Origin of the sequence: Natrialba asiatica DSM 12278, assembly GCF_000337555.1 — an archaeon.
Classification (GTDB): domain Archaea; phylum Halobacteriota; class Halobacteria; order Halobacteriales; family Natrialbaceae; genus Natrialba; species Natrialba asiatica.
In genome coordinates, this window is record NZ_AOIO01000040.1 from 167,954 (window position 1) to 223,473 (window position 55,520).

A 55,520-nucleotide genomic window follows, 5' to 3' on the forward strand; every position below is an offset into this window, starting at 1 on the left:
ATTGCCGCCAGCGCGTCCGCGTCGGCTTCGAGTGCATCCCGTACGTTCATCAGTGTGTGGTAATGGCATGCACAAATATAAATCCAAGCCGCGACGCGGTCCGGTACTAGAACGATCGAAAATGGAGGTTTTCGGCGACCACAGGGCGATAGAACACCGGAAAAATACGTGAAAGGGGACACAGTTATCTGCCCGCTCTGGTAACGGGGGGAGTATGAGCCACGCCACCAGTATTCGCTCGCAGCCGCGTATCGAGAACGAGGATGAGGTGTCGGTATGCGCGTTGTAGCCAAGTTCGGCGGGACGAGTTTGGGAAGCGGCGATCGAATCAACCGCGCCGCAGACTCAGTCGCCGCCGCCGTCGAGAACGACCACGAAATCGCCGTCGTCGCAAGCGCGATGGGATCGACGACCGACGAGTTGTTAGACGAGATTTCCTTCGAGACCGACGAGGCAGACCGCGCCCAGATCGTCAGCATGGGCGAGCGGACCTCCGTTCGTATGCTCAAGGCCGCGCTTTCGGCCCGCGACATCGACGCCAAATTCTTAGAGCCCGGCAGTGACGGCTGGCCGGTCGTCACGGATGAATACGGCGAGGTGGACGTTCCGGAGACCCGTCGGCGCGCGCGGATCCTTGCCGAGGGGATGGACGGGACGGTCCCGGTCATCACCGGTTTCCTTGCCGAAGGACCCGACGGATCGATTACGACGCTCGGCCGCGGCGGCAGCGACACCACCGCGGTCATGATGGGTAAGTACATGGACGCCGACGAGGTCGTCATCGTCACCGACGTGGAGGGCGTCATGACCGGCGATCCGCGGGTCGTCGAAGGCGCGCGAAACGTCGGCGAAATCTCCGTCGACGAACTGCGCAACCTCTCGTTCCGCGGGGCCGAGGTCGTCGCCCCCTCCGCGCTGTCGTACAAGGAAGGCGGCCTCGACGTTCGCGTCGTCCACTACCAACACGGCGACCTCCTCTCGGGCGGCACGAGCATCGAAGGCGAGTTCGAAAATCTCGTCGACCTGCGCGAGCGCCCCCTCGCCTGTCTGACCGTCGCCGGCCGCGCGATCCGCAACGAGCCGGGTATCTTCCATCACCTCTCGGCCGCTCTCAGCGAGAGCGACGTTAACATCGACGCCGTCGCGAGCGGCATGGACACCGTCACGTTCTACATCGACGAAGCGGAGGCCGAACGCGCCGAGAACATCCTCCACCGCGAGGTCATCGCCCGGGACGAACTCTCGAGCGTGACCGTCGACTCGCCCGTCGCCGTCGTCCGCGTCACCGGCGGCGAACTGCCCAATCAGCCGGGGATCGTAAGCGACATCGTCACCCCGCTCGCCGAGGAACGGATCTTCCTGCAGGACGTTATTACGAGCGCGACCAGCGTCGCCCTCTTCGTCGACTGGGACGACCGCGAAAAGACCCTCGAGTTGACGCAGGACCTCTTCTAACACGCGCTTTCGTCACTACTCGTCTCCGCATTCGTTCTGTTCCAGCACCGGCGTCGCCGCTTTGCCGTCCGCTCTCCCGTACTTCCCGCGTTTGCGCTTTGCCGTTTGTACGCCTGCGTTCTTCCGCTGCTCTTTCGCCGTTCGGGCCTCTGCTCTCCGTTCAGCGGCCGTTTCGATCCGGTTTGCGAACCCGTGCACCACTGTCCTGACCTGTACCCTGGTTGCCGTCTCGACCCGTCGGCATCCAGGTCCCGTCAATCGATTTGATCACAGTCGCGGCCGTAATATGGCGATACTTATGGTCGCATACAAATCGAAGATGGTCGAGCGGATTCGACTTCCCGCACGAGACCAGCGCGAACGCAATCTCGAAGCCGCCGGCTACAACCTCTTCAATCTCTCCTCGGACGACGTCTTCGTCGATCTGCTCACCGACAGCGGTACCGGGGCAATGAGCGACGCCCAATGGGCCGCCCTGATCCGCGGCGACGAATCCTACGCCGGCTCTCGAAGCTTTGCCGAACTCGAAGATGCGGTCATGGACGTGATGGGCTTTTCCAACGTCGTGCCGACCCACCAGGGCCGAGGCGCGGAGAACGTCCTCTACGGCGCGCTCCTCTCGGCGGACGACGTTGCGCTCAACAACACCCACTTCGACACGACACGCGCGCACGTCTCCAATCAGGGCGCTGACCCGGTCGATTGCCCCGTTTCGGCCGCTCACGATCCGGACTCTGAAGAACCGTTCAAGGGCAATTTCTCGCTCGAGCGCGCCCGCGCAGTCGTCGACGAAGTCGGTGCCGATCAGATCCCCCTCGTCATCCAGACCATCACGAACAACTCCGCTGCGGGCCAGGCCGTTAGCGTCGAAAACACCCGCCGAGTCCGCGAGTTCGCGAACGAAATCGACGCGACGTTCGTCATCGACGCCTGCCGGTTTGCGGAGAACGCTTACTTCGTCCGCCAGCGCGAGGACGAGTTCACCGAGGCGGCCATCGCGGATATCGCCCGCGAACAACTCGGCTACGCCGACGCGCTCGTGATGAGCGGGAAGAAAGACGGCCTGGTGAACGCCGGCGGCTTCGTCGCGACGGACGACGGAGCGCTGTTCGACCGCTGTAAGCAGCGTGCGATCCTCTACGAGGGCTTTCCGACGTACGGCGGCATGGCCGGCCGGGACGTTGCCGCCATGGCCGTCGGCCTCCGCGAGGCCGTCGAGGATGCCTACCTCGAAGACCGAATCGAGCAGGTCCGCGAGTTCGGCGCGCGACTCGCGGCGGCCGGCCTCCCGGTGTACACGCCGACCAGCGGGCACGCCGTCTACCTCGATGCCGGCGCTCTCTTCCCGCACCTCGACCCCGGGGAATTCCCGGGTCAGGCGCTCGTCTGCGAACTCTACCGGGAGGGCGGCGTCCGCGGCGTCGAACTCGGCAGTTTCGCGTTCCCGGACACCGACCGCCCCGAACTGGTTCGCCTCGCCGTCCCGCGTCGGACCTACCACCGCGAACACTTCGAGCACGTCGTCGAGACCGCCGAAACAGTCCTCGAGAAGCGCGAGACGGTCTCCGGACTCGAACTCGCGAGCGATCCCGAGATGCCCGAGATCAGACACTTCACGGCTGAACTCGAGCCGCGCTCGTCGTAGCGACGCCGTTCCCGCACGGCGTGCATTCGTCTGCGGGTAGTCGCGATGTCGAGTCTCGAGTCTGAAATATCGAGGAGAGTCTCCGCAAGATCGGGACCACTATCGATTCGGCAGGAGCCCCCGCGCTCGGTCGCGGACGGTCGGCTCCGGTTCCGATTGCGAGCGTCGGAGTCCGCGCTTTGCAGCCGTTCGAACCGCCTCTTTCGCCGCTGCTGATTCCGCAGCGTCGAGCGCCCAGTCGGGAACCTGCGACTCGATTTCCGATCGTTTCTCCGCTTTTAGCTGACTGTATTTCCGGAGTGCGAGACCGATACCGATGAACAGGCCGGCATCGGTGAGTTCCTGTCGAAATCGATTCCTGTCGTCACGGACCGCGATCGCCTTGATCAGCGAGATCACGCCGATCACGAGGTAGAGCTTCGATGTCCGTGACGGATCGCCGCTGAGTACCCGTTGTGCGATAGCCATGCGCAACGTCGTACCACACTCGTCGTCATAAAACTGCACCGAGTTCTCACGCACGCGAGAGGTCACTCCGGTAACTCGTCCGCCACGGCTGCCAGCCAGCCGTCGAGTTCACCGCGCAGGTCGTCGTACCCGAGCGTTACCGTTTCCGGCGGTTCCTGTGCATACCTGGGGAATCGATCGTCGAGGTCGACGAATTGGGGGTCGACGGCCGGGAACTGGACGTTTCGGGTCGCGAGTTCGGCCTGGGCTGCCGACGAGAGCAGGAGATCGACGAACTCGTAGGCGAGGTCGGTTCGCGTGGCGTCCGCGAAGAGGGCGACACCTTCGGTCTGTCGGTAGCCCGTCCCGTTCAGCGGGGCAATCCGATGGCGTCGCAGGTCCCTGTCGGCGGCGCTGGCGGCGACGCGATCGGTCGAGTAGGAGACGACGAGCGGCCGGTCGCCGTCGAGATAGCTGTCCCTGTAAGCCTCGGTCCAGTGCTCGCAGAGCCGAACGCCGTTGTCCCGCAGGTCCTGCCAGTACGCCGTGAAGTCAGACCCGAACTCGGCGACGGTCCACAGCAGAAACGCCCGCCCCGGATCGGACGTTCGAGGATCCTGGGCCAACAACTCGTTTCGGAGTCGGCCTGCGAGCAGGTCGTCGAACGTCTCCGGTGGCCGTTCGAGTTCGACGGCGTCGTAAACGAGCGTGAGGTAGCCAGTATCGACCGGGAGGGCTCTGTCGCGCGGCTCCTCGAACTCGAGGGTGGCCCGCACGCGATCCGCGTGTTCGAGTCGGCTTCGATCGAGGGACGCGAACAGCTGGGTATCGCCGTCGAGTGCAGCATCGACCAGCGCGAGTTCGGCTGCGGTGAGCCCGAGAACCACGTCGGCGCCGATATCGGCACCGAGCTGGGCTCGCCGGATGTAGTGGTCGATACCCGATCCTGGAACGTGCCACTCGACTTCTTCGCTGAACTCGTCCGCGACGGTTTCCCGCAGCCACTCGCCGGCGGGTGTCGGGCCAGTTGCCAGCGAGGAGTAGGTGACGACCCGGAGCGGTCCCTCGTCCACGGCCGGGTCGTCGGTCTCGCCGGTGCGGGTGAGACAGCCGGCGAGACCAGCGAGGCCGGCAACTGCCCCACTGCCGGCGCCGCGAACGAAGGCCCGTCGGTCCATCGGTGTTCTTCTATGACGGGTGGGGTTAAGGACCTGTCCCGATTCGGAACGGTTCCGCTCGGCGGTATCGACCCTTTCGACCACCGACATTTTTCTCGTTTCACGTCGTCCGTCCGGTATGGTTAGTGGTCGAACCGTCATCCACGCGCTCATCGGTGCCGTTGCCGCCGTCATCTTCTCGTTCATCCCCTTTTCGACTATTCTCGGGGGTGTGATCGCCGGGTTCCTCGAGGGGCCGGACAGTCGAGACGGGGCGATTGCCGGTGCGTTCGCGGGTGCCATCACGTTCGTTCCGTTCGCCGGGATCGCCCTCTTCGTCCTGGGATTTATCGGACTCGGAATCGGCGCTGCCGTCCCGGCCGAAGGCTTCGCGATCGTGTTTCTCGCGTTCGCGATGATCTCGATGGTCGCCCTGCTCTATACGGTCGGCCTCTCGCTGCTCGGCGGGATGCTCGGTTCGTATCTTGCACGCGAATATCCCGAGAAACGAGCGAGCACCCACCGGACGATCGGCACGGACCGTCGTGGTCGCCGACACCGCGATCGACATTCGCGCCGCTCGGCGGACACTCGCACCCGTTCCGACTCACGGCACGCAGCCGATTCCTCGCTATCCCGTCCCGACGATGCCGACGGCGGCGAGTTCACCCGCGCCCGACCCCGCGATCGATCCCGGTCTCGGTCCGAAGAGCCGCGCGAGCGCCGCTCGGACGCGGAGCGAACGCGAACGCGCGATCGGTCCGAATCGGGTGTGCGCTGGCACGAATCCCGCGACGAACAGTCGGAGCGGAAGTCAGAAGCAGATCCGGATTCCGATTCCGATTCGGAATCGACCTCAGGTGCGGTCGATGACCGTGATGCCGAACGCAAGTGACCGTTCGATGGCGGCTCACTCGTAGCGAAGCGCGTCGATCGGATCGGTTCGCGCCGCCCGCCAGGCCGGATAGAGCCCCGAGAGAACGCCGACGAGGATGCCGACGGCGATCGCGAGGGCGACGTAGCCGTAGGGGTAGACCAGCGGAATGTCGATGTACCAGGTTCCGGCGTACCCGACGAGGAGTCCGAGGGCGGTTCCGAGTATCGCGCCGATGATACCGAGCACGACGGCTTCCGTCAGGAACAGCCCCAGTACGTCTCGGTTCTGTGCGCCGACGGCTTTCATGATCCCGATTTCGCGCGTCCGTTCGGTGACGCTGACCAACATGATATTCGCGATGCCGATCGAACCGACGACGAGCGAGATGGCGGCGATGCCGACGATGAAGCTCTGGAGCAGGTCGAGTACGTCCTGTAATTGCTGCAGTAACTCGGTGCTCGTCTGCATTGTCACCGCGAGTTCGTCGCCGAGCAGTTCGCTCGTATCGGAATCTTCGCTCTCGAGGTACGCGAGTGCGCTTTCGCGGGCGCGGTCGACGTCGGCGTCGTCGGCCGATTCGGCCTGGACGACGATCGCGAGGAAGAGCGCGTCCTCGCCGACGACGGTGCCGTTTCCGGCGCTCGAACCGTTCTCCGAGGCGTTCTCGCCGCCGACCCCTCCCGTCGCGCTCTCGACCTCCTCGGTGTAGTAGGGATCGGTCGGCACGTAGACTCGCGGCGACGGTTCGAACCCCTCGAACGGGCTCAAGCCCTCGGAGGTCTCGGTGATGCCGACGACGGTGACGGTCGTCTGCTGGCCGCCCTGTAACGCGATCGTCAACTCGTCGCCGACGGAGACGTTTTCCTCGAACTGGCCCGCGACGGCGGGGTTGATCACCGCTTCGCGCTCGCCCATCTCGAACTGCCGCCCCTCCTCCAGCGTGTCCGGTCTAATGTATGGCGGCCCGGCGGCCACGAGCGCGTCGCTCTGGGGCGAGAGTTCACCCCCGTACACCAGCGCCTGCGTCGAGATCGGCATGTAGCCGTAGGCGGCGTCGACGCCGTCGCGCTCGCTGACCGCGTCGAGGTCGTCCTGACTGAACACCGGCTGGGCCCCGGCGAGCGGCCCGCCCTCGGTGTCGGGATCGGCGGCCCAGCCGTAGAGGTTCCGCTGATCGTCCGGGCTGATATCGCCGACGAGTCCGGCCTGCAGGCTCGCCCCGAGCGTGACGAACGCGATGACCGCCGCGATCCCGATGACGATTCCGAGCGTCGTCAGCGCCGACCGGAGCCGGTGACTGCGAATCGCCCGCCAGGCGAGTCGACCGAACTCGAGCGGGCGCATCAGCGATCGGCTCCGGACGCCGCTCCCGTCCCGTCGACGCCGTCCCGTCGGTTCTGGGTCGCGTTCGACTCGCGGCCGGCGTCCTCGAGTTCTTCGACGCGCTCGATCCGTCCGTCTAACAGGTGGACGATCCGCTCGGCGCGCTCGGCGACGTGGCGCTCGTGGGTGACAACGAGCATCGTCGTTCCCGCGTCGTAGAACTCGTCGAAGAGGTCGAGTACGTCGGATTCCGTGTCGGTATCCAGGTTTCCGGAGGGTTCGTCGGCCAGGACGATCGTGGGGTCGTTCACCAGCGCGCGGGCGAGGGCGACGCGCTGGCGCTGGCCGCCGGAGAGTTCGTTCGGCATGTGGTCGGTTCGGTCGCTGAGGCCCACGCGTTCTAGCAACTCACGCGCGCGATCGCGGCGTGTGCTACGGCCGACGCTCTGGAAGAGTTGGGGGAGCGCGACGTTTTCGAGGGCGGACAGGCGCGGCATCAGGTTGAACGTCTGGAAGACGAAGCCGACGGTGGTGCCGCGGAGGGTCGTTCGCTCGCGGTCGTCGAGCGTCGTCACGTCCTCGCCGCCGACGACGACGGTGCCGTCGGTCGGCGTGTCGAGACAGCCGACGAGGTTCATCAGGGTCGATTTCCCGGAGCCGCTCGGTCCCATGATCGCGGTGTATGTCCCTTGCGGAATCTCGAGCGTGACGCCGTCGAGTGCGTGAACCGGTTCGCCCAGGTGGTAGGTCTTCCGGACGTTCTGAAGGCTGACTGCGGTCCCCGTCGCCATGGGCGTTCGACGACAGGAGCGATGAAAAAGCTTCGCCGCTCCGTGGCGTTCGTCGCCGCCTGTGACCGGGAAAACCGATCTAATAGCAACAAAACGTTGATAGTCAGTCTTGGCAGAATGCGAACGAATGAGCGATCGCCGCCCCGAGGACCCTCCTGCGACCGATTCGGATACTTCGAGCGTCAGTATCGAGGACGATGGTCTGCTCCGCTGGTTGCTGCGGTCGGAGGAGGGTGCCGTTGTCGTCGTCCGGGATGTCGCGAGTACCGTTACAATCGTCGCGCTGATCGGACTGGTGTTGTTCGCCGCAAGCGGCGTCTGGCCGCCGCTAGTCGCCGTCGAGAGCGGGAGTATGGAACCCAACATACACACCGGGGATCTCGTTTTCGTCGTCGACGACGACCGATTCGCTGGCGAAAACGCTGTCGATGGAACTGGCGTCGTCACACTTGAAGACGGGCAAAACGGCGGGGGTAAGCACTTCGGTCGGCCCGGCGACGTCATCGTCTTCGCCCCCGACGGCGACGCGAGCGAGACGCCGGTAATCCACCGCGCTCGCTTCTGGGTCGAAGCGGGCGAAAACTGGGTCGAGACGAAAGCCGACGCGGACGCGCTCGCCGGGAGAACGTGCGCCGACCTGTCTTCCTGTCCCGCTCCCCACGACGGGTTCGTGACGAAGGGTGACGCGAACGACCTGTACGATCAGGTCGACGGACGGTACGCCGAGACGACCGTCGTCAAATCGGACTGGATCTCCAGCAAGGCCGGGTTTCGGATTCCCCGGCTCGGCCAGGTTCGACTCGCGTTCGATTCCCTGCTTGCCGTTGCGCCCCCTCAGCCGCTCTCCGGACCGATCTCGTCGGCGATACTACCGTGGCCGTAACGACCGCGAACCACAGTGGCTCACGCCGGACGCTTGACGCGAGATGTACAACGTTTTTCCCCTCTCCGCCCGCCTGAGAAACCAGAGCATGAAGACGGAGGGCGGCAGCGAGACGGCGAAACGAAACGCGGGCGAACGGGCGGCCGAGGAGGTGACGGACGGTTTCGTCGTCGGTCTCGGCACCGGCTCGACGGCCGCCTACGCCATCGAAGCCATCGGCCGGGCCGTCGACGACGGCCTCGACGTGCGCGGCATCCCCACCTCGTTTCAGTCCCGGCAACTGGCACTCGAGGTCGGCATTCCGTTGACCAGCCTCGACGCCGTCGACGGCGTCGACCTCGCGATCGATGGAGCGGATCAGGTCCGCGATAACCCCTCTCCGAACGCGGAGACGGACGCGAACGCAACCGCCGACAACGGCACGCTCATCAAAGGTGGCGGCGGCGCACACGCCCGCGAGAAACTCGTCGCCGCCGCCGCCGACCGATACCTCGTCGTCGCCGACCCCTCGAAACTCATCCCCGAACTCGATCGATCCGTTCCAGTCGAAATCCTCCCCGCCGCTCACACGACCGTCGCCGAGCGCGTCCGTGAACTCGGCGGCGAGCCGACGCTTCGCGACGCCGAACACAAGGACGGCCCGGTCGTCACCGACAACGGCAACCTGGTACTCGACGTCGCCTTCGGCCCGATCGAATCGCCGGCCGAACTCGCGACGACGCTCGCTGGGATTCCCGGCGTCGTCGAACACGGACTGTTCATCGAGCTAGCCGATGCGACCTACGTTGGCACTGACGACGGCGTCGAGAAGCGGACCTACTGAACGCGCGTTAGTCGTCTCCCGACGCGTTCTCTTCCGGCGTCGGCGTCGCCACTCGTCTCGCACCCAGCGCCGCGACGAGATAGCACGCCCCCAGCACCCGGGTCAGCGGAACGACCCACGAGTTCACCTCGAGTTCGGCGGCGTTCTCGTAGGAAATCGCGAGCCCGAACTCGAGGGCTGATCGCGGGAACAGGGCCATCGCCGCGCCGAGCGCGGCGGCCAGCGGGCGAGCGATTGCCGGCGGGCCCTCCGCACGCGCGGCGAGCCAGACGAAGAGGGTCCCTTCGAGTCGAGCGATCGGTACTGTCCACCGTCGAAGCCGGCCCGTCTCGGGATTCTCGAACGCGAGGCGTTCGGCCGAAGCGATGATCCGGTTCGGTGCGACGACCTCGAGCAGTCCGAGTGTGATCGCGAACGCCCGGGTTCGGTTCATACGCGTCTCTCGACGACGGAAGCTAAAAAGATCACGCGAGTTCGAGGGTTGACGCGGTGGTGGGGAACTCGAAACGGCGGGGGTAGCTGGTAGTTGGTGGTTGCTGGTTGGTGCTTGATAGGTAGCGGTTGGTAGTAGTGATCAGTGGTTGATCGTTACGCGCCCGTGCCGTCTGTCGGCGACGAATCACCGCTTGCAGGGCGCGAAAGGGCAACGACGAGCAAGTAGAGCGCACCCAACAGTCGCGCCGCGCGAACCACCCACGGTTTCAACTCGAGTTCGGCCGTATTCTCGTCGACCAGCGACTGACTGAGTTCGATGATCGGGCGCGGGAGCACGACGAGGATCGTGCCGGCCAGGCCCAGCAGCGCGGTGATGACGGTTGATCCGTCCCGTTCGCGGAGAAGCGTCCAGACGAAGACCAGTCCTTCGAGTCTGGCACCCCGGAGCGCCTGCGGACGGCGCTCGGTTGCGGATGGATTCTCGAGACCGATCCGCTCGCACGCGTCGATGATCGGTCGTGGCTTGGCGAGTTCGGCGAACCCGAAGCCGAGCAGCAGTTTGCGCAGCACGTACGCGGGCTACATCGACCAGCCACAAAAACGCGGCTCCGGCCCTCGCTGGGGACCGGCCGCCCGTGACTCGTGCGGCGTGCGCTCGAATGGACACCTTTTCAACACCGTCCTCCCACCTTCCGGTGGAGACGATTCGATGCCCGAGACATCCGACAGGAAAGACGACCACATCCGTATCATCGAGGAAGAAGACGTCGAGACGGCCGGCACGGGATTCGCCGACGTTGACCTCGTCCACGAAGCACTGCCGGAGATCCACCGCGACGAAATCGACACGACGACGACGCTGTTCGGGCACGAGTTAGCGGCCCCGATCGTCATCGAGAGCATGACCGGCGGCCACGCGAACACGACGAAACTCAACCGGGCGCTCGCCGAAGCGGCCCAGGAGACGAACGTCGCCATGGGCGTCGGCAGCCAGCGCGCCGGACTCGAACTCGACGACGAGGGCGTTCTCGAATCCTACACCGTGGTTCGCGAGGTCGCCCCCGACGCCCTCCTGTACGGCAACGTCGGGGCGGCACAGCTGCTCGAGTACGACGTCGCCGACGTCGAGGCGGCCGTCGAGATGATCGACGCCGACGCGATGGCCGTCCACCTGAACTTCCTTCAGGAGGCCGTCCAGCCGGAAGGCGACGTCGACGCACGCGGCTGTCTCGCCGAAATCGAACGCGTCGCGAGCGAACTCTCGGTGCCGGTCGTCGTCAAGGAGACGGGCAACGGTATCTCGCGGGCGACTGCAACGCGACTCGCTGACGCCGGCGTCGACGCCATCGACGTTGCCGGGCAGGGCGGGACGACGTGGTCCGGCATCGAATCTTACCGTGCGGCTGCAGTCGGTGCCTCCCGACAGGAACAGGTCGGCCAACTCTTTCGCGCGTGGGGCGTTCCGACCGCGGTCAGCACGATCGAGTCCGCGACAGTCCACGACCGCGTGATCACAAGCGGCGGCGTTCGCTCCGGGCTTGACATCGCCAAGGCGATCGCCCTCGGCGCTCACGCCGCCGGGCTCGCAAAACCGTTCCTCGGGCCGGCAGGACGGGGAACCGACGCCGTCGTCGATCTGATCGAGACGCTCACACTCGAACTGACCACGGCGATGTTCGTCACCGGCTCGGCGTCGATCGCTGAACTCCGGGAGACCGACTACGTCGTCTGCGGCCGGACGAAGGAGTACCTCGACGAACGGTCCCGGTAACGAGGCTGCTGTCTCTCCTGTTTTGGTTCCCGAACGCTGCTACTGTTCCTATTATTGCTACTGCTACGGTCGCTCTTGTGCTTCTGTCAACCGCCTCCGTTCAACCCAGAGCTATCGCTTGTCGACGTAGCGCTCGAAAAAAATTGTTTGGACGGTACCCTTACAGGTCGCGCGGCTGGACCGTCTTCCGGTCGTTGGCCTCTGCGCGTCGGGCAGCGTCGTCGAGCAGTTCGTCGACTTCCTCGTCGAGTGCGTCGTAGAAGTCGGAGGCGACGTTCTTGTCATCGAGCGCTTCCTTCACAGCAGCTTTGACGATAAGGTCTGCCATACGATGTAGCGGTTCCTTCTTCCATATTATAAATGCTTTGGTTGTTCACGGAAATACCGGGGCTGGAGCGGTTGCGACGGCCGTTTCGACACCCGTATCCACCGGAAAGTATATGACTTATGAATCTACGAACTGGGATTCGTCCCGCTCGAGTTCACGATTCCCGCTCGCGCGCGCCGCTGGGCGCTCTCGCGCGCACTTTCGAAATCCCATCTCGCAGGTCGACGGATTCGAGTAGCGTGGCGACCCAGTAGCGATATGCGCGAACTCCTCGAAGCCGTCGCAGACGGCTCGATTTCGCCGGCAGCGGCGGAAGCCGAACTCAACGGCTACGTGACCAGCGAAGCGGGGCGTTTCGACGCGGCGCGCCAGCAACGGCGGGGGATCCCCGAAGCGATCTTCGCCGAGGGCAAATCCGCGGCACAGGTCGTCGCACTCGCCGAAACCGCGCTCGAGACGACCGGACGAGCGCTGCTCACCCGCGTCGACGACGAGCAGGCGACGGCGCTTCGGACGGCGCTTGCCGATAGCGACCCCGAGGCGGCCATCGAGCGCCGACATTCGACCGTCCGCGTGCTCGCCCCGACGTACGAACCACCCGAACTCGATGCGACCGTCGGAATCGTCACTGGCGGGACGGTCGACGAACCGGTGGCTGACGAGGCAGAAGTCGTCTGTTTGGACGCGGGCGCGACGGTCGATAGAGTCGACGATATCGGCGTGGCGTCGCTCGCCCGGACGCTCGATCAGGTCGATCGCTTCCGTGCGGCTGACGTGCTGATCGTCGCTGCCGGACGCGAGGGAGCGCTCCCGACCGTCGTTGCCGGACTCGTCGATACGCCGGTTATCGCCGTTCCGGTCGATAGCGGGTACGGCTACGGCGGTGATGGAGGCGCGGCCCTCGCCGGCATGCTCCAGTCCTGTACGGTTCTGTCCGTCGTCAACATCGACGCTGGATTCGTCGCTGGTGCCCAGGCGGTTTTGATTTCACGCGCGATTGATCGCGCTCGTCGCTAATATTGTTCCCGAGTAGGAAAATCATTCTCGGCTGTTCCAAACTCTTGGACCTGATCTAGGAAGGATTTTTATCCACTCTACGAATAGTACTACCTACCGGCGTTCGCCGGTGTGACCAATGCCCACGTGTGATCACTGCGATGCGCACGTTTCCGAACGGTTCGCTCGCGTGTTCGCCGACGAGCACGGAGAGATCCTCGCGTGCACTAGCTGTTCAGCTAACGCGGGAATCGCCGAAGCCGCGCGCGAACGTGCGAATCGACCCTCCCACGACTGACGCGATCCGCTGAGAACCGCCCGTCCCGACCGACGAGTTCGTCTTCGGACGAGTTCGAGTTCCTTTTTGGATCTCCCGCCGTACGGTCGATCGATGTCGGATCGCGATTCCCGAGGTGACTCTGCAGTCGGACCCGATCCTCGTCCAGCCAGCGGCAGTCACATCGTCTACGTCCTCGAATGCGCGGACAGCTCGCTGTACACCGGCTACACGACGGACCTCGAACGGCGCATCGACGAACACAATGCGGGCGACGGCGCGAAGTATACTCGCGGCCGTACGCCCGTCGAACTACGCCATCACGAGCGGTATGAAACGCGTTCTTCGGCCCTGTCTCGCGAGTACGAAATCAAGCAACTTTCGCGCGCACAGAAAGAACGACTCGTCGGACTCGACGGCGAGTGATTCAGCCGTCCGTCTCCGTACGCGGGGAACTCACGTCCGGGTCGATGAACGCGTACTCGACGAGCATTCGGCCGAGTTTCTCGACGCGTTCCTGTAACGTCTCCTCGTCGAATACCCGTCCGTCGATCGCATCGGGGCCCGTGCCGTCGACGAACCGACTCGAAGCGTTGCGGATGCCGACCTGATGGGGCAATACCCACCCGTGAACTCCTCGAACGGTGATTCGGAGGTGATCGAGCGTCGAGCCGTAACTCCCGCCGCCGGCGGTCGCGAGCAGTCCGACGGTCGTGTCCTCGTACTCGTCCCAGCCGCAGTAGTCGTGAAAGTTCTTCAACGCCCCCGAGTACGAACCGTGATACACCGGCGTTCCGAGCGCGACGGCATCGGCTTCCCGCATGAGTGCGGTGACCTCGCGACTATCGCCTTGATCGCCGATATCGGGATCGTACAGCGGGAGATCGGTCTCACGAAGATCGAGGAGCGTCGTCTCGGCACCCGCCTCGGCGGCGGCTCGAAGGACGTACTGGAGTGCGGTTCGGGTGTAGCTTCTCTCGCGGAGGCTGCCGCTGACTGCGAGAACTGACGGTGTGGGGCGGCTCATACGTTCGTCTTGGAGCGGCATCCGGAAAATATCGTTGTTACTCGTCGGTTTTGCCCATTGCTCGTCTCACGGCCCGCGATCTCTCGGGAAAGTCAGCAGCGTCGCTTTTTTCGCACCCGACGGTGAGGAACGCGTATGGACACGGACGCCATCACCTTCGGCACCGACGGCTGGCGGGCGACGCTCGAGGAGTTCACGACGCCGCGCGTCCGAACCGTCGGCCAGGCGGTTGCGACGTATCTCACCGACGAGGGTCGGACCGCCCCCGTCGCGATCGGCTACGACGCTCGCGAGAGTTCTCGCGGCTTCGCGGAAGAACTCGCGCGGGTCCTCTGTGCGAACGGATTCGACGTCCTGTTGCCCGAGCGGGACCGGCCGACGCCGCTCGTCGCACACGCGATCGTCGAGCGCGATCTTGCGGGCGGGTTCGCCGTCACGGCGTCGCACAATCCGCCGGAGTACAACGGCGTGAAGTTCATTCCACACACCGGCGCGCCGGCGCTACCCGCCGTCACGGACGCAATCGCGGATCGACTCGCGGAACCCCGCTCGCTGCCAGAAAGCGATCACGGCACCGTCCGCGAGGTCGACCTCGCAACACCCCACGCCGATGCCGCGTTCGAACTCGTCTCGTCGATCACCCGCGGCGGCGACAGCAACGGCGACGACGAGGACGCGGACGACCTCGATCTTTCCGATACCGATCTGACCGTCGCTTACGACGCCATGCACGGCAGCGGCCGCGGGACGACGGACGCCGCGCTCGAACGGGCCGGTCTCACCGTCGACCGCCTGCGCTGCGAGCGCGACCCCACCTTCGGCGGCGGCGCACCCGAACCGGCCGCCGAGAACCTCGCCGAACTGATCGAACTCGTCACCGATCCCGACAGCGCTCCCGAACTCGGCCTGGCGAACGACGGCGACGCGGACCGGCTCGCCGTCGTCACACCGGACCGGGGCTACCTCGACGAAAACCTCTTTTTCGCCGCGCTGTACGACTACCTACTCGAATCCGACGCGGGCTCGGCCGTCCGCTCGGTCTCGACGACGTACCTGATCGACCGCGTCGCCGAGGCCCACGGGGAACCCGTCCACGAGGTCCCCGTCGGCTTCAAGTGGGTCGCCCAGGCGATGGCCGACCACGACGCCCTCGTCGGCGGCGAGGAATCGGGCGGTTTCACCGTCCGCGGCCACGTCCGCGAGAAGGACGGCGTCCTCACGGCCCTGCTCGCAGCCGCGATGCACGCCGCCGAGCCGATCGACGACCGAGTCGACCGACTGCTCGCCGAACACGGCACCGTCGTCCAGGACAAGACCAGCGTCGCCTGCCCCGACGACGAGAAAGCGCGCGTGCTCTCCGACCTCGAAACCGAGATTCCGGACACCGTCGCCGAAACACCCGTCGCGGACGTCAACACCGCAGACGGATTCAAACTCCTGCTCGAAGACGGCTCCTGGTTGCTCGTCCGTCCGAGCGGCACGGAGCCCGTGCTGCGAGTCTACGCCGAGGCCGAAACGGATGACCGAGTGCAGACCCTGCTCGTGGCCGGCACGGAACTCGTCGAGCCGCTCGTCTAACGCCCCGCGGTCGGTGACCCGATCGATCGACACGCCGGCTGGTTGCGAGTTCCGGGCCTGCACTTACCGGCTTCCTTACCGATAGCATACGCATATGCCCCACCAAAACGAGGACGCGGCCTACACCGAACTCACACCCGACACCTGGCACCAGAACGACGAGGGCAACTACTACATCGACTGTCCGGAATGCGGCTCGGCGGCCACGCTGATGAACGTCGTCCAACACGGCCGCTGTAACGGCTACCTCGACCAACGGGAAGGCGAAACTGAACTCGACGAAGAGGACATGGGCTGTACGGCGAAGCTCTGGTTCGAACTGGGGTACGTTTCCGATCCGGACTCCGATTCCGACCCCACCGCCGACGCCGCAACTGACGAGCCGACATCCGAACTCGACGTGGAATCCGACGACGGCGTCCCGGCCGAGGGCGAACCCGCAGGCACCGACGGAGCCGTCGACGACGAGTAACGGCCGCTCGACCGCTTTTTGATTCCGCAGTGGTGGTCTCCATCGCCGTCGCTCCGCCGTCGCAGTCGACCGCTCTCCCCCTCCACCCTCTCCCGTCGCCCGTCGTCTCTCTCTCAGTCGTCGATGCGCCGTGCGGGAACCCCCGCAACCGTCACATCGGGCTCAACGTCGTCGGTAACGACCGACCCAGCGCCGACGGCCGCGTTTTCTCCGATCGTAATGTCGCCGAGAAGCGTCGCTCGTGCGCCGATTTTCACCCCGTCTTCGACCGTTGGATGGCGCTTGACGCGCTCGTTCGTGTCTCCACCGAGGGTGACGCCGTGGTACATATGTACGTCGTCGCCGATCTCGGCCGTTTCGCCGATAACGACGCCCATCCCGTGATCGATCGTTACCCGTCGGCCGATCGTCGCCGCGGGGTGGATCTCGACACCCGTCAGGTGTCGCACGATATGGGATAGCAACCGGGCGAGGAGTCGAAACCCACCGTTCCAGAGCCGGTGTGTGATCCTGTAGCCCCAGATGGCGTGCACACCGGGGTAGGTGAGTGCGACCTCGAAACACCGGCGAGCGGCCGGATCGCGGTCACACATCGCCCGCGTGTCCTCACGAAGCCGGTCGAACATCTGCCTCCGTTTTCGCGTTCAGCGCAACCGCCTGCTCGGCGCGACGGTACTGTCGGGCCCGAGTCTGGCACCGGGTGGACCGACAACACCGGACCTCGACGTGAGTCGGTTGCGTCCTGTCAATACACGCGAGGTCGCCGGTAACAACCATACTCGCAACTTTACCCGTGGCCCGCCTAAAGGATTCGATTCGCCCATTCTCCGTGATACCGCTCTCGTCAGCCGACATCTCACACGCCCCGTGACACCGCTTCCGTCAGCCGACATCCTCATCCGCTCCGTGACACTGCTGACGCCCCGTGCCATTGCTGACGCCCTTGTGACACCGATGAGCCGAACGAACACCAACACGCTCTGTCGCTTACTTCCCGCGAGTGAGTCGCGTCCCGATTCGCTCCGGGAGCCCCGCCTCCGTAACGGCCCGCTGGACGGCCTCGATATCGTACTCGATGCGGTACGTGTCGACGGTCAGCGCCGCCAGATCGACCACCGCGTAGCCCGCTCGCGGGTCCCCATCCCGCGGTTGCCCGACGCTCCCCGGATTGACGACGATGCCATCCCCGTACTGCTCGGTCCCCTGCACGTGTGTATGGCCGAGCACCAACACGTCCGCATCGCCGAGCAGATCCGCACTGAACTCGTCTGGATACGTATACCGGGCATAGCGATGCGGATCGTCGGGATGGCCGTGCACCAATTTCACACGTCCGCTACACTCGGTTCGTTCCGTCGGTAAATCGGCGAGCCACGCCAGTTGTTCCACCGTGAGCTCTGATTTCGCGTACTCGACCCCCGCGCGGGCCATCCCGTTGAACCGAAACGGTGTCTCCCCGACGACAGCGGCATCGTGGTTCCCGAGTACGGTTGGCACGTCTCGTCTCCGCAACTCGTCGATACAGTCACCCGGCCAGGGGTTGTACCCGACGACGTCGCCCGCACAGACGAGTTCATCGACCGGCGGCATATCCTCGAGTACGGTTTCGAGTGCGACCCGATTGCCGTGGATATCCGAGACGAGCCCGACCTTCATGTGCCAGTATAGCTATCCGAAGCCGTTTGTAGGTTGGCCGTGATCCGTAGCACGGCAGCGGGAAGCGTTACTCCCCGTTCTCGATCGCCGTCTCGAACCCGTCACCAGTCCGTTCCACACCCGCCGCACAGACCGCGTGTTCGAATTCGAGGTCGTAACTCTCGCTCGCCGCCGCCGCGGCGGTGTCGGCGGTGAACTCGATCGATTCGGGCGAGTTCTTCTCGTAGGTCGCGACGAGCGTCGGTTCGTCGACGGGTTCGACGAGCAGCGCATCCTTGCGCACGATGCCGATCAGGGCCTCGTCGTCGCCGATCGTCGCCGCGATCCGGGGAGTGTCGTAGTCGTCTTTCTCGTAATCGAGCGCGAGCAGGCTCTCGGCGAGCGCGTCGCGGGCCGGGTAGCCGAGTTCGAGTTTTTCCGCGATCGGATCGACGTGCGAGCCGTTGCCGAACGCGGCCGTCTGGCCGGTCGGCGTGTCGACGACGCGCAGGCAGTTGTAGGAGACGTATGGATTGTCCGTTTCCGGGGCATCTGCCGTGGGGCCGACGGTGAGCGCGTCTTCTCTGGCGGTGATCTCGCGGTTCGGGAACGAGCGCGAGGAGACGCGGTACGCGCCGACCTCGGGCCCGACGACGACGAATCGTCCGACGTACGTACTCATACCCGAATGTGAACCGGTGGGCGGAATAGTGGTATCGGTTCGAACTCGCGCTGAACGATTGCCGGAGCGATGCTGACGTTTATATACAAATCCGCAGCAAACTGGGTGTGACGACCGAAGCGGAGTGTCTCGACTCGTTACGACGAGCCGCCGAGCAACTGGGTGAATCCCCGACGAAAGCGCAGTACGAAGCACTCGGGTTGCGGCCGGCGTCTGCGACGATCATTCGAACGTGCGGTGGCTGGAACGATGCGAAAGAACGCGCCGGTCTGGAAACCTCGTATTCGCGCGGAACTCGCGTCGATCCGAAGCCGGCTGCTGTCGACCTTCCCTCGGGAACGTCGTGGGATGAACTCTCTGCGGATCAGCGGTGGCACTATCGAAACGTCGACTGGAACGCGGAACGGACGTTGCGCCGCCGCTCCCGATTGCGATCCTGGCTCACCGAACGGAAGCGAGAACGCGGCTGTTCACGGTGTGATGTAGATACTCCCGCGTGTCTCGACTTCCATCACATCGATGCAATGACGAAGGAGATGGCCGTTGGACGGATGGTTACGTTCGGGTACGGGAAGGACGCACTTCGTGACGAAATTAAGAAATGTGAGGTCCTATGCGCGAATTGTCACCGCAAAATACATTACACGCCACCAAAACGGGAACTCCGAAAATGGACTGACGATCAAAAACGTGCCGCCGGATGTAATCGCTGCGGAGAGACAGATCCCGCTTGTTTGGACTTTCATCACACCAGTGATGAGAAGGAAGCGACTGTCGCACAACTGGTCTCAAACAATCGGTCGAAAGAGCGAGTCCGGTCTGAAATCGAACGGTGTTGCGTTCTCTGTTCAAACTGTCAGCGGATGGAACGCTACGATCAAACGATGTGCTAATATCACCAAATCGGGCCACGGCAACCGTGTCTATTCGATACACTGGTTCGCGATTGAGTTCGTAACACTCTAATATGAACACCAACTACAAATCGATAGGTCGTTGGTAATCGAGGCCGACGAAAACATGTCAGTCCATTAGGGTAGTGGCCAATCCTCCGAGCTTCTGGGGCTCGGGACGCTGGTTCGAATCCAGCATGGACTACTTCTCTCGCATTTCACTTCGAGTTCTCCGACAGTACCGTCTCCGGATCTCCAGTTGAAACGAAGGGGTACGCACTACGGTGCTGTTACCAGAAGTCATATTTCTCCGTCGCCACTACGTACCGAGTATGAATCGACGGACCGTCCTCGCTGTTGGTGGGACAGCGACCCTCGGGGTCGTCGCCGGCTGTCTCGGTGGCGACAATGGTACACCGAACAACGAGTACGAATACGAGACGACGACCACCGATGGGACTGACGTTCCGCTCGCGCCCGTCGACGACGTTTACCAGTGGTACGAAAACAACGAGGCTCGATTCGCCGACGCTCGCGGTCGCGATCAATACGAAGCGACCCGGATCACGGGTTCCCTCTTCTCTCCCGCACCCGACGGTACCGAGGACGATCCGGTCGAGGAACTCTCGACCGACACTCGGATTGTCACGTACTGTCGCTGTCCACACCATCTGTCGTCTATGCGGGCAGCGGCGCTTATCGATGCGGGATACGAAAACACGTATGCGATCGACGAGGGGCTCTCGGGATGGATAAACCAAGGCTATCCGATCGAAGGGTCCAACGTTCAGACGGACGGGCAGCAATACGAAATCGACGGAACGACCAATTCCGACTTTGCCAACGATATGGTCATTCTCGAACAGGTCGATGCCGACCGTCGCGAAGCCGCTCCAATCGCCGACGACGGCTCGTACACAATCCAACTTCACTTCGCAGGGTCGACTGATTCCCAGTTCCGAGTTGAGGCACCTGATTACACGGTCGAAGGGACGCTCGAGGAACTGACAAACAACACCGTTAGCGCCGACTTCGGGGTCTAGTCGTAGACCCCCTCCCGTTCGAGTTCACCGCGCTTGCGCAGGACGCTCGGGGTTCGACAGATTCCGGGTGCGCCGGTCACTTGGGGAACGGTACAGTTGTTGCAGTTGTCACAGAGGGCGCTTGCGGCGTCGCCGTCGAGCAGTCGCGCGCCGAGTCGGGGTTCGGCGTAGAACGGGCGAGCCATGCCGACCATGTCGCAGGCGGGGTCGGCGTCGGTTGCACCGGTGCCGGTGCCGTCGTCGTTGCCGTCGCCGTCGAGTTCGCGAGCAGAGTCGAGCAGGCGGTCCATCTCCGTGCGGTCGCGAATCCCGCCCTCCGCGAGGACCGGAATCGACACCCGCTCGCGGACCCGCCGGCAGAAGTCCTCGTTCCACGCCGGTTCGAAGTCGTACTGCAGCGACTGCACGCGGTTGGCGAGCGCGACGAGTCGCTTCCGGGTCGCGCCGCCGAACGCCGCATCGTACTCCTCCTGTAGCCGTTCGTTTTCCCACGCCCGAGCCGGATACTCGCCGCGGATGATACTCATGTCCCAGACGACCGACGTTTGAACCGGCACCACTGCGTCGTAGCCGATCCGTTCGAGCCGCCGCGCGAGTTCAACGCCGTCAGATAGCGAGAGTTTCCGGCGGACGACGGGCGGCGCGGGGGTCTCCGCCGGCACCTTCGTTAGCAGCGGCACGTCACCCGCTCGCTCTCGAATCTCGTCGTGAACCAGCGCGAGGAACTCGAGGCGGGCCTCGGGCGAGCCGCCGAACTCGTCCTCGCGGCGGTTGTAGAACGGCGAGAGGAACTGCTGGACGATCCCCATGTTCGCCCCCGCGAGGTGGATGCCGTCGTAACCCGCCTCGACCGCGCGCGCCGCCGCGCGGCCGAAGTCGGCCGCGAGTTCGTAGACTTCGTCGGTCGAGAGTACGTGCGGCTCGAACGTGAGGAATCCCAGCCGGTCCAGCGCTCGCAGTTGCCAGGGTGGCGTCGATACCGCGAGCTGTTCGAGTTCGGGATTCGATCGCCTGAACTCGGCGTGCCAGGTTTCCATGCTCCGGAGGCCGCCGTGTTCGAGTTGGAGGACGATCCGGCTGCCGTGGTCGTGAATCCGCTCGGTCAACCGCGAGAGTCGTGAGGTGAACTCGGGGTCGTGGACGCGGGTCATGCCGGGTGCGGCGCAGCCGCCGTCGCCGCGGACGATGGTTGCGCCCTGGCAGATGAGGCCGACGCCGGATGCGGCGGCCGGTTCGAGGTCGTCGATCAGCGCGTCGACGGCGTCGGGGCCGTTGCCCGCACACTCGAGTAGCGGGGCGCGATAGAGTCGGTTCGGGACCGTGAGGCCGCCGATATCGATGGGATCCTCGAGCGTTGCCATCCGTGGTGTCGTCGGCGTTTCGAGGGGAACGACCAAGAGTATACCGTCGCTTCCAGCCAATTGCTGCCGGTTCACTGGGTGACCGCGAGTGCTTTACTTCTCGACGTCGAGCAGCGCCACGCGCTCGCGGACCAGCGCCGCGAGCGAGGCGTCCGTCGCGGCCCGTTCGGCGTCCGTAATGTCGAAGAACGTCCGCAGAACGTCCTCGTCTTGCTGATCGAGCGTCGGCTCGGTTCCCGCGAACGCCTCGAGTTCGGTTACCGCGGCGCGGGCGGCGTCGAGGTCGCTCCCGTTTTTTGAGTCCGAGTGTGGGGTAGCGTCGATGAGCACGACGGCTCGGTTCTCTCCCTCGCCGACGCCCATCTCGAGCGCGCGGTCGATCTGTCGGCGGCCGGCGGCGTACAGCAGGATCTCGACGGCGCGGTCGCGGGCGACGTTCTCGCCCCGTTCGATGGCGCGGTCGGCGAGTTCGACGGCGCGTTCGAGGTGCCTGCGGTCGGCGACGTACCGAGCGTCGACGGTCTGGAGCGTCGCCCCGTGTCGTTCGCCGATCGCGGTCAGGTCCGCGACGAACGAATCGAGGTCGTTGATGTCGAGGCGGCATTCGAGCAGGTCCATCAGAAGTCACCCAGGCTGGCCTGGTCGTCGTCCGCTTCGCCGTCGCGCTCGCGTTCCGTCGCGCTCTCGTTTCCGTCGTCGCCGTCCGAGTCGACTGCCGCACCGGCTCCGGCGTCGACCGGTACCGGCTCGACGCCCTCCATCGAGGGGTCCTCGCGCCCGGCGCTCTCGAGGATGTTCTCGGCCGTCTTCTCGCCCTTGAGAACGTGCAAGAGGACGCCCTTGTCCGCCGTTCGCAGGTCCGCGGGCGCTTCGATTCCGGCGTCGTGGAGCCGGCGGGCGCGCTTTCGGCCGATACCGCTCACCGAGACGAGTTCGAGGAGTTCCTCGCCGACGCCGTGTTCGACGCGGGCGCGGGCCTCGCGGACGGCGACGGTCCACTCGCTGCCGATCTCGGCTGCGAGCGATTCGGCGGCTCCGAGCAGCCACTCGGCGGTGTCGACCTTGCCGCGGAGGTCGCCGGGGCCGATCTTGTAGCGTTCGGTGATCGTCTCCTCGTCGTCCTCCGTGGCCCAATCCTCGAGCAGTTTGCCGGTTTTGAGGGCGGCGAGCCAGTCCTCGAAGCGGTCATCTTCGAACTCGCTGGGGGCGTCGCCCAGCAGTTCGGCGTCGCGTTCGTAGTAGAGTTCACCGAATCGCTCGTCCTCGCCCGAACGAAGGTAGAGTTCGTACATGTCGGGCGTGCGCGAGACGAGCTGGTAGAGGCCGAGGGCGGTCGGGCGGTCGTCGGCGTCGTCGAGGCCGTGGACGATTTCGGCGGCGCTCATCGGGTCGAGGTAGAGCCGGGAGACGGTGTGGCCGAGGCTGGTGGCCTCGAGTTCTTCGTCCCGGCCGGTCGCGCTCTCGCTCCCGTCGCCGTCGGCCAGATCGGCCGCCGACGTAAACGCTCTCGCCGCGTCGGCGTCGGTGCCGAGGGTGTCTTCGAACCCACCGCTTCGCTCTCGCGGTACCCCGCTCGAGGACTCCGAGGCGTCCTCGGAAGTGCTCTGCACTTCTGATGGGCTACGAGAATCGCGTTGCCTCTCGCGCTCGATGAAGTCGTTACGTTCGAGATAGTCGAGCACGTCGTCGGTCACCCGTTCGAGCCGCCCGGCCTCGCTCGACTGGCTGGCGTAGAGGGTGGCTTCGAGGAACTCGAGGAGGCCCTCCCGCGTGCGGGCGAAGCCGGAGGCGATGGTCGCGAGCACGTGGGTTCGCAGCGCGGGCTCGGCGGCCAGTTTCGAGCGGACCGGCTCCGGATCGGCCCAGACGTACCGGTCGAACAGGTCCTCGCTCTCGTCGTGGTTTTTCGCGAGCAGGACGGCCTCGCCGTAGGGGTCCAGTCCCGGGCGGCCGGCCCGGCCCATCATCTGGTGGACTTCGAGCACGTCGAGCGGCGACATTCCGCCCGCGCTGGGGTCGAAGCGCCGCCAGTCGCGCACGATGACGCGGCGGGCGGGCGTGTTCACGCCGGCGGCGAGCGTCGGCGTCGCGGAGATCACTTTGAGGAGGCGGTCGCGGAAGGCGTCCTCGACCAGGCTACGTTGGGTACTCGAGAGGCCGGCGTGGTGAAAGGCCGACCCGCGTTCGACGCAGTCGGCGAGGTCCTGACTCGTTTCCGTGTCGCTGTCCTCGCGGATTTCCGCCGCCAGTTCCTCCAGGTCGGCCCGCTCGCCGGCAGTTAGCTCCCTGCTCGAGACCTGCCCGAGACGGCGAGCGGCGGCCTCCGCGTTGCGCCGCGAGTTCACGAAGACGAGCGAGGAGCCGCCCTCCTGCAGGATGTCCCGGACGAGCGCGGCCTCCTGTTTCTCGCCGCCGTCGACGGGAACTTCCCGGGTCGAGCCGTCGTCGAAGTTCAGGGCGTTGCCGTAGTGGACGCCCATCTGGAGGTCGATCGGCCGCCAGTCGGTGTCGACGAGCTCGGCGTCGAGCCAGTCGGCGAGTTCGTCCGCGTTGCCGACGGTCGCCGAGAGGGCGACGACTTGCAGTTGCGGGTTTAGTCGGCGGAGTTTGGCGAGGGTGACCTCGAGCGTCGGGCCGCGGTTTCGGTCGTCGATGAGGTGGACCTCGTCGCTGACGACGCAGGTGAGATCGGAGAGCCAGTCCGCGCCGTTGCGCACGAGCGAGTCGACCTTCTCGCTGGTCGCGACGACGATGTCCTTGGTCGCGAGCCAGTCGCTCGTGCTCTCGTAGTTGCCGGTCGCGACGCCCGTCGTCACGCCGAACTCCTCGTAGGCGTCGAACTCGGCCTTTTTCTCGCTGGCCAGGGCTCGCAGGGGGACGATGTACAGCGCCTTCCCGCCGCGCTTTACGGCGGAGAGCATCGACAGCGCGGCGATCATCGTCTTGCCGCTGGCGGTGGGGACGGCGGCGACGAGATTCTCTCCGTCTGTTGCACCGGCCTCGACGGCCTCGGCTTGCGGCGGGTAGAGTTCCTCGATGCCCTCCCGCTGGAAGTGCGAAATCGCCCCGGGCGGGAGCCCCGACAGCTCCTCGACGTTCATTACCCGTGATTGGCGCGTCCCGCGGTTTAAACTGTCGTCTTCCGGGTGAGTGAGAGTGGTGCCGCCGACCGCACGCGGCCCGGGCGACGTTCAGTCGCCACCGGACGAAAGCATCGCGAGGCTCGAAGCGCCGCGTCTGAGCATCTGAAGCGTTTGCCCCTGATACTCAGTCTTCCCCGTCCGATTCCGGATCGGTCCCGTCCGTTTCAGACCCCGTCCTCGACTCCGACCCCGACTGCGACCGAACGACGACGGTCGAAACGCGCATTCCCTCGACGGCCGTCACCTCGAACTCGTAGCCTTCGACGGTGACCTGATCACCGGTCTCCGGCGGCCGTCCCAGTCGGTCGAGGACCAGCCCGCCGACGGTTTCGACCGCGTCGTGCTCGAAATCGCTTTCCAGCGCGTCGTTGAGCGCCGTGAGAGTCACGCCCCCGTCGACGACCGTCCCGTCTGCACGCCGTTCGTCGTCGATCGAGGGCTCCCGGGCCGCCACGTCGAACTCGTCGCGGATGTCGCCGACGACGACCTCGACGATGTCTTCGATGGCGACGATCCCCTCGAGGACGCCCCACTCATCGATAATGGCGGCCATCTGGGCTTGCTCCTCTTGGAGTTCTGCGAGGAGTTCGCCGACGGTCGTCGTCTCCGGGACGACCGGCAGCTCGCGTGCGAGTTCACCGGCGGTGATCGGTGGTGACGAGTCCGAATCGGTGGCGTCCGCAATCGTCTCGCTCGCGCGGATGACGTCCTTGGCGTCGACGAGGCCGACGACCTGATCCGGGTCGTCCGCGTCGACGATGGGGTAGCGAGTGTGTCCCTCGTCGACGATGAGGTGGCGGAGTTCCGGGAGGGGGGTGTCGGCGGGAACGCTGCGCACGTCGGGTCGAGGAACCATTACCTCGCGGACCGTCACGTCGTTGAGTTCGAAGACGCGCTCGACCATCTGCACCTCTTCGGTGGCGACGTTCCCTTCCTCACCGGCGCGGGAGAGGGCCATGCGGAGTTCCTCCTCGGAGAGCGTCTCGTCGGTCTCGGAGACGGGTGGAACGCCGAGTAGTCGGGTGAAGGCGTTTGCCGTCCCGTTGAAGACGATGATGCCGGGAATGAACACGTAGTAGAAGGCTTTCATCGGCAGGGCGACGGTCAGCCCGATTCGCTCGGCCTGTGAGATGGCGATGGTCTTCGGTGCGAGTTCGCCGAACACGACGTGGAGGAAGGTGATGACGCTGAAGCCGATCGCGACGGAGACGAGGTGGATCAACCCCTCCGGAAGGATCTCGCCGAGGATCGGTTCGATGAGCGCCGCCACCGCGGGTTCCCCGATCCAGCCGAGTCCGAGCGAGGCGAGCGTGATGCCCAGTTGCGTGACGGCCAGGTAGGAATCCAGGTTTTCCATCCCCTCCTGAAGCGTCACCGCGCCGCGTCTGCCCTCCGCGACGAGGCTTTCGACCGCCGTCGCCCGCACCCGAACGTAGGCGAACTCGGAAGCGACGAAGAAGCCGTTAAGCCCGACGAGAAAGAGGGCTGCGGCAAGCCGGCCGAGTGAGAACGCGAGATCTACCATCGTCCTCGGCGGTGTTGTCGTTCGAAATTGACTCGACACGGCGTCCGTCGGCGTGAATTCATGGGTAGTCCCTCTCGTGCCGATCACTAAACAGTATGGTCATTTTCGAACGCCGCGGTCGGCGGTATCCGACCACAGGCTCGCGGATTCCCGCTGGAACGGGTCCGCGAGCGAGCGGATTTACGCGCGCAGCGTTTCGAGCGCGTCTATAACGCCGTCGGCCACCGTGGCCCACTCCGCCCGTCTGATATCGGTCGCCTGCTCGATCTGAATCGTTCGTCCGATCGAGGCGAGTTCGTTGAGCACGTTCTCGGGGTTCGCCCCGGTGTAGGCCGTCGCGTCGCGGTCGACGATCTCGACCGTTTGATCGGGCAAGCGTTCCGCAATGGCGTCTTTCACGGTATCTTTGGCCGCTCGTTCGGCAGTCCCGCCGATGAGAATTCCGTCGTCGGTACACCCGTGGAAGGCAACGCTCCAGTCGAACTGCTGATCGAGCAACGCATCCAACGCGGGAAACGATCGACGGTGGAGTTCCGTCGAGTACGTGTGCCAGCGGGTGAACGCGCCCCCGCCATCATTGAATCCCGAACAGATCCACGCCGCTCCGTCGACCGATTCGGCGACCCGGGATGCCTGGAAATCCGTCCCGTATTCGATGTAGCCGCCGTGGGGTGCGATTACCACGACGCCGTCTCCCTCGACGCTGTACTCGACGAACTCGTCGTTCAGTTCTCCCGCTTCCCGGGCGTTGTAACTCGGATGGACCGCCTGCGCACCGATCGCCGCCGTCGACGCATCGCTCGCGCCGATCCGACCGAGTCCGTCCGTCGTTACTTGAAGCGTCTCTCCCTCGTGACTCGAGGCGACGGTGTACACCGCGTTTTCGAACTCGTCAGCCGTCGCCTCGTGACCGATCCTGATCTGTTGTCCGACCGCTACCTTCCCGCTCTCGGTCCACTGACACGGCACCGAACAGTACCGCTTCGAACTCGACCGTGAACCCCAGTCCGCGGTGACCGTTTCGAACGTCGCCTCCCAGCGATCGACGTTCTCACACCCGTCCGCGTACACCGCCTGGTTGGATTCGCTTTGCGCCTTGGTTCGCGATCGGGTGATTTGCGCCCCGGTGCCGGTCGTCAACACACCGATGCCGGTCAGCCCTGCCCCCGCCGCGATGATCCGTCGCCGAGAGCGAGTCCGTCGCTCGTCGTCACCCTTCTGGTTCTCGTTCCTGCTCTTTCCCATCGTAATTGTCACTCGCTATTGAGTACAGTTCAATCCACTGGAATACGATAAAATGCGTCTCCCATCGCGTCTGTTCGACCGCTCCTTTTCCAGTCTCGAATTTTCCAGCCTCGACGTCCCACGACGTGCCCGCTCGTCGGTCCGCCCCCCTCGTTCGATTCGGGTGTCGGTCCGGAAGCGGTATGTCGAAGACGCACCAACGGTCGCCCATGCGAGTCGAGTTCGACGAGGACACCTGTATCGGGATGTATCAGTGCGTCGCCGAATGGGACGCCTTCGAGGAGGACAAATCGAAGGGTAAGGCGACGCTCGAAGGCAGCGAGGAAGTCGACGATGGCGTTTTCGCCCGCGACGTTCCCGACGACGCTGAACTCGATGCGAAGTTCGCCGCCCGGACCTGTCCGGTCGATGCGATCACGATTTACGACGATGACGGCGAGCAGTTGATTCCCTGACTGACGCGTCGATTTCCTAGTAGTTCAGTGCTGCATCCACCAGTTCTGACTCGACCGTTCGGAGGAGCGTCGAGGCGGCACTCTCCGAACACTCGAGCGCTGTCGCAACCTCGGAAAGCGACGCCGTCCGTGGAATGTCGTAGTATCCTGCTTCTCGAGCCGTTTCCATCGCCTCGAACTGTCGTGCTGTCAACCGCCCAGCGAGCGTCTCGGCTGTTTGCTGATGAGCGCTCACTCGCCTAACTTCGACGCCGATATCCTCCGGAAATCGGTTGATCAGTCCCGAGAGGGCGTCGGGTTCTCCGAGTACGGTGACGTGAACGGTCTCCCGTCCAGTGTAAACGATTGGCGGAACGAGTACGAGGCCGGGTTCGTCAAACACGCCCAGTAGCGTTTCGTCAGCAGCACGGACATCCATCACGGCGTACGCGTAGAACGTGTCCCCGTCGATCGGCATGAGTTCGAACCGATGGACTACATCCAGGTCGACCACCGTCTCTCGGACTGCATCGAAGTCACCGACGACCAGTGAGAGGAATCGTACCCGTTCTGTCTCGGTATCGACGTGCCACGAAAGTAACTCCTCGCGGTGAATCTCCAGTTCGGCGTCGGGTGTGGGAATCGGAAGTTGCATCCGCTCCGGAAGGTGAAGGGTCAGATCCGTCGACTGCATACCGACACATTCCGGACTATTATAAAGAAGTTCAGTGCTTCGAGGGAACATCGACATAGCTTCCGATCACACTATCAGTTATGTTCGAATCAGAGACAGACAATTGCACTGACACCGAAATCGATTCCGACACTGAGACCGATACCCACTCGCTGCAGGCTGACGCTGTGAACTCCTCGGGGTCTGAACTCTCGACCGCAGACCGACCGCCGGGACCGCGAGGACTCCCGTTGATTGGAAGCACGCTATCGATCGCCCGAGATCCATTCTCGTTCGTCGAGTTGGCCCGAGAATACGGCGATATTGTTTCCTATCGGGCGTACGGCACCGAGTTCGCACTCGTCTTCGACCCTCATGTCGTCGAAACAGTTCTCGTCTCGCGCTCGGACGAGTTCAGAAAGGGCGAGTTCGAGACCGCCTTTGGCGAACTCGTCGCCCCTGAGGGGATCGCGTTCACCGAGGACAGCCAGTGGCGTCGCCAGCGCAAGTTACTGCAATCGTCGTTTACGCCCGATCACGTTCGCGCCGCCGCTGACGAAATCGTCGCAGAGGCGAATGCATTCGTCGACGACTGGGACGACGGTGAGAGAGTCGCGCTCCGGGACACGATGTCGACGTATACCCTCCGCATCCTCACGCGAACGCTGTTCGACCTTCCGCTCGAGGACGACCGCGCAACGATCGTCAGGCGAGCGGCGAACGCCGTGAACACCTACGCATCTCCGAAGCGACTCGCGTTGGGTTCGATCCTGCCGTCGTGGCTGCCGGACCGCGTCGAACACGAGTACGAGGATGCGATGACAGACCTCGAAACACTCACCACGGAACTCGTCGAGACCCGCCGTTCGGCGGATTCGACGGGTGAGGATCTCCTCTCGATACTGGCGCGGGCTGTGTACCCAGACGGCTCGAGACTCTCCCCCGAAACTGTGCGAGATCAACTCGTCACGTTCCTCTTTGCCGGCCACGAGACGACCGCAACGACGCTCGCAATCGCATGCTGGCTGCTCGCGGACAATCCGCAAGTCCACGCCGAACTCGAGCGCGAACTCGCCGCTGTCTGCGGTGATCGGAAGCCAGATGCCGGCGATCTCGCGAGCCTCGACTACACCGAAGCCGTTCTCAGGGAGTCGATGCGACTCTATCCCCCGATCACTGGAATTTATCGCGAACCCCCGACGGACACGGCACTTGCCGGGTTTCGGATTTCGTCCGGGACAACGCTGCAACTCTCGGTGTACGGTATTCACCGCGACGATCGATGGTGGGCGGATCCCGAAGCGTTTTGCCCCGAACGCTGGCTCGTAGACGCCGACCGACCCGAGTACGCGTACTTTCCCTTCGGCGGCGGTCCCCGTCATTGCCTTGGGATGCGCTTTGCAATGGTCGAACTACAGCTCGCGCTCGCATCTATTATGCGCCGCGTCGAGTTCGAGTGCGTCACTCCAACTCTCGAGCCATCGCTCGGTGTAACGCTTGACCCAGGATCGGTCGAGACTCGAGTCCGGAAACGATAGCGAACGAGTCGATCGCCTCAGCTACAGATCCGTGCCACCACATCATGCAGATCCTCTACTTCGTAGGTTGGGGATGTTTCGAACGCAACGTCTCGACAGTGTGCTCGGCGAACGAACACCGAGTCGAGTCCGGCCCGCTCGGCCGCGACGATATCGCTTTCGCTGTCGCCGACGTAGAGCGCCGACTCCGCCCCCAGATCGGCCAGCGCCCGCTCGAGATAGTGCGTGTTCGGCTTTTTCAACCGCAGGCTCTCGACCGTCATCTCGCGCCCGTAGTGGGTCTCGAAGAGCGCCTCGAGTTCGAAAAACGTCAGGATGAACTCGACCGTGCTGTGGTGGTTGTTGCTCACGACGCCGCAGTCAACCGGGAGGTCGGCAATCGCGGTGATATCGTCGTAGCACCCTCGCGTGCCGTCTCTGAACGCGTCGAGCTGGGACTCTTCGTCGTGGCGCTCGCGTGCCTCCCAGAACGTCTCGGCGTCGAGATCGTACGCGGTGCAAATCTCGTCCAACACGGCGGGCGTGACGCCGCTGACGATGGCGTCGACGTGCTGCCGGCTGGGATCGTCGACGCCGGCCGCTCGAAACGCGGCCCGCGCCGCCTCGGATTGGGTATCGGCAGACGGGGGTTCGACGAGGACGCCGTCGTTGTCGAAGAGAACGGCGTCGTATGTGGGTTCCGGTGGTGCCATACGACCTTACTGGTCGGAATCCGCGTTGATCCTTTCGGTTGCGCTCCGTACGCCAGACTGGAGGCGAACTCGACGAAAACAGGCGTGAGGTGGTTGGAATCCGAACGGATTCTAGGTCTGGGTTTGGGTCTGGGTCCGTGTCGACGTCTGTATCTGGGCCCGTGTCTGGGTCCAGGTCCAGATCTCCGTCCGAACCCATCCCCGCATCCGCGTTCGAATCGGCGTCGCGTCTCCGATTCAGGCGATCTTGTCGTACTGCTCCGAGAGCTTCTCCGCCGCCTCGCCGAGTTCATTGCGCTCGAACTCGGTCAGCTCCCACTCGACGATCTCCTCGACGCCGTTCGATCCCAGCTTCGCGGGCACGCCGAAGGCCGTCTCCTCGTGGCCGAACTCGCCCTCGAGTTTCACGCTCGCCGGAAGCACTTCGCCCGTATCGCGGAGGATCGCCTCGACCATGTGGCCGACGCCGGTCGCCGGCCCCCACTCCGTCGCGCCCTTCTTCTCGATGACGTTCATCGCCGAGGTCTGGAGTTCTTCCAAGAGTTCGTCCTTTTCGTCGTCGCTGAACTCGTGGTCCTGGCCGTCGACGCGGACCTTCGAGAAGACGGGGACCTGCGCATCGCCGTGCTCGCCGAGGATGGTCGCCTCGACGTTCTGGACGGGGGCGTCGTAACGCTTTGAGATCACGTAGCGAAATCGGGCGGAGTCGAGGCGGCCGCCGAAGCCGATCACCTTCTCTCGGGCGCGCTCGCCCGTCTCGTAGAGGTGGCGGTTCAGCAGGTCGACGGGGTTCGACGTAGTGACGGTGATGAAGTCGTCGTTGTACTCCGCCACGGAGGAGCCGATGTCCTCCATGATCGGCGCGTTGTCGCCCGCGAGGTCGATCCGGGTCTGGCCGGGCTGGCGCGGGATGCCGGCCGTGATGACGACGACGTCCGATCCCTCGGTGTCGGCGTAGTCGCCCTGCCGAATCGTCGTGTTCGAGTCGTAGGCGATGCCGTGGTTCGCGTCGGCGGCCTGGCCGACCGTGTCGTCTTCCTTGTCCGGGATGTCGACGAACACGAGTTCGTCCGCGATGTCCCGGAGCGCGATGTTGTACCCTGCAGCGGCCCCGACGGTGCCGGCCGCACCGATCACGCTAACTTTCGTCATACCATCTCGTGGTGCGCTTGTATACACGTTAAATCCGTCGAAACCGGTGCTTCTATAGCCGCCAGTCTCCCAGTGGTGGGCAGTTTACACATGCGCGTGAGCGTCATCGGCGGCGGCACGATCACGGATGGCGAGGTCGAAACCGCGGCGGCGGTCGGCCGCGAACTCGGTGCCAGAGGGCACACGGTCGTCTGTGGGGGCCGCGGCGGAACGATGGAGGCGGTCTGTCGCGGGGCCGCTGCGGAGGGAGCGACGACCATCGGGATTCTGCCGGGGGCTGACCGGAGTCTGGCCAACGAGTTCGTCGACGTGGCGATCGCGACCGGGATCGGCCACGCGCGAAACGCGTTGGTGCCGCTGAACGGCGATGCGGTCGTCGCGCTGTCGGGCGGCGTCGGTACGCTGTCGGAAATCGGTTTTGCGGGCATTTACGACCGGCCGATCGTGGGCCTCGATACGCACGACGTTGCGGGAGTCGGGATCGAGACGGTCGAGACGCCCGCGGCTGCGGTCGATGCCGTGGAAGCGGCGGTCGACGGCGAGTCGTAGGCGATCGGCGTCGAGTCGCGGATGATGCTCGTCGATCAACGCCCGGCGATCGGCGACCGGTGATTGGTAACCGATAACCGGCGAGCAGCGGGCAACCGATACCGATTTGATCGCCCGCTGTGTGCAGTGTGCTATGTCCGACCCGAACTCGGAGGCCAACGCGGACGCCTATTCGATCCGCGAGGCGGTACCCGATCCCGAGACGTTCGTCGCGCTGCGCGAGGCTGCCGGCTTACCCTCCCGGTCGCGAGAGGGTATCGAACGAGGTCTCCCGAACTCCGTCTTCGGCGTCACCGTCGTCCGCGAGCCGACCGGCGATCCGGTGGGCATGGGACGGATCGTCGGCGACGGTGGCACCGTCTACCAGATCACGGATATAGCCGTCCATCCAGATCACCAGGGCCAGGGTCTCGGCACGCGCATTATGCGCCGGCTCGACGCGTATCTCGAGGCGCAGGCACCGCCGCGAGCGTACGTCAATCTGGTCGCCGACGTCGACGGATTCTACGAAGCGTTCGGCTTCGAGGAGACGCGCCCGCACTCGAAAGCCATGTATCGCCGCACCGAGTAACCGATCGCGTATCCCCGCTCGGCACGTGTTCAGTACACGCGCTGGCCCGCCGGCCTGCCGGTTCGCTGGTCCGCTGGCCTGCCGGTCCGCTGGCCATCCTCGTTCGCAGCTTTTTCGACTCTTGACCGCGTTATGGTGGATATGAGCGACTTCGACAAGGAAGCCGAGCGCGAGAAACTTCGCGAGAAGTACGAACGCGACGAGGCCGAACGGGAAGCCACCCAACGCATGAGCGATCTGCTGCTCAAAGGAGCGACGATGACGAACTCCCACTGTGGCACCTGCGGCGATCCGCTCTTCCAGCAGGACGGCACCACGTTCTGCCCCAGCTGTCACGGCAACCCGGACGCCGTCCAGGGAACCGAACTCGAAGCCGAACCGGCTGACGACACGGCAACCGGGAACGCTACCGCCGAGGAATCGGCGGCCGACCGGAACGGCGAATCGAGTGGGCGGGACGCTGCTGGCGAGCCCGACGCCGATGACGGCGCTCGACTGGACCGGACGCGAACGCACGGTTCCGAACGTCCCCGGGAGCAACTGGAGCCCGATCGAGGCGCTGACTCCCCCGGCCGCGCCGAGCCAACCGACGAGCCGACCGACGAGACCGTCGAGCCGACACAGCCACGGCAACCCGCTACGACGCCTCGATCGCGTCCGTCACCGCCGTCGGAGCGGAACCCGAGTTCACGCGTTGACGCTGCTGGGTCCGACGCGCCCGCCGGCACCGGCACCGGCACACCCCGTCGCTCGACCGACGGTGACAGCGAACTCGAGGCGGCCAGGGAATCGCTTCGGCAGGCACTCGAGAAGTTCGCGGGGGAGGCTGCGGCGACGGACGATCCGCGCTATGCGAAGGCGTGCCTGGAAGCGGCCCGCGAGGCGAGCGAGACGTTGTCGACGCTCCGCTGATCGCAGTCCGGTTTCCGCGAAGGGTATCTGCTTCTCTCGTCGGTGGTCCAGCGGGAGATTTCTCGGACATCATAACCGTACTGGCGAACGGATCGGTCGCTTGTATTCTTCCGATATATCCACGCACACTTATTCGAAAGTATCTTTAACTGAATCGATGCATATGATAGGGACGACGCATGGCGCTTATCTCGATGGTGGTTTTGACCGGTCTCACCGTTCTCACTGGGCTGTCGATAACGTGCTTGCTTTGTCTCGAACCCCGACAGCTTCGTCGGACGGCCAGTGAGTTCGGACCCCGACTCCGTACCGTCGCCCCGTACCTCGGCGCCGCAGCACTGTTCTTTCTCACCAAACGGGCGACCCACGGGTACAGCGTCGAACTATCCCACGCGCTCGACTGGGACATCACTGCTGAACTCTACGCCGTCGAAGGCGAGTTCGTCGCGGATCTTCAGCACGCCGTCCCCGGGGCCACCCTGGAGTTTTTCTCGGTGATGTACATGTTCGGATTCCCGTTTCTCGTCGTGACGGCACCGATCCTCTATTTCCTGTTACCGTCCCAGCGACACCTGAAGGAACTCCTCATCTCGTACCTCCTCAACTACTTCCTCGGCGCGATCTGTTATACGCTGTTCATCGCGTACGGGCCGCGGAATCACCTGTCGACGGTCGACGGCCTGATGTACAACTTCTACCCGTCCACGCAGGATCTCACGGGGGCCGTTTCGGCGAACACCGACGTGTTCCCGTCGCTGCACACGTCGCTGGCGGTCGTCGTCCTCGCGTTCGCCTGGCGATCGCGCCGAGAGTATCCGCGGTGGTTCCCGATTGCGGCGTTCGTGACCGCCGGTGTCGTTTTCTCGACGATGTATCTCGGCATTCACTGGCTGCTCGATGTCGTAGCCGGTGTCGCACTCGGCGTCGGAAGCATCTACGCGGCCGAACGATTCGTCGACCGCGCGGAAGGCGATGCCGAGCGCGGTCGGGGCCGAGAACAGGACCCCGTTCCCGATCCCGATGACGAGGACGGAGTCACGTCCGACGTGAGTGACTGACCGCTCTCGACCCGCAACTTATCGAACGGCATTCGTCGACGGGCTATCAGCCGCTGTACTCGCTGCCGATAACCTCCCGAATCCGCTCGGCCGTCACCGTCCCGACGCCGTCGGCCGCCTGTAACTCTTCTTCGCTGGCGATCATCACGGCCTCGACGGTGCCGAACTCGTCGAGCAGCGACCGGGCCGTAACCGGGCCGATTTCGGCGATCGAGGCGACGACGTACTCCTGTTGCTCGCCGAGCGTCTTGGACTGTTTCTCGCCGTGAACCGATACCTCGCGGTCCGTGAGGTCTTGCTCCCGGCTCGCAATCACCGCGAGCAGTTCGGTCGTCTCGTCCTCGCCTTCGGTGCGAAGCACGCTCGCACCGAAGTCCACGGCGAGACTCGAGAGTGCTCCCCGAACGGCGTTCGGGTGAATGTCGCGCTGATCGTACAACCCGTCGCCCTCGACGACCACGATGGGACGGGAGTAGTGGCGAGCCATCGCGCCCACCTGCTCGAAGACCGACCGGTCGCCCCCGACGAGCGAATCGACGAAGTCGGCGACTGACTTCCGTTCGACGACGACGCGATCCGAGCAGACGTAGTCGCCCACGTCGAGGGTTTCGAGTCGAACCGCGATTTCCTCACGGCGCGAGAGTTCGCGGGCGATGTTGGCGTCCATCTCGCGCTGGTCGGCGACGATTTCGACGGTATCGCCCTCAGCCGTGGGTTCGTGGGTTTCGACCGCCGGTGTGGCGTCTTCACCGTCGCCGTCTTCGTCAGGTTCGAACTCCCGGAGACCGGGCCGTTCCGAACCCCCCTCGCTTCCACTGGAACCATCGCCGCCTGCACCGGGTTTCCCGCCGCTAACGTTCACTTTCGCTCCGCCGTCATCGGTCGTCGCGCGGCTCCCGTCACCGCCGCCGAAATCCGCGAGCGACTGCTGGGATTCGTCGAGTTCGTTCTCGATGTCGTCGGCTATTCCCTTTAGCTCGCGCAGTTCCGACTCCATTTCCTTCTCGCGCCGGCGGGAGATCCAGAAGTAGGCCTCGTCGCGGGTGTCTTCGGCCATGAGCACGACGACGCGGCCCTCGGACTGGCGACCCGTCCGGCCCTTGCGCTGGATCGAGCGAATCGCCGTGGGAACGGGTTCGTAAAAGAGGACGAGGTCGACCTCGGGGACGTCCAAGCCCTCCTCGGCGACCGACGTCGAGACGAGCACTTCGAACTCGCCCGCGCGGAACTCGTCTAAGACTTCCTGTTGTTGTTTCTGAGTCATCCCGTCAGAGCCCTCGCGGTCGCCCTGGCCGACGAAGCGCTTTGCGTCACAGCTCCCTGCGAGAAACTCCGTCAGCGCCTCGGCCGTGTCGCGCGATTCGGTGAACACGATCACGCGCTCGCCGTCCTCGATCCCGAGCGTTTCCGCGAGGAGCATCCGGGTCCTCCGGTATTTGGGGTGTAACTCGCTGAAACTCTCGGCCTTCCGCATGGCCTCGCGGACGCGCGGGTCCGAGACCATCCGCTGGCTGGCCTTCGACGCCCCCGACGAGCGGGCCTGGTTGCGCTGGCGGTCGAAGTACCGCCGCAGCGCCTCGACGCTCTGGGTTTCGACGAGCGTAACGGCCTGACGGAGCTTCATCACCTCCGCGTGGATCGACATCCCCTCGAACCCCTCCGACTGGTCGTTGTTGATCAACTGCTGCAACTCGGCGCGCATCTTGTTCAGGTCCTTCTGGGACTGATCCGGCTGGGTCGACTTCGCAACCCCCAACTCTTTCAGCTTCTCGAGGCGGTCTTTGATCACCTCGTTTAGGGCGTCCCGAATCTCGAGTACGTCATCGGGCAAGTCGATCCGTTCCCACTCGACCTCGGTGTCGTGGGTGAACTCGTCGACGTCGGCGTCCTCCTCGGTCATCACCTCGACCTCCTGGAGCCCGAGGTTCTCACAGACCTCGAGGATGGCCTCCTCGTCGCCGCCGGGTGAGGCCGACATGCCGGTGACGAGCGGGTCGCGGGCGTCTTCGTGATAGCGCTCGGCGATGTAGTTGTAGGCGTAGTCGCCGGTCGCGCGGTGGCACTCGTCGAACGTCAGGTGGGTCACGTCGGAAAGCGAGATGCGTCCCCCGACGAGGTCGTTCTCGATCACCTGCGGGGTGGCCATCACGACCGTGGCGTCCGTCCACAGTTCGGCGCGGTCGTCCGGGCTCACGTCGCCCGTGAAGACGACGATCTCCTCGTTTTCAGAACGCTCTGCGTTCTGATCGCTCGACGAGCTTTGCTCGTCGGTGTCGGGAATCTGGAGCGCCTCGCGGTAGAACTCGGCGTGTTGCTGGACGAGGGGTTTCGTCGGTGCGAGCATCAGTGCGGTGCCGCCGACCTCCTCGAGCCGGCGCGCCGTCACGAGCAGGCTCACGGTGGTCTTTCCCAGCCCGGTCGGAAGGCAGACGAGCGTGTGGTCGTTCGCGGCCGTTCCGGCGAGTTTCAACTGGTAGAGGCGGCGCTCGAGAAAATTCGGTTCGAGCAAGGGGTGCTCGATCGACGGCGGCTCCTCGTCCTGTGCTGCCATTGGCGGCCGATTCGATGCGGTTGCGGTTAAGGATTGAGAAAGCGCGGTGGAAGTAAACGCATCACCTGAATCGATCGTTCTCAGGAGACTATCCCGCCGAACGATAGCGTCCGTACACGGCTTGAGGTCGAACGCCGCCACCCTTTTTGTCCCGGCGCACCGTAGTATCCCCCGCAATGTGTCACTGCTTCGCATCCGTCGACGACCTGACCGCCGAGGAACGGGCGGCCGTCCGCGACGAGCACAGCCTCGAAGAACTGCGCGCGGCGTACTCCGAAACTGAACTCGCCGAACTCGGCGTCGCGGTATAAGTACACCAGAGCGGTGCCGAAAACAGCGTGCTGCAGCCGTTCCCACGGAGAGCCGGTACTCAAACGTCAAACGAACGTGACGACCAGCCACGCGAGCACACCGGCGTAGATCGGAATCGTCAGATTGTCGTCGACGATGTAGTCACCGACTTGTACCGTCACGCCGTCCGCGAGCGCCGCGCCGAGCGCCGCCGCGACCACGGCGAGCGGCGTCTCGTAGAGAAACGGCGTCGCGATAATCGCGCTGACGATGAACATCGTCCCCAGCACCTTCGGACCCTTGACCCGCTTTAGCGTGTCGTCCGAAACGGTTCCGCTGACCGGGTCGCCGAGCGAGAGCATCAACATCGCCGGCAGGGCGATCGCCGACTGAAAGAGACAGACGACGACCGTCATGCTGAGCATGTAATACCCGTATCCGGCGAACTGTTCTTGCTCGTACTCGCGAGTCAACGTCTCGTAGAGGCGCTGGTAGACCCACCACTCGAGTTCGAGATGCAATCGCGTGAACTCGAGGAAGATCGTACCGAGGGCGAGGACCACCATCAGGATGCGAAAGCGCGTCCAGGAGAGGCCGAGGTCGAACGCGTTCGCGAGCAGATAGAGGGCGACCAATCCGGAGCCGCTGGCGTGGACGAGCCGTCGCTTCAATTCGTCGGCCATCACGTCACTCCTCGAAGGTGGTGACCTTCAGTGCGTCGGTTACGTCTGCTGCAGGTGGTTCTTTGACACGTGGGTCGCCCGCTGTCCGCCGGTTCGCTGCTCTCAGGTCGTCACGCCCCAGCTAATATGGGCCCACGTTCGCTCGTAGATATAATACGTGCCGGTTTTCACGAGGTTCGTTACGAGTCCGATATTCAGTGCCGCACCGACATCGCCGACGACCGCCCAGGCAACGGTGACGGTGATCAGAAGCATGACCAACCGATAACAGAGCGTCTTGACGAGCGCCCGTTTCTGGGCCTGTATTGCGGGCCGGGAGAGGACGTTCCAGTGCATACGCCCGGTTCGTCGGCCACCCAATAAGTAACGACGATCGGATACATATTTGCTTGATTGTAACTGGTATTGGTTTCGGGTACGATTTGGATCGACCGGCATCCGTACGGCTCGCTTTGACTGTGATGGACGCGAAGAATGCAGCGCGAACGCGGCCGTCTCACAGCGAGTTCAGACGGATTCGTTAGCTCTCGTTCTCGCCGTCGAGGTCTGCGAACGCGAGTTCGCCGGCGCGCAGGTCGGCCATGAGTTCGGGCAGGTCCGAGACGGGGAGCCGTTTCTGAGCGGTCGTGTCCCGTTCGCGGACGGTGACGGTCGTCGCCTCGTTCTCGAGGGTTTCGTAGTCGACGGTGACGCAGAAGGGCGTGCCGACCTCGTCCTGGCGGCGGTAGCGCCGGCCGATGTTGCCCGAGTCGTCGTAGGTTACCGACAGGCCGGCGTCGCGGAGGTCGGCGACGATGTCGTTCGCGGTCGCCTCGAGTTCGTCGTCGTTCTGCAGCGGGAAGACGCCGACGACGGTGGGTGCGACCTCGGGATCGAGTTCGAGGTAGGTGCGGTCCTCGCCGTCGACTTCGTCCTCGCGGTAGGCGTGGTGGAGGACGGTGTAGACGAGGCGGTCGACGCCGAAGGAGGGTTCGATGACGTGCGGGATGATGTGCTCGCCGGCCTCGGTCTGTTCTTCGACCGCGAAGCCGGTTTTTTCGGTCGGGAGTTCGTGGCTCTCGCCGTCGAGGTCGATCGTGACGCTGTCGCCCTCGAACGCGGATCGGTCGCGTCCCGCGAGGGTCTCGAGTTCGGAGACGACGGCCTGGGCGTCGCCGCCGAACTCCGGCCCCAGGTAGCTCATGTCGGGGTCGACGGTCGCGCGCTCGACGGTCTTGGGTTCGTCGTACTGCCGGAAGACGGTAAAGCGGTCCTCCGAGTGGGCGGCGTGTTTCGAGAGGTCGTAGTCGCCGCGGTCGGAGAAGCCGGCGAGTTCGATCCAGTTGCCGTCGAGTTCGCCCTCGGCGTCCCAGCAGTCGCTCGCGTAGTGGGCGCGCTCGCCCGAGAGGTGCTGGCGGAACCGGAAGCGGTCCATGTCGACGCCGACGGCGTCGTACCACCGCTTTGCGACACCGAGGAAGTACGCGACCCACGGACTCGCGAGGATTCCCTCCGCGACGGCGTCGCCGATGGTCGTTCGAATCTCCTCGCCGTCCTCGGCGTTCTGCTCGCTGGCCGGATAGAGGCGCACCTCGACATCGGCGACCGCCGAGAGGTCGGGCTCGTCGGTTTCGGGGTCGATGAAGAACTCGAGTTCGGCCTGGGTGAACTCGCGGGTGCGGATGATGGATCGGCGGGGGCTGATCTCGTTGCGGTAGGCCCGACCGATCTGGCTGACGCCGAACGGCAGTTGATTGCGTGCGTACTCTTTGAGCCGCGGGAACTCGACGAAGATACCCTGGGCGGTTTCGGGGCGCAGGTAGCCGGGTTGGGAGTCGCCGGGGCCGATGTTCGTCCCGAACATGAGGTTGAACGTCTCGACGGCCTGGCCCGCGAGGCCGGCGCCGCAGTTCGGGCAGACGAGTTCGTACTCGGCGATGACCTCCTCGACCTCGGGGATGGGGAGGCTCTCGGCGTCCTCGTACTCGGTGTTGTCCTCGACGACGTGGTCCGCGCGGTGGCTCTCGCCGCAGTCGGGACACTCGACGAGCATGTCGTCGAAGCCGTCGAGGTGGCCCGACGCCTCGAAGACCGGTTCGGGCATGATCGTCGGGGCGTCGATCTCCATGTTGCCCTCGGCGACGGCGAAGCGGTCGCGCCAGGCGTCCTCGACGTTGCCCTTCAGGGCCGCGCCCTGCGGGCCGAACGTGTAGAAGCCGCCGACGCCGCCGTAGGCGCCCGAGGACTGGAAGAAGTAGCCCCGGCGCTTTGCGAGTTCGACGAGTTTCTCGCCGATCGAGACGTCCGTCTCCGCTGGTTCAGTCTGTTGCTCACTCATACAGGGCCTCCAGAAGGTCGACGTCGCAGACGATGCCGACGAGTTGTTCGCCCGACACCATCGGGATCTGTTCGATGTCGTTGCTGATCATCTGCTGGGCGGCGTCCTGGATCGACTTCTCCGTCGCGACCGTCACCACGTCGTCGCTCATGAACTCGCGGACCGGTTCGGCGGGGAGCTCGATGTCCCGCGTCGGGAGGTAGCGACTGCCGACGGCCTTGATGCCCTCCCAGGACCATTCGGAGTCCTGGTCCGGGAAGTTGTTGCCCGTCTCTTCTTCGCCCTCGACGATGCGGGCGACTTCGATGATGTCGACTTCGGTGAGGACGCCGCTCATCCGACCGTCGTCGTTTAGCGCGACGGTGTAGGGGACGTTCGCGTAGGACAGTTCGCGTTCGGCGACCGGCAGCGGCGTGCCCTCGTAGGTCGTGTTGACGTTGTCGCTGGCGTAGGTGCCGACGGTATCGTCGGTTTTCTGATCGCCGGCCGCGATGGCGTGGATCACGTCCGTCACCGTAACGATGCCCTCGAACTCGCCGTCGACGACCGGGACGCGGCGCGCGCTCTTTTCGACCATCGCGCGGGCGACCTCCTCCAGCGTGGTCTCGCGCGTCGTCGTCGGCACGTCGTCCATCAGCATGACGAGTTGGTCCTCGTCGGGCTGTTCGATCAGCGTATCCCGCGAGACCAGCCCTCGGTATTCCGGGCCGTTGTCGGTCGGTTTGACGACCGGAACTGACGAGAACGACTGTTCTTGCAGGTACTCGAGGACATCCGAACGGGTGCCTGGCAGGTCGACGGTCACTACGTCCTCACGAGGCGTCATCGCGTCGGCTACGTTCATGTCCCCACTGTAGGGCGAAAATGAGTATAAACCCAGTGTTTCCTGTGCCTGCACTCGACGACCAGCCGTTGGCCCGCTCACGCGCCGTTTCAGGGGTTCGATTCGACGGCCTTATATGTGTGAGGGTGAGATATTCTACCATGGTGTTGAATCCCCACACCACGACGGCAGACGAGACGGTCGTCGGCTCGATCGATTCGACCGATTCGAGCGACGAGTTCGTCATTGCGGACATCTCTGCGGACGACGCGTGGCTTTCGATGCGAGCGGAGGAGGCAATGACACTTCCGGCCTGGCGATAGGGGGGATTCGACCTGTACCGGTGGGGGCCGGTCAGGTGGGACGTTCGCTTGCAGCTCTTTTCCAACGGAGCGCCGGCTTTCTGCGAGCGTGTGACCGAGACGTAGCGTTTAGTACGTCGCCGTTGTGTCAGTAGTCGATGGCTGGCCGCCAGCGGACAGACCGGCGACCTGATACCGCAAGGACCGACGCCGGAGCGGACCGCAACGCGCGCTATACTGTTGCCTCGCTGCTCGCGGCGCTCGTTCCCGTCAGCCTCGCCCGCCGCGCGATCTCCGTGACGGTTACGGCCGACCGCGATGTCTACGACCGCGGCGTCCCCGTCGAGTTCACCGTGACGTTTCGGAACCGGCTGCCGGTCGCCGTCGCCGTTCCGACGCCGCACCAGCGTCGCTGGGGCTGGACCGTCGCCGGCGAACTCGAGGCCAGCGACGAGCGGCGATACATGCGGTCACAGCCGTCGGTGTTTCGATTCGACGGCGGTGAGCGAAAACGGATCACGGTCACCTGGAACGGCCGCTTCGAACGGACCACGGATCGTCACGAGTTCGTCGTGCCGGACCCGGGTGAGTACGAGATCCGGGTGTTCGTCGCGACGCGCGAGGGCCGGTATCAGCCCAGTGATACGGCGAGCATCCGGATTCGGTAGGCGAGGTGGGCGAAGCGGACAAGATGGGCAAAGTGAACAAGATGAGCGAGATTGATGGGATGGATGAGAGAGGCGAATCGTCGAACGGTCCGTGCGCCGGTTTGAACGGCTGAAAATAGACCGAGAGGAAGCAAGCCGCGTACGCGACAGGAGGGCAGTACGTGAGTGGCGTGTCGGTGTTGCGTCCCGATACCAACGGTTCGTCTTCGCCCGTCACGTCGCTTATCCCGTGAGGAAGCCGCCGGGCGGAATGCGCGTCGTCGGCCGTCCGTCCTCGTCGAGGTCGTCGTCGCTGCCGAACTCGGGGGAGTGTTCGATCGTTCGTCGAGCCTTTGCGACCGTGCGGTTGCACGCAGCCACTGTAGCGAGGATCTTACTCATACACGAGTTAATAGTGCCGCCGCCCACATAAGTATTTATGATATGAAAGATCGTGTGGTTGGTTGCCGATATCTCGTTAGTAGCCAAATATGAAACTACAATTCTACCGGTTTACTCGCTCGAATACCTATGAAGAGTATTAACTACTATTTGAGTAACAACAGATCAAATTTGTATTTGTAATATGGTAATTCTGCGGTCACCGGTGCAGATGACACGCCGTAAAGTGCGTCCCCGTTCCGTGTGCCGATTCGATTTCGTAGGCCGGCCGTTCCCGTGCACAGATGCTCCGTTCGGCGAACGCTTCGAGCAAGCGGTCGGTCGCTTGCTCCCAATCGACGGTCGGCCCGTCACGCTCGGTGCCCGCTTCGTCCGTCACTGCTTTCGCTTGCCCGCTCGTCTGTGTCCCCGCTTCGTGATCCGTCGCGATGAACTCTATCGCCTCCTCGACGATCCGCCCCGGCTCGCCCTGCGGGAGCGCGCCGCCGAAGAACTCCGCGCGAATCTCGGCGGCCGGCATCGGTTCGAACGTCCGTCGTTTGACCGCCCGCATGAACGACCGCGTCCGCTTCCACTCCTCGCCGTCCCAATCGTAGGCTTCAGGGGCGATCAGGCGCGGACACCGCGTGCGGAACCGACAGCCGGAGGGCGGATCGACCGGACTCGGGACCTCGCCCTCGAGCACCCCGCGCGCGCCGGTCTCCCGCGGATCGGGAACCGGGATCGAGTCGAGTAACGCCTTCGTGTACGGGTGCTGCGGGTTCTCGAAGAGTTCTTCTTTCTCGGCGAGTTCGACGATATTCCCGAGGTACATCACGGCGACGCGGTCGGAAATGTGGCGGATCACCGAGAGGTCGTGGGCGATGAAGAGGTAGGTGAGTCCGAACTCGTCTTGGAGCCGCTCCATGGTGTTCAGCACCTGCGCCTGAATGGATACGTCGAGCGCGGAGACTGGTTCGTCACAGACGATGAAGTCCGGGTTGACCGACAGCGCGCGGGCCAGGTTGACCCGCTGGCGCTGGCCGCCCGAGAACGCGTGGGGATAGCGGTTGTAGTGGTGCGGGTCCAGCCCGGCTTTCTCCAGCAGGTCCTTCGCCCGGGCCTCGCGGCCCTCGTCGTCGAGCATTCCGTGGGCGCGCATCGGCTCCTCGATGATCTGACCGACCGTCAGTCGCGGATCGAGCGAGGCCTGCGGGTCCTGAAAGATCATCTGAATTTCCGAGCGTTTGGTGCGCAGATCCTCCCCGCTGAGCGTCGCCAGATCCTCGCCTTTGAACGAAATCGTCCCCGCGGTCGGCTCGAGCAATCGCAGAATCGTCCGCCCCAGCGTACTTTTGCCACAGCCCGACTCGCCGACGAGCCCGAGCGTTTCGCCGCGTCGAATGTCGAAACTCACGTCGTCGACGGCTTGGACCCGTTCCTCGCCGACGCTGATCGGCGGAAATTGGTTCGTGTCGAGAGAAATTCCCGGCAACAGCCCGCCGCTCTGCGAGAAGTACTTCTTCAGCCCCTCGACCTCGATCAGCGCCTCGCCGTACGGGACCGTCTCGCCCGTCATTTCGGACCCGAGTTGCCCGTCGGGTGAACTCTTACTCACGGTCGTCACCTCCGCGTCGCCCGTCGGTTTTGCGTGTACTCCCACTCCCGTTCCCACTCTGACTCCGACTCTCGACTCCACTCTCTTCGCTTTCGCCGCCATCAGTCGCACTCGCAGCGGTCTCCTGTGCACGCCCCTCGAGCGGGACGCTTTCCTCGTACTCGTCGCCGAACACGTCGTGTTTGATGCAGGCCGCTCGATGCGGCTGCCCGTCGGCCCGGGCGACCTCCCTGTTTTCGGGATGGATCCGCTTGCACGCCTCCCGCGCGTCCGGACAGCGCGGGTGGAATCGGCAGCCCGCGGGCGGGTTGATCGCCTCCGGCATCACTCCCCTGATCGGATCGAGTTCAGCGACGGTTCGGTCGGGTCGGGGCATCGAGTTCAGAAGCGCCTCGGTGTAGGGGTGTTTGGTGTCGTAGAACAGTTCGTCGACCGGCGCTTGCTCGACGATCTCGCCGAGGTACATCACGTTCACCCGATCGCAGATTTCGGCGACGACGCCCATGTCGTGGGTGACCCAGATGAAACTCGTCCCGTACTTCGCCTGGAGGTCGTCGACGAGGTCGATGATCTGGCCCTCGACCGTCACGTCGAGCGCCGTCGTCGGTTCGTCCGCGATGATGAGGTTCGGCTCGCAGGCAAGCGCCATGGCGATGAGCACGCGCTGGCGCATGCCGCCGGAAAACTGGTGGGGGTACTCCTCGTAGCGCTCCGCCGGATCGGGAATGCCGACCTCACGGAGCATGTCGACCGCCTCCCGCCGCGCCTCGTCGCTCGACAGGTCGCGGTTGAGTTCGATGAACTCGCGCAGTTGGCTGCCGACGGTGAAGACGGGGTTGAGCGACTCCATCGGATCCTGAAAGATGACGGCGATCTCGTTGCCCCGGATGCGGGTGCGAACCTCCTCGTTCGTCAGCATGTCCTCGCGCTCGCGGAGGTCGCCGTCGGGGCCTTCCTCGAGTCCGAAGATGGTTTCGCCCTTGTACGTGATCTCACCGTCGACGATCTGGCCGGGGGAGTCGACGAGTCGGAGGAGGCTCATCGAGGCGACGCTCTTGCCGGCCCCGCTCTCGCCGACGAGGCCGACGATCTCACCCTCGTAGACCTCGAACGAGATGCCGTCGACGGCGCGGACGGTGCCGGCGTCGGTGAAGAACTGCGTCTTGAGGTTCTCGACGCGAAGGAGTGGGTCTGAACGTGAACTCATCGGTGGTGTGGGATCGGTGTGAGAGTCGGGGGTGGAGTCTGGATAGCGGTCATGGTCTGTCTCTCAGTCGTTGATTCGCGGATCGAGCGCGTCTTGCAGGCCGTCGCCGAACAGGTTGAAGCCCATAATCGTCACCAGGATCGCGAGGCCGGGCCAGATCGAGAGCCAGACGTTCGAGTGCATGTAGCCGTGGGAGGTGTTGAGCATCTGGCCCCAGTCGGGCGTCGGCGGTTGCGCCCCGTAGCCGAGGAAGGAGAGGCCGGCGACGATGAGGATCGTGACGCCGATCTGGAGCGTCGCGTAGACGAGGACGGGCGCGAAACTGTTCGGAATCACGTGCCTGCGGATGATGTTGCGGTTCTTGACGCCGGAGGCCTTCGCGGCCTCGATGTAGTCCATCTCGCGGACGGACAACACCTCGCTGCGGATGATCCGGGCGAAGACGGGGATGAACGTGATCCCGACGCCGAGGATGGCGTAGGTGATGTCCGGGCTGCCGCCGCTGACGAACACCGTGAAGACGATGATGAGGATCAGCGGCGGGATCGCGTACACCGTTTCGACCATCCGCATGAGCACGTCGTCGACGCGGCCGCCGTAGAATCCCGAAACTGCGCCGATGATCGTCCCGCCGACGAAGCCGATCAGCGTCGAGACGATGCCGACGCTGACGGAGACCTGTGCGCCGTAGACGATTCTGGTGAAGTAGTCGCGGCCGCTCGGATCGGTTCCGAGCGGATTGCTCAGCGACCCGTCGGCGTGAAACGCCGGCGGCACGTTCTCCTCGCCCTCGCCCGGCGGCGGTATTCGCTCGGGATGGTCGAAGATGGGGAGCGTCTCCGCGAACGTAAAGTCCGAGACGGCTCCGAACGTGAGCTGTGAGAGGTTGCTGTCGATGAACGTGTACGTCGAGATGAGCAGGACCAGCGCCACGACGTACAGCCCCCACCGCGCAGTCGTATCCTCCATTACCTTCGAGAACGTGTAGCGCCAGCCGTATTCGGCCTCAACGTCCTCGGACGGCCCGCGGCTCTCGTCCATCTGTGCTTCGCCGAGTGCCATGCTTAGGTTCCTCCCTGGTTGTGGTCGAATCTCCGGTCAGTCTCTCCGCCGTTCCACGCCATCTCAATCGTGCTCTCCGTAGGTGACGCGGGGATCGATGTACGCGTAGGAGATGTCCGTGATGATGACGCCGACGACGAACATCGTCCCGATCACGATCGTGATCCCCATGATCAGTTGGTAGTCGAGGCTCTGGATCGCTTCCAGGAACAGCCGTCCAATGCCGTTGATGTTGAAGACGTACTCCGTGAGCACGGCACCGCCGAGCGCCGTCGAGAGATTGAGCCCGATGATCGTGATAATCGGGAGCTGAGCCACCTGGAAGGCGTGCTTCCGAAGGATCGTTCGCTCCGGAACCCCGTACGCTCGCGCGAGTTTGACGTACTCTCCCTGCAGCGACTCGATCATCTGCGTCCGCTCGACGCGCATCAGCGTCGCCATCTGAAGCGTGCCGAGTGCGATCATCGGCAACAGCAGATGTCGTATCGTCTGATACGCCAATTCGGGATAGCCGCTGTAGCCGTACTGGTCGGGACTGCGCCACGGATACACCAACCCGCTCGAGGGCAGCCAGCCGAGTTGGATCGCGAAGATCAGGATCAGCACGATGCCGATCCAGAACGAGGGCGTGCTCACGCCGATCAGTGCGACGATCCGGGAGACGTGATCCGTCGGCTCGTTTCGCCGCGTCGCCGCGATGATCCCGAGCGGAATCGCGGTCGCGAGGGCGAACGCGTACGCCGACAGAACCAGCATGAGCGTCGGTCCGGCCCGCTGGGCGAGCAGTGCCGTGACGGGCCGATCCCGGTGGATACTGTGGCCGAGATCGCCCTGCAGGACGTTGCCCATGTACGTCAGATACCGCTCGTGCAGCGGCCTGTGGAGGCCGTACTGGCGTTCGATGCGCGCGATAACCTCCTGATTAACCTCCTGGCCCTGCAACATGAGCCGCACCGGATCACCCGGGGCCAGATTTGCGAGGATAAACGTGATGACGGTGATCCCGATCAACACGGGAATCGCCTGTACCACGCGACCTGCCGTATAGCGAAGGAGTCCCATTTGTCGTGACGTGTTTCAGGTTTCAGTGTTCGGCCTTGCTCTCGCGACCCGCGAGTTCGCGCTCGTCGCCGAGCGCGTCAGTTGTCGGTCCAGACGTTTCCGTACTCGGAGACGACGCGCGGGTTCTGCTGGACCATCGGGTGTGCGTGCAGATCCTTGACGTAATCGCGCGAGGCCATGGTGTTGTGGAACGAGTACGCCGGCAGCGACGGCAGTTCCTCGAGGATCTCGACCATGACACCCTCGTAGAGGGCGTAGCGTTCCTCCTGATCGGCGAGTTCACGCGCCTCGGCGATGTCGTCGTGGAAGGAGTCGCTTCCCTCGTAGAAGTGCGCCTGGTTGATGCCCGTCTGGCTCTCGTGGTAGAGGTTGTACAGGTACGCGTCGGGATCCGGTCCGCCGGTCCAGCCGAGGAGGTACGCCTGGAAATCGTCCGGGCTCGGGTCCTCGTTGTAGACGGTCCGGTCGAGCAGCGTCCCGAAGTCGAGCGTTTCGGCTTGCGCGCCGTCGTACCCGATCTCGTTGAGTCGCGTGACGATCCGCTCCGCCAGATCGCCGCGGTGGTCTCCAGGCGCGACGATCGTCGGGCTCCAGTTGTCGTCTACCGCACCGTTGAGCAGTTCTTCGGCCTGATCCGGATCGTATCCCGGATAGTACTCTTCCTGCCAGTCGTCGAGCGGGAAGTCCCACTGCTCGTTGGTGATCGGCGGAATCGGTGCGGACAACGGCTGTGCCACGTTCGGCAGCCGCGATTCGACGAAATCCGTCATCGAAAAGGTGTGACAGATCCCCCGCCGCACGTCGGGGTCGCTCGTCGGCGCGTCGTCGCGACAGTTAAACGTCAGATGCATGTACGACGGGCTCTCGCTGATGTGGACGCGAATGCCGTCGTCGTCCTCGAGTTCAGTCCAGTCGTCGTTCGGCACGTCGGCGATCGCGTCCGTGTCGCCGGCCCGGATCTCGCCGATTCGGCTCGCCGCGTCGACGTTATCGACGAACGTGATCTCCTGGAGGTACGGCTGTGGCTCGTCCCAGTAGTCCTCGTTGCGCTCTAACGTGACGTACTCGTTGAACTCGAAGTCGCTGAAGACGAACGGCCCCGAACCGACCGGATCCGTGTTGAACGCTTCGCGGTCGGATTCGCTTTCGCGCTCGCTCTCGGGAACGACCGAGATCGCCATCGTCTGGAGCTCCCACGGCCCGTACGGGTAGGCGAGATCGACCTGCACCTGGTAGTCGTCGATCACCTCCGCGGAGTCGACCATTTCGTATTGGGCCAGGTTGACGCTGTCTTCTTCCTGGAAGGCCATGAACGAGTGCGCCACGTCGCTCGCGGTGAGTTCCTCGCCGTTGTGGAACTCGATGCCCTCGTTGATCTCGTAGAGGTAGCGCGTCCCGTCGCGCTCGACGTCGGGCATGTCCGCGGCGACTTTCGGCTCGAGTCCGAGTCCATCGTCCCACTCGTAGAGGCTGTCGAACACCAGATTCGAGACCTGGACGCTGTAGGCGTCGTTGGAGTGGATCGGATCGAAGTCCTCGTCCCGTTCCAGTTCCTGGGTATACTCGATCGTGCTCTCACGGGCGGCTTCCTCGTCGTCCGGCTCTTCCCGCTCGTAATCGTAGTCAGCGGGATCGATGAGTTCGTCTCCGTCGTCGTCATCGCCATCCCCCCCGATGCACCCTGCGAGTGCCACCGCTGATGCCGCCGTTCCCGATGCGAGAACTCGGCGCCGGGTGACATATGGTGACTTCCGTACCATCCTCTCGAGATACTCTGTCATCGACTCTTTGTTATCCTCACCCAAACCGGACGAATAATGACGATACTCTCGACGCGCGTGACGTAATGGGCTTTTACACGTCTTTTAATGCGCTCTGATAACCAGCATTGTCGTGCGTCGGATGAATGTGGACATCTCCGCCGCTCCTACGGACGCTTGTCCATTCGACCTGCGTTCATACTGTCGGATAGCGGTCAATACGAAGTTAGTCGCGAATTCGCGGCCGGTGAGCAAACCGTCGGTTTGCGATGCCCATTAGAGCGCGTGCGTTCTGCGGATGTTTCCACCGGCGACGGTCACAGCAGAGCGACCGCTCTCCACGCCGTTCTGTCCGACATTCTCAGCTGTGGCGATCGTTTGCAGCGGGCCCAGGTGACCGGTCGAACCATCCGATACAGAGCACCGAGACGGACAGTACAGGCCGGGCTCACCCGACAGACGGCACCGCTCAGTGCGGCGGGTTGTCGGTTCAGTTGGCAGGAACAGTGATCTTTTTCCATCGGCACATACAGTATCGCCGTATGAACTACCGAGCCGTCGACACCGCAGCCGAGTACGTCGCGCGCCTCGACACGGGCGCGGACTGGCGCGCCGAAATCGAGGCCCTCGCTGACGACGTCGAGGCCGACGCCGCCTGGTTTACCGCTCTCGGAGCCGTCCAAGACGCCGAGCTGTGGTTCTACGACCAGGACGAGCGTGAGTACTATCCGATCGAGTTCGACGAGCCGCTCGAAGTCGCGAGTTGCGTCGGCAACGTCTCCCTGCTGGACGACGAGCGATTCGCCCACACCCACGCCGTCCTCTCCGATCCCGACGGCACTACCTACGCCGGCCACCTGAACGAAGCCACCGTCTGGGCCGGCGAGGTCCACATGCGCGTTTTCGAGGACGAACTCGTCCGCGAGTACGACGACACTACCGAACTCGATCTCTGGCTCTGAAATGCGCGCGGAAGACGAACAGTACTTCGACCGACTCGAATCCCAGCTCGACGAGGCGTTCGACGTCGCCGAACGCGCCAAGCAACGCGGCGGCGATCCCGAACCCGAAGTCGAAATCCCGACCGCCAGAGACATGGCCGACCGCGTCGAGAACATCCTCGGCATCGACGGCGTCGCCGACCGCGTTCGCGAACTCGAAGGCGAGATGAGTCGCGAGGAAGCCGCACTCGAACTCGCGGAGGACTTCGCGGAGGGTCGCGTCGGCGACTACGAGACGAAAGCCGGCAAGATCGAGGGGGCGGTCCGGACGGCGGTCGCCCTGTTGACCGAGGGTGTCGTCGCGGCTCCGATCGAGGGCATTGACCGGGTCGAAATACTGTCGAACGACGACGGCACCGAGTTCGTCAACGTCTACTACGCCGGGCCGATCCGCTCGGCTGGCGGGACGGCACAGGCGCTTTCGGTGCTCGTCGCCGACTATACGCGCGCGCTCGTCGGCATCGACCAGTACGACACTCGCGAGGAGGAAGTCGAACGGTACGCCGAGGAGATCGCCCTCTACCACAAGGAGACCGGTCTGCAGTACTGCCCGAAGGACAAGGAGGCGAAATTCATCGCGAAGCACCTCCCGATTATGCTAGACGGGGAGGCGACGGGCGACGAGGAGGTCTCCGGCTTTCGCGATCTAGAGCGGGTCGATACCAACAGCGCCCGCGGGGGCATGTGTCTCGTGTTGGGTGAAGGGATCGCGCTCAAGGCACCANTCTCCGGCTTTCGCGATCTAGAGCGGGTCGATACCAACAGCGCCCGCGGGGGCATGTGTCTCGTGTTGGGTGAAGGGATCGCGCTCAAGGCACCGAAGATCCAGCGCTACACGCGAAACCTCGACGAAGTCGACTGGCCGTGGCTCCAGGATCTCATCGACGGCAACTACGCGGCTACAAGCGACGGTGCCGACGCGGACACCGAAGACGAACCCGACGATGAGGACGAGAGTGAGGGGGCTGACGGCGCGACGGACGACGAGCCCCCCGAAGACGACGAGGCCATCCCAGCGAACGCCGACGGGGACGAATCGGCTGGCGTGGACGGTCCAGCGGGCCCTCCGCGGGTCGGCGAATCGAAGAAGTTCCTTCGGGACCTGATCGCCGGCCGCCCCGTCTTCTCCCACCCCTGTGCGAAAGGCGGCTTTCGCCTTCGCTACGGCCGCTCGCGAAACCACGGCTTCGCGACCGCCGGCGTCCACCCCGCCGCGATGCACCTCGTCGACGACTTCCTCGCGACCGGGACACAGATCAAGACCGAACGGCCCGGCAAGGCCGCCGGCGTCGTCCCCGTCGACTCCATCGAAGGACCGACCGTCAAACTCGCGAACGGCGACGTCCGCCAGATCGACGATCCGACGGAGGCCAAGGAGATCAGAAACGGCGTCGAGAAGATCCTCGATCTCGGCGAATACCTCGTCAACTACGGCGAGTTCATCGAGAACAATCACCCGCTCGCACCCGCTTCCTACACGCCAGAGTGGTGGATTCAAGATCTCGAAGCCGCCGGCGCGGACGTACAGGCACTCGAGGACGACCCGCGGATCGATCTCGAGCACCCCGATCCCGAGGAGGCGCTCGCGTGGGCCGCCGACTTCGACGCGCCGTTACATCCCGAGTACACGTATCTCTGGCACGATCTCCCCGTCGCGGACTTCTGTACGCTCGCGGAAGCGGTGGCGGCGGGGCGAGTCGAGAGCGAGGACGATGCTGCGGCCGGCAGGAACGATAACAGCAACGACGCCGACACCGACGACACGCTCGTCCTCGAGTTCAGCGACGCCGTTTGCGACGCGCTCGAGACGATCGTCATCGAACACCGCCAGCGCGAGGACCTGATCGAGATCGACGACTGGCGGCCGCTCGCGCGCTCGCTCGGCTGTGAGATCCGTCGGACGGCAACCGACGGGGCCTCGCGGTCGGCGGCGAGCGGTGATGAGTCGGCCACCGATCCGACGGCGGCCGAGATGGACGTCGCGACCGCAATCGAACTCGAACGCACCTGGACCGAAACCGACCTTTCGGAGCGCGCACGAACCTGGAGCCACGAGGACGAACCCGACGGCGCGAACGCCATCGAGGCGGTCAACGAGGTCGCTCCCGTCGACATCCGCGAGCGCGCGCCGACCCGGATCGGCAACCGGATGGGCCGCCCGGAGAAGTCGGAGCGCCGAGACCTGAGCCCGCCGGTCCACACCCTGTTTCCGATCAGCGAGGCCGGCGGCGCACAGCGAAACGTCGCCGACGCGGCCAAACACGCCGAGACGATGTCGGATACGCCCGGCGTCGTCGAGCTTCGTATCGGCCGCCAGCAGTGTCCGAACTGCGGCACGGAGACGTTCAAGAACCGCTGTCCGGACTGTGAGACCCGGACCGAACCGGACTATCGCTGTCCGGACTGCGATCAATCTCTCGAGCCCGACGATGCAGGTCGCGTCGAGTGCGACCGCTGTGAGATCGATGGAACCTGCGTCGAACCCCGCGAGATCGATATCAACGACGAGTTCAGAAGCGCTCTCGAATCCGTCGGCGAGCGCGAGAACGCCTTCGAGATCCTCAAGGGCGTCAAGGGTCTGACCTCGTCGACCAAGATCCCCGAGCCGATCGAGAAGGGAATTCTCCGGGCCAAACACGACGTGTCGGCGTTCAAGGACGGCACCGTCCGCTACGACATGACCGACCTCCCGGTCACGTCCGTCCGCGCGAGCGAACTCGACATCGATGTCGGGCAACTGCAGGCGCTCGGGTACACGGAGGACGTCCACGGCGACCCGCTTACGCACGAGGACCAACTGGTCGAACTCAACGTCCAGGATATCGTCCTCTCGGACGGCGCGGCCGAGCACATGCTCAAGACCGCCGACTTCATCGACGACCTCCTCGAGCAATATTACGGCCTCGAGCCGTTCTACGAATTCGAGGACCGACAGGATCTCGTCGGCGAACTCGTCTTCGGCATGGCTCCCCACACGAGCGCGGCGACTATCGGGAGAGTGATTGGATTCACGAGCGCCGCGGTTGGATACGCACATCCGTACTTTCACGCCGCGAAAAGACGCAATTGTGACGGGGACGAGGACTGTGTCATGCTTCTCATGGACGGACTTCTTAACTTCAGTCGGAGTTTCCTTCCCGATAAGCGCGGCGGGCGCATGGACGCCCCCCTCGTCATGTCCTCGCGCATCGATCCCGCCGAGATCGACGACGAAGCCCACAACATGGACATCGTCTCGCAGTACCCCCGCGAGTTCTACCTCGCGACGCTGGAGCAGGCCGATCCCGAGTCGGTCGATATCCAGATCGGCGAGGACACGCTGGGGACTGACGGGGAGTACACCGGCTTCTCCCACACCCACGACACGTCGAACATCGCGATGGGGCCCGACCTCTCGGCGTACAAGACCCTGGGCTCGATGATGGACAAGATGGACGCTCAACTCGAACTCTCGCGAAAGCTCGAGGCAGTCGACGAGACCGACGTTGCAGAGCGGGTGATCGAGTATCACTTCCTGCCGGACCTGATCGGAAACCTGCGGGCGTTCTCCCGGCAGGAGACGCGCTGTCTCGACTGCGGCGAGAAGTTCCGCCGGATGCCCCTGACCGGCGACTGTCGCGAGTGCGGTGGGCGGGTCAACCTCACCGTCCACGAGGGCTCGGTTAACAAGTACATGCAGACGGCGATTCAGGTCGCAAAGGAGTACGACTGCCGCGATTACACGAAGCAGCGTCTAGAGGTCCTCGAGAAGTCACTCGAGAGTGTTTTCGAGAACGACAAGAACAAACAGTCGGGTATCGAGGACTTCATGTAGCCGGTCGCGAACCGCGCCTCTCAATCTCGGACTCGTGTTCCTCGAAATACCCGCTGTATTGCGGTAGTGTTTCACGATGTAGTGATCGCGCTGGAAGTCGACGAACAACGAGTGCTGGGCGCTCCGAGCGTACAGTTCGTCTCGCGGTCGTGTGCGACTGGCAATCCGAAACCGCGGCAGATAGTGGGAACTGAGTGAGGGGAGACAAAGACACGCTTCGCGGCGATCCCACACGAACCGGAGCGTGTGGGTCTTCACCCATGCGTAGAAGGACGTGTGCAGTTTGCTGAACGCGCGATGAACCCGCATAAGAAGGCGAATCGTAGTAGTCGATAGTAGCGTAGTTCGTTATTCGGAACGGGGTCTCAAACATCCGCTACGTACAGGTAGTACAGCATTGGACAGAGTTGCTTAACAGAGAGTGACAGAAACACTATAGCTAAATAGCGCGTATCGCCGAATATGGTCCCCAACGAAACAGCCGATGAACCCCCTTACCTCGGCAACGTCTTATTCCTCGTCGGTGCCTTCTTTATCGCTGGAATAGCAACGCTAACGGTCGTATCCATCGTAGGTATTGAGGGAATAGTCGCATACGCGATTGCAGCAG

General features: G+C 64.2%; 57 protein-coding genes and 1 tRNA gene (2 of these 58 running past the window's edge). 26 read left to right on the top strand and 32 right to left on the bottom strand.

Annotation, left to right across the window (positions count from 1 at the left end):
• A protein-coding gene (locus C481_RS18400; protein ID WP_006110833.1) for a hypothetical protein crosses the window boundary here: on the bottom strand, positions 1-50 show its start. Its footprint begins 394 nt before the window's first position; only the first 50 of its 444 coding nucleotides appear in the window; its start codon is at positions 48-50; its stop codon lies beyond the left edge, outside the window.
• A 226-nt stretch (positions 51-276) separates the two neighbouring features.
• Here C481_RS18400 and C481_RS18405 point away from each other — a divergent pair, with 226 nt between their 5' ends.
• Positions 277-1,455, top strand: coding sequence for an aspartate kinase (locus C481_RS18405; RefSeq protein WP_006110834.1), 1,179 nt, complete (start codon positions 277-279; stop codon positions 1,453-1,455).
• 15 nt (positions 1,456-1,470) lie between these two features.
• On the opposite strand, the gene C481_RS18410 is transcribed toward C481_RS18405, so the two are convergent.
• Positions 1,471-1,653, bottom strand: a complete 183-nt coding sequence (locus tag C481_RS18410) for a hypothetical protein (protein ID WP_049904758.1) — start codon at positions 1,651-1,653, stop codon at positions 1,471-1,473.
• A gap of 100 nt (positions 1,654-1,753) precedes the next feature.
• On the opposite strand from C481_RS18410, the gene C481_RS18415 reads away from it, so the two are divergent.
• Positions 1,754-3,100: a tryptophanase gene (locus C481_RS18415; protein ID WP_006110836.1), complete on the top strand. Its 1,347-nt coding sequence runs from the start codon at positions 1,754-1,756 to the stop codon at positions 3,098-3,100.
• 99 nt (positions 3,101-3,199) lie between these two features.
• On the opposite strand, the gene C481_RS18420 is transcribed toward C481_RS18415, so the two are convergent.
• Positions 3,200-3,568: a hypothetical protein gene (locus C481_RS18420; protein ID WP_049904776.1), complete on the bottom strand. Its 369-nt coding sequence runs from the start codon at positions 3,566-3,568 to the stop codon at positions 3,200-3,202.
• Positions 3,569-3,630: 62 nt separating this feature from the next.
• The gene (locus tag C481_RS18425) at positions 3,631-4,725 is read right to left on the bottom strand and encodes a thiamine ABC transporter substrate-binding protein (protein ID WP_006110838.1); all 1,095 of its coding nucleotides are present in this window, start codon (positions 4,723-4,725) and stop codon (positions 3,631-3,633) included.
• A gap of 118 nt (positions 4,726-4,843) precedes the next feature.
• On the opposite strand from C481_RS18425, the gene C481_RS18430 reads away from it, so the two are divergent.
• Positions 4,844-5,599 carry a DUF5518 domain-containing protein gene (locus C481_RS18430; RefSeq protein ID WP_006110839.1) on the top strand — a complete coding sequence of 252 codons (756 nt, stop codon included), beginning with the start codon at positions 4,844-4,846 and terminating at the stop codon, positions 5,597-5,599.
• Positions 5,600-5,614: 15 nt separating this feature from the next.
• Here the strand turns inward: C481_RS18430 and C481_RS18435 are convergent, their stop codons facing one another.
• Together C481_RS18435 and C481_RS18440 are read right to left on the bottom strand one after the other, a co-directional pair.
• On the bottom strand, positions 5,615-6,925 hold the full coding sequence (locus C481_RS18435; protein ID WP_006110840.1) for an ABC transporter permease: 1,311 nt from the start codon (positions 6,923-6,925) through the stop codon (positions 5,615-5,617).
• On the bottom strand, positions 6,925-7,695 hold the full coding sequence (locus C481_RS18440; RefSeq protein ID WP_006110841.1) for an ABC transporter ATP-binding protein: 771 nt from the start codon (positions 7,693-7,695) through the stop codon (positions 6,925-6,927). The genes C481_RS18435 and C481_RS18440 overlap by 1 nt, the downstream gene beginning before the upstream one ends.
• 127 nt (positions 7,696-7,822) lie before the next feature.
• Here C481_RS18440 and C481_RS18445 point away from each other — a divergent pair, with 127 nt between their 5' ends.
• Positions 7,823-8,578 carry a S24/S26 family peptidase gene (locus tag C481_RS18445; protein WP_006110842.1) on the top strand — a complete coding sequence of 252 codons (756 nt, stop codon included), beginning with the start codon at positions 7,823-7,825 and terminating at the stop codon, positions 8,576-8,578.
• Positions 8,579-8,666: 88 nt separating this feature from the next.
• Positions 8,667-9,401, top strand: coding sequence for a ribose-5-phosphate isomerase RpiA (gene rpiA / locus C481_RS18450; RefSeq protein WP_006110843.1), 735 nt, complete (start codon positions 8,667-8,669; stop codon positions 9,399-9,401).
• Positions 9,402-9,408: 7 nt separating this feature from the next.
• On the opposite strand, the gene C481_RS18455 is transcribed toward rpiA, so the two are convergent.
• Both C481_RS18455 and C481_RS18460 read right to left on the bottom strand, forming a co-directional pair.
• Entirely contained in the window at positions 9,409-9,834 is a 426-nt protein-coding gene (locus C481_RS18455) for a hypothetical protein (protein WP_006110844.1), read from the bottom strand.
• A 155-nt stretch (positions 9,835-9,989) separates the two neighbouring features.
• Positions 9,990-10,406 (bottom strand): hypothetical protein, encoded by a 417-nt coding sequence (locus tag C481_RS18460; RefSeq protein ID WP_006110845.1) that lies wholly within the window; start codon positions 10,404-10,406, stop codon positions 9,990-9,992.
• Positions 10,407-10,545: 139 nt separating this feature from the next.
• On the opposite strand from C481_RS18460, the gene fni reads away from it, so the two are divergent.
• The gene (gene fni / locus C481_RS18465) at positions 10,546-11,607 is read left to right on the top strand and encodes a type 2 isopentenyl-diphosphate Delta-isomerase (RefSeq protein ID WP_006110846.1); all 1,062 of its coding nucleotides are present in this window, start codon (positions 10,546-10,548) and stop codon (positions 11,605-11,607) included.
• 160 nt (positions 11,608-11,767) lie between these two features.
• Here fni and C481_RS18470 read toward each other — a convergent pair whose 3' ends face one another.
• Positions 11,768-11,935 (bottom strand): DUF1931 family protein, encoded by a 168-nt coding sequence (locus tag C481_RS18470; protein ID WP_006110847.1) that lies wholly within the window; start codon positions 11,933-11,935, stop codon positions 11,768-11,770.
• A gap of 258 nt (positions 11,936-12,193) precedes the next feature.
• Between C481_RS18470 and larB the strand changes: the two genes are divergently transcribed.
• The 3 genes from larB to C481_RS18480 all read left to right on the top strand — a co-directional run bounded on the left by larB (position 12,194) and on the right by C481_RS18480 (position 13,634).
• Complete coding sequence (gene larB / locus C481_RS18475) at positions 12,194-12,952, top strand: nickel pincer cofactor biosynthesis protein LarB (protein WP_006110848.1); 759 nt, start codon at positions 12,194-12,196, stop codon at positions 12,950-12,952.
• Positions 12,953-13,070: 118 nt separating this feature from the next.
• Positions 13,071-13,229, top strand: a complete 159-nt coding sequence (locus tag C481_RS23340) for a DUF7563 family protein (RefSeq protein WP_006110849.1) — start codon at positions 13,071-13,073, stop codon at positions 13,227-13,229.
• 93 nt (positions 13,230-13,322) lie between these two features.
• Positions 13,323-13,634, top strand: a complete 312-nt coding sequence (locus C481_RS18480) for a GIY-YIG nuclease family protein (protein WP_193787845.1) — start codon at positions 13,323-13,325, stop codon at positions 13,632-13,634.
• 1 nt (position 13,635) lies between these two features.
• On the opposite strand, the gene C481_RS18485 is transcribed toward C481_RS18480, so the two are convergent.
• Positions 13,636-14,235, bottom strand: coding sequence for an NADPH-dependent FMN reductase (locus tag C481_RS18485; RefSeq protein ID WP_049904778.1), 600 nt, complete (start codon positions 14,233-14,235; stop codon positions 13,636-13,638).
• Positions 14,236-14,370: 135 nt separating this feature from the next.
• On the opposite strand from C481_RS18485, the gene C481_RS18490 reads away from it, so the two are divergent.
• Together C481_RS18490 and C481_RS18495 are read left to right on the top strand one after the other, a co-directional pair.
• Entirely contained in the window at positions 14,371-15,813 is a 1,443-nt protein-coding gene (locus C481_RS18490) for a phosphohexomutase domain-containing protein (protein ID WP_006110852.1), read from the top strand.
• A 94-nt stretch (positions 15,814-15,907) separates the two neighbouring features.
• Positions 15,908-16,285 (top strand): hypothetical protein, encoded by a 378-nt coding sequence (locus C481_RS18495; RefSeq protein WP_006110853.1) that lies wholly within the window; start codon positions 15,908-15,910, stop codon positions 16,283-16,285.
• Between the two features lie 113 nt (positions 16,286-16,398).
• Here C481_RS18495 and cysE read toward each other — a convergent pair whose 3' ends face one another.
• The 3 genes from cysE to C481_RS18510 all read right to left on the bottom strand — a co-directional run bounded on the left by cysE (position 16,399) and on the right by C481_RS18510 (position 18,602).
• The gene (gene cysE / locus C481_RS18500) at positions 16,399-16,911 is read right to left on the bottom strand and encodes a serine O-acetyltransferase (RefSeq protein WP_006110854.1); all 513 of its coding nucleotides are present in this window, start codon (positions 16,909-16,911) and stop codon (positions 16,399-16,401) included.
• 361 nt (positions 16,912-17,272) lie between these two features.
• Entirely contained in the window at positions 17,273-17,941 is a 669-nt protein-coding gene (locus C481_RS18505; protein WP_006110855.1) for a metallophosphoesterase family protein, read from the bottom strand.
• A gap of 67 nt (positions 17,942-18,008) precedes the next feature.
• Positions 18,009-18,602: an IMP cyclohydrolase gene (locus tag C481_RS18510; protein WP_006110856.1), complete on the bottom strand. Its 594-nt coding sequence runs from the start codon at positions 18,600-18,602 to the stop codon at positions 18,009-18,011.
• A gap of 107 nt (positions 18,603-18,709) precedes the next feature.
• Between C481_RS18510 and C481_RS22785 the strand changes: the two genes are divergently transcribed.
• The 3 genes from C481_RS22785 (at position 18,710) to C481_RS18520 (ending at position 20,538) form a co-directional block, all read left to right on the top strand.
• A complete protein-coding gene (locus tag C481_RS22785) occupies positions 18,710-19,495 on the top strand; it encodes a homing endonuclease associated repeat-containing protein (protein WP_006110857.1) in 786 nt (261 codons plus the stop codon).
• Between the two features lie 132 nt (positions 19,496-19,627).
• A tRNA-Gln gene (locus C481_RS21810) sits at positions 19,628-19,700 on the top strand.
• Positions 19,701-19,827: 127 nt separating this feature from the next.
• Positions 19,828-20,538, top strand: coding sequence for a rhodanese-like domain-containing protein (locus C481_RS18520; protein WP_006110858.1), 711 nt, complete (start codon positions 19,828-19,830; stop codon positions 20,536-20,538).
• Here C481_RS18520 and C481_RS18525 read toward each other — a convergent pair.
• From C481_RS18525 to C481_RS18545, 5 genes are all read right to left on the bottom strand, one after another.
• Positions 20,535-21,899 (bottom strand): oxidoreductase, encoded by a 1,365-nt coding sequence (locus C481_RS18525; RefSeq protein WP_006110859.1) that lies wholly within the window; start codon positions 21,897-21,899, stop codon positions 20,535-20,537. The genes C481_RS18520 and C481_RS18525 overlap by 4 nt on opposite strands.
• A 93-nt stretch (positions 21,900-21,992) precedes the next feature.
• The gene (gene cgi121 / locus C481_RS18530; RefSeq protein ID WP_006110860.1) at positions 21,993-22,517 is read right to left on the bottom strand and encodes a KEOPS complex subunit Cgi121; all 525 of its coding nucleotides are present in this window, start codon (positions 22,515-22,517) and stop codon (positions 21,993-21,995) included.
• Complete coding sequence (locus tag C481_RS18535; RefSeq protein ID WP_006110861.1) at positions 22,517-25,000, bottom strand: ATP-dependent DNA helicase; 2,484 nt, start codon at positions 24,998-25,000, stop codon at positions 22,517-22,519. The genes cgi121 and C481_RS18535 overlap by 1 nt, the downstream gene beginning before the upstream one ends.
• A 166-nt stretch (positions 25,001-25,166) precedes the next feature.
• Complete coding sequence (locus tag C481_RS18540) at positions 25,167-26,567, bottom strand: hemolysin family protein (protein ID WP_006110862.1); 1,401 nt, start codon at positions 26,565-26,567, stop codon at positions 25,167-25,169.
• A gap of 180 nt (positions 26,568-26,747) precedes the next feature.
• Positions 26,748-27,812 (bottom strand): poly-gamma-glutamate hydrolase family protein, encoded by a 1,065-nt coding sequence (locus tag C481_RS18545; RefSeq protein WP_006110863.1) that lies wholly within the window; start codon positions 27,810-27,812, stop codon positions 26,748-26,750.
• Between the two features lie 209 nt (positions 27,813-28,021).
• Between C481_RS18545 and C481_RS18550 the strand changes: the two genes are divergently transcribed.
• A complete protein-coding gene (locus tag C481_RS18550) occupies positions 28,022-28,267 on the top strand; it encodes a ferredoxin (protein ID WP_006110864.1) in 246 nt (81 codons plus the stop codon).
• 16 nt (positions 28,268-28,283) lie between these two features.
• On the opposite strand, the gene C481_RS18555 is transcribed toward C481_RS18550, so the two are convergent.
• Positions 28,284-28,940 (bottom strand): helix-turn-helix domain-containing protein, encoded by a 657-nt coding sequence (locus C481_RS18555; protein ID WP_006110865.1) that lies wholly within the window; start codon positions 28,938-28,940, stop codon positions 28,284-28,286.
• 80 nt (positions 28,941-29,020) lie between these two features.
• Between C481_RS18555 and C481_RS18560 the strand changes: the two genes are divergently transcribed.
• The gene (locus tag C481_RS18560; RefSeq protein WP_006110866.1) at positions 29,021-30,457 is read left to right on the top strand and encodes a cytochrome P450; all 1,437 of its coding nucleotides are present in this window, start codon (positions 29,021-29,023) and stop codon (positions 30,455-30,457) included.
• A 17-nt stretch (positions 30,458-30,474) separates the two neighbouring features.
• On the opposite strand, the gene C481_RS18565 is transcribed toward C481_RS18560, so the two are convergent.
• Together C481_RS18565 and mdh are read right to left on the bottom strand one after the other, a co-directional pair.
• Positions 30,475-31,149, bottom strand: a complete 675-nt coding sequence (locus C481_RS18565) for an HAD family hydrolase (protein ID WP_006110867.1) — start codon at positions 31,147-31,149, stop codon at positions 30,475-30,477.
• 237 nt (positions 31,150-31,386) lie between these two features.
• On the bottom strand, positions 31,387-32,301 hold the full coding sequence (gene mdh / locus C481_RS18570; RefSeq protein WP_006110868.1) for a malate dehydrogenase: 915 nt from the start codon (positions 32,299-32,301) through the stop codon (positions 31,387-31,389).
• Positions 32,302-32,391: 90 nt separating this feature from the next.
• Between mdh and C481_RS18575 the strand changes: the two genes are divergently transcribed.
• The 4 genes from C481_RS18575 to C481_RS18590 all read left to right on the top strand — a co-directional run bounded on the left by C481_RS18575 (position 32,392) and on the right by C481_RS18590 (position 35,391).
• Positions 32,392-32,850 (top strand): SLOG cluster 4 domain-containing protein, encoded by a 459-nt coding sequence (locus C481_RS18575; RefSeq protein WP_006110869.1) that lies wholly within the window; start codon positions 32,392-32,394, stop codon positions 32,848-32,850.
• Between the two features lie 133 nt (positions 32,851-32,983).
• Positions 32,984-33,421 carry a GNAT family N-acetyltransferase gene (locus C481_RS18580; RefSeq protein WP_006110870.1) on the top strand — a complete coding sequence of 146 codons (438 nt, stop codon included), beginning with the start codon at positions 32,984-32,986 and terminating at the stop codon, positions 33,419-33,421.
• Between the two features lie 141 nt (positions 33,422-33,562).
• The gene (locus C481_RS18585) at positions 33,563-34,333 is read left to right on the top strand and encodes an Sjogren's syndrome/scleroderma autoantigen 1 family protein (protein WP_049904779.1); all 771 of its coding nucleotides are present in this window, start codon (positions 33,563-33,565) and stop codon (positions 34,331-34,333) included.
• A gap of 179 nt (positions 34,334-34,512) precedes the next feature.
• The gene (locus tag C481_RS18590; RefSeq protein WP_006110872.1) at positions 34,513-35,391 is read left to right on the top strand and encodes a phosphatase PAP2 family protein; all 879 of its coding nucleotides are present in this window, start codon (positions 34,513-34,515) and stop codon (positions 35,389-35,391) included.
• 46 nt (positions 35,392-35,437) lie between these two features.
• Here C481_RS18590 and C481_RS18595 read toward each other — a convergent pair whose 3' ends face one another.
• Entirely contained in the window at positions 35,438-37,942 is a 2,505-nt protein-coding gene (locus C481_RS18595) for a DEAD/DEAH box helicase (RefSeq protein ID WP_006110873.1), read from the bottom strand.
• 176 nt (positions 37,943-38,118) lie between these two features.
• Here C481_RS18595 and C481_RS23005 point away from each other — a divergent pair, with 176 nt between their 5' ends.
• Positions 38,119-38,253 (top strand): hypothetical protein, encoded by a 135-nt coding sequence (locus C481_RS23005; protein ID WP_006110874.1) that lies wholly within the window; start codon positions 38,119-38,121, stop codon positions 38,251-38,253.
• Positions 38,254-38,319: 66 nt separating this feature from the next.
• On the opposite strand, the gene C481_RS18600 is transcribed toward C481_RS23005, so the two are convergent.
• The 4 genes from C481_RS18600 to C481_RS18615 all read right to left on the bottom strand — a co-directional run bounded on the left by C481_RS18600 (position 38,320) and on the right by C481_RS18615 (position 42,077).
• The gene (locus C481_RS18600) at positions 38,320-38,916 is read right to left on the bottom strand and encodes a diacylglycerol/polyprenol kinase family protein (RefSeq protein WP_006110875.1); all 597 of its coding nucleotides are present in this window, start codon (positions 38,914-38,916) and stop codon (positions 38,320-38,322) included.
• Positions 38,917-39,018: 102 nt separating this feature from the next.
• Positions 39,019-39,252, bottom strand: coding sequence for a DUF2061 domain-containing protein (locus C481_RS18605; RefSeq protein ID WP_006110876.1), 234 nt, complete (start codon positions 39,250-39,252; stop codon positions 39,019-39,021).
• A 184-nt stretch (positions 39,253-39,436) separates the two neighbouring features.
• Complete coding sequence (glyS, locus tag C481_RS18610) at positions 39,437-41,233, bottom strand: glycine--tRNA ligase (protein WP_006110877.1); 1,797 nt, start codon at positions 41,231-41,233, stop codon at positions 39,437-39,439.
• Positions 41,226-42,077 (bottom strand): CBS domain-containing protein, encoded by an 852-nt coding sequence (locus C481_RS18615; RefSeq protein WP_006110878.1) that lies wholly within the window; start codon positions 42,075-42,077, stop codon positions 41,226-41,228. Before C481_RS18615 ends, glyS begins: the two co-directional genes overlap by 8 nt.
• 140 nt (positions 42,078-42,217) lie before the next feature.
• Here C481_RS18615 and C481_RS22320 point away from each other — a divergent pair, with 140 nt between their 5' ends.
• Together C481_RS22320 and C481_RS18620 are read left to right on the top strand one after the other, a co-directional pair.
• On the top strand, positions 42,218-42,379 hold the full coding sequence (locus tag C481_RS22320) for a DUF7556 family protein (RefSeq protein WP_006110879.1): 162 nt from the start codon (positions 42,218-42,220) through the stop codon (positions 42,377-42,379).
• A gap of 137 nt (positions 42,380-42,516) precedes the next feature.
• Entirely contained in the window at positions 42,517-43,026 is a 510-nt protein-coding gene (locus C481_RS18620; protein ID WP_006110880.1) for a hypothetical protein, read from the top strand.
• A gap of 222 nt (positions 43,027-43,248) precedes the next feature.
• Here C481_RS18620 and C481_RS22325 read toward each other — a convergent pair whose 3' ends face one another.
• From C481_RS22325 to C481_RS18645, 6 genes are all read right to left on the bottom strand, one after another.
• Positions 43,249-43,407 carry a hypothetical protein gene (locus tag C481_RS22325; protein WP_006110881.1) on the bottom strand — a complete coding sequence of 53 codons (159 nt, stop codon included), beginning with the start codon at positions 43,405-43,407 and terminating at the stop codon, positions 43,249-43,251.
• Between the two features lie 199 nt (positions 43,408-43,606).
• Positions 43,607-44,965 (bottom strand): ABC transporter ATP-binding protein, encoded by a 1,359-nt coding sequence (locus C481_RS18625; protein ID WP_241434715.1) that lies wholly within the window; start codon positions 44,963-44,965, stop codon positions 43,607-43,609.
• A gap of 31 nt (positions 44,966-44,996) precedes the next feature.
• Complete coding sequence (locus C481_RS18630; RefSeq protein WP_006110883.1) at positions 44,997-46,211, bottom strand: ABC transporter ATP-binding protein; 1,215 nt, start codon at positions 46,209-46,211, stop codon at positions 44,997-44,999.
• Between the two features lie 63 nt (positions 46,212-46,274).
• Positions 46,275-47,273 (bottom strand): ABC transporter permease, encoded by a 999-nt coding sequence (locus C481_RS18635; protein WP_006110884.1) that lies wholly within the window; start codon positions 47,271-47,273, stop codon positions 46,275-46,277.
• A gap of 63 nt (positions 47,274-47,336) precedes the next feature.
• Positions 47,337-48,335 (bottom strand): ABC transporter permease, encoded by a 999-nt coding sequence (locus tag C481_RS18640; protein WP_006110885.1) that lies wholly within the window; start codon positions 48,333-48,335, stop codon positions 47,337-47,339.
• Positions 48,336-48,412: 77 nt separating this feature from the next.
• Positions 48,413-50,029, bottom strand: coding sequence for an ABC transporter substrate-binding protein (locus C481_RS18645; RefSeq protein WP_006110886.1), 1,617 nt, complete (start codon positions 50,027-50,029; stop codon positions 48,413-48,415).
• Positions 50,030-50,637: 608 nt separating this feature from the next.
• On the opposite strand from C481_RS18645, the gene C481_RS18650 reads away from it, so the two are divergent.
• The 3 genes from C481_RS18650 to C481_RS18660 all read left to right on the top strand — a co-directional run.
• Complete coding sequence (locus tag C481_RS18650; protein ID WP_006110887.1) at positions 50,638-51,057, top strand: PPC domain-containing DNA-binding protein; 420 nt, start codon at positions 50,638-50,640, stop codon at positions 51,055-51,057.
• Position 51,058: 1 nt separating this feature from the next.
• Positions 51,059-54,910 carry a DNA polymerase II large subunit gene (locus C481_RS18655; protein WP_006110888.1) on the top strand — a complete coding sequence of 1,284 codons (3,852 nt, stop codon included), beginning with the start codon at positions 51,059-51,061 and terminating at the stop codon, positions 54,908-54,910.
• Between the two features lie 462 nt (positions 54,911-55,372).
• Positions 55,373-55,520: the 5' portion of a hypothetical protein gene (locus tag C481_RS18660; protein WP_006110889.1), read on the top strand. It continues 65 nt past the right edge of the window; 148 of the gene's 213 nt are visible here — the first part of the coding sequence; its start codon is at positions 55,373-55,375; the stop codon falls past the right edge of the window.

Coding starts and splice junctions, on each gene's coding strand:
- C481_RS18405 (WP_006110834.1), top strand. CDS start 277: ATGCGCGTTGTAGCCAAGTTCGGCGGGACGAGTTTGGGAAGCGGCGAT.
- C481_RS18415 (WP_006110836.1), top strand. CDS start 1,754: ATGGTCGCATACAAATCGAAGATGGTCGAGCGGATTCGACTTCCCGCA.
- C481_RS18420 (WP_049904776.1), bottom strand. CDS start 3,568: ATGGCTATCGCACAACGGGTACTCAGCGGCGATCCGTCACGGACATCG.
- C481_RS18425 (WP_006110838.1), bottom strand. CDS start 4,725: ATGGACCGACGGGCCTTCGTTCGCGGCGCCGGCAGTGGGGCAGTTGCC.
- C481_RS18430 (WP_006110839.1), top strand. CDS start 4,844: ATGGTTAGTGGTCGAACCGTCATCCACGCGCTCATCGGTGCCGTTGCC.
- C481_RS18435 (WP_006110840.1), bottom strand. CDS start 6,925: ATGCGCCCGCTCGAGTTCGGTCGACTCGCCTGGCGGGCGATTCGCAGT.
- C481_RS18440 (WP_006110841.1), bottom strand. CDS start 7,695: ATGGCGACGGGGACCGCAGTCAGCCTTCAGAACGTCCGGAAGACCTAC.
- C481_RS18445 (WP_006110842.1), top strand. CDS start 7,823: ATGAGCGATCGCCGCCCCGAGGACCCTCCTGCGACCGATTCGGATACT.
- rpiA (WP_006110843.1), top strand. CDS start 8,667: ATGAAGACGGAGGGCGGCAGCGAGACGGCGAAACGAAACGCGGGCGAA.
- C481_RS18455 (WP_006110844.1), bottom strand. CDS start 9,834: ATGAACCGAACCCGGGCGTTCGCGATCACACTCGGACTGCTCGAGGTC.
- fni (WP_006110846.1), top strand. CDS start 10,546: ATGCCCGAGACATCCGACAGGAAAGACGACCACATCCGTATCATCGAG.
- C481_RS18470 (WP_006110847.1), bottom strand. CDS start 11,935: ATGGCAGACCTTATCGTCAAAGCTGCTGTGAAGGAAGCGCTCGATGAC.
- larB (WP_006110848.1), top strand. CDS start 12,194: ATGCGCGAACTCCTCGAAGCCGTCGCAGACGGCTCGATTTCGCCGGCA.
- C481_RS23340 (WP_006110849.1), top strand. CDS start 13,071: ATGCCCACGTGTGATCACTGCGATGCGCACGTTTCCGAACGGTTCGCT.
- C481_RS18480 (WP_193787845.1), top strand. CDS start 13,323: ATGTCGGATCGCGATTCCCGAGGTGACTCTGCAGTCGGACCCGATCCT.
- C481_RS18485 (WP_049904778.1), bottom strand. CDS start 14,235: ATGAGCCGCCCCACACCGTCAGTTCTCGCAGTCAGCGGCAGCCTCCGC.
- C481_RS18490 (WP_006110852.1), top strand. CDS start 14,371: ATGGACACGGACGCCATCACCTTCGGCACCGACGGCTGGCGGGCGACG.
- C481_RS18495 (WP_006110853.1), top strand. CDS start 15,908: ATGCCCCACCAAAACGAGGACGCGGCCTACACCGAACTCACACCCGAC.
- cysE (WP_006110854.1), bottom strand. CDS start 16,911: ATGTTCGACCGGCTTCGTGAGGACACGCGGGCGATGTGTGACCGCGAT.
- C481_RS18505 (WP_006110855.1), bottom strand. CDS start 17,941: ATGAAGGTCGGGCTCGTCTCGGATATCCACGGCAATCGGGTCGCACTC.
- C481_RS18510 (WP_006110856.1), bottom strand. CDS start 18,602: ATGAGTACGTACGTCGGACGATTCGTCGTCGTCGGGCCCGAGGTCGGC.
- C481_RS18520 (WP_006110858.1), top strand. CDS start 19,828: ATGAATCGACGGACCGTCCTCGCTGTTGGTGGGACAGCGACCCTCGGG.
- C481_RS18525 (WP_006110859.1), bottom strand. CDS start 21,899: ATGGCAACGCTCGAGGATCCCATCGATATCGGCGGCCTCACGGTCCCG.
- cgi121 (WP_006110860.1), bottom strand. CDS start 22,517: ATGGACCTGCTCGAATGCCGCCTCGACATCAACGACCTCGATTCGTTC.
- C481_RS18535 (WP_006110861.1), bottom strand. CDS start 25,000: ATGAACGTCGAGGAGCTGTCGGGGCTCCCGCCCGGGGCGATTTCGCAC.
- C481_RS18540 (WP_006110862.1), bottom strand. CDS start 26,567: ATGGTAGATCTCGCGTTCTCACTCGGCCGGCTTGCCGCAGCCCTCTTT.
- C481_RS18545 (WP_006110863.1), bottom strand. CDS start 27,812: ATGGGAAAGAGCAGGAACGAGAACCAGAAGGGTGACGACGAGCGACGG.
- C481_RS18550 (WP_006110864.1), top strand. CDS start 28,022: ATGCGAGTCGAGTTCGACGAGGACACCTGTATCGGGATGTATCAGTGC.
- C481_RS18555 (WP_006110865.1), bottom strand. CDS start 28,940: ATGCAGTCGACGGATCTGACCCTTCACCTTCCGGAGCGGATGCAACTT.
- C481_RS18560 (WP_006110866.1), top strand. CDS start 29,021: ATGTTCGAATCAGAGACAGACAATTGCACTGACACCGAAATCGATTCC.
- C481_RS18565 (WP_006110867.1), bottom strand. CDS start 31,149: ATGGCACCACCGGAACCCACATACGACGCCGTTCTCTTCGACAACGAC.
- mdh (WP_006110868.1), bottom strand. CDS start 32,301: ATGACGAAAGTTAGCGTGATCGGTGCGGCCGGCACCGTCGGGGCCGCT.
- C481_RS18575 (WP_006110869.1), top strand. CDS start 32,392: ATGCGCGTGAGCGTCATCGGCGGCGGCACGATCACGGATGGCGAGGTC.
- C481_RS18580 (WP_006110870.1), top strand. CDS start 32,984: ATGTCCGACCCGAACTCGGAGGCCAACGCGGACGCCTATTCGATCCGC.
- C481_RS18585 (WP_049904779.1), top strand. CDS start 33,563: ATGAGCGACTTCGACAAGGAAGCCGAGCGCGAGAAACTTCGCGAGAAG.
- C481_RS18590 (WP_006110872.1), top strand. CDS start 34,513: ATGGCGCTTATCTCGATGGTGGTTTTGACCGGTCTCACCGTTCTCACT.
- C481_RS18595 (WP_006110873.1), bottom strand. CDS start 37,942: ATGGCAGCACAGGACGAGGAGCCGCCGTCGATCGAGCACCCCTTGCTC.
- C481_RS23005 (WP_006110874.1), top strand. CDS start 38,119: ATGTGTCACTGCTTCGCATCCGTCGACGACCTGACCGCCGAGGAACGG.
- C481_RS18600 (WP_006110875.1), bottom strand. CDS start 38,916: ATGGCCGACGAATTGAAGCGACGGCTCGTCCACGCCAGCGGCTCCGGA.
- C481_RS18605 (WP_006110876.1), bottom strand. CDS start 39,252: ATGCACTGGAACGTCCTCTCCCGGCCCGCAATACAGGCCCAGAAACGG.
- glyS (WP_006110877.1), bottom strand. CDS start 41,233: ATGAGTGAGCAACAGACTGAACCAGCGGAGACGGACGTCTCGATCGGC.
- C481_RS18615 (WP_006110878.1), bottom strand. CDS start 42,077: ATGAACGTAGCCGACGCGATGACGCCTCGTGAGGACGTAGTGACCGTC.
- C481_RS22320 (WP_006110879.1), top strand. CDS start 42,218: ATGGTGTTGAATCCCCACACCACGACGGCAGACGAGACGGTCGTCGGC.
- C481_RS18620 (WP_006110880.1), top strand. CDS start 42,517: ATGGCTGGCCGCCAGCGGACAGACCGGCGACCTGATACCGCAAGGACC.
- C481_RS22325 (WP_006110881.1), bottom strand. CDS start 43,407: ATGAGTAAGATCCTCGCTACAGTGGCTGCGTGCAACCGCACGGTCGCA.
- C481_RS18625 (WP_241434715.1), bottom strand. CDS start 44,965: ATGACGGGCGAGACGGTCCCGTACGGCGAGGCGCTGATCGAGGTCGAG.
- C481_RS18630 (WP_006110883.1), bottom strand. CDS start 46,211: ATGAGTTCACGTTCAGACCCACTCCTTCGCGTCGAGAACCTCAAGACG.
- C481_RS18635 (WP_006110884.1), bottom strand. CDS start 47,273: ATGGCACTCGGCGAAGCACAGATGGACGAGAGCCGCGGGCCGTCCGAG.
- C481_RS18640 (WP_006110885.1), bottom strand. CDS start 48,335: ATGGGACTCCTTCGCTATACGGCAGGTCGCGTGGTACAGGCGATTCCC.
- C481_RS18650 (WP_006110887.1), top strand. CDS start 50,638: ATGAACTACCGAGCCGTCGACACCGCAGCCGAGTACGTCGCGCGCCTC.